General features: G+C 45.8%; 45 protein-coding genes and 1 tRNA gene (2 of these 46 cut by a window edge). 22 read left to right on the top strand and 24 right to left on the bottom strand.

Translation table 11 applies throughout. From position 1 onward, the window contains the following. Positions 1 to 1,267: the 5' portion of a methyl-accepting chemotaxis protein gene (locus AC2204_RS00470; RefSeq protein ID WP_318923318.1), read on the bottom strand. Its footprint begins 602 nt before the window's first position; only the first 1,267 of its 1,869 coding nucleotides appear in the window; it begins with the start codon at positions 1,265 to 1,267; its stop codon lies beyond the left edge, outside the window. Between the two features lie 501 nt (positions 1,268 to 1,768). Between AC2204_RS00470 and cobU the strand changes: the two genes are divergently transcribed. From cobU to AC2204_RS00430, 8 genes are all read left to right on the top strand, one after another. Further along, positions 1,769 to 2,326: a bifunctional adenosylcobinamide kinase/adenosylcobinamide-phosphate guanylyltransferase gene (gene cobU / locus AC2204_RS00465; protein ID WP_318923317.1), complete on the top strand. Its 558-nt coding sequence runs from the start codon at positions 1,769 to 1,771 to the stop codon at positions 2,324 to 2,326. Positions 2,327 to 2,454: 128 nt separating this feature from the next. After that, entirely contained in the window at positions 2,455 to 3,072 is a 618-nt protein-coding gene (locus tag AC2204_RS00460) for a histidine phosphatase family protein (protein ID WP_318923315.1), read from the top strand. A 232-nt stretch (positions 3,073 to 3,304) separates the two neighbouring features. Then, a complete protein-coding gene (locus AC2204_RS00455) occupies positions 3,305 to 5,194 on the top strand; it encodes a methyl-accepting chemotaxis protein (protein WP_318923313.1) in 1,890 nt (629 codons plus the stop codon). Positions 5,195 to 5,453: 259 nt separating this feature from the next. Further along, positions 5,454 to 7,778, top strand: coding sequence for an ATP-dependent helicase (locus AC2204_RS00450; protein WP_318923311.1), 2,325 nt, complete (start codon positions 5,454 to 5,456; stop codon positions 7,776 to 7,778). A 246-nt stretch (positions 7,779 to 8,024) separates the two neighbouring features. After that, positions 8,025 to 10,712 (top strand): EAL domain-containing protein, encoded by a 2,688-nt coding sequence (locus AC2204_RS00445; RefSeq protein ID WP_318923309.1) that lies wholly within the window; start codon positions 8,025 to 8,027, stop codon positions 10,710 to 10,712. Between the two features lie 316 nt (positions 10,713 to 11,028). Continuing rightward, entirely contained in the window at positions 11,029 to 11,826 is a 798-nt protein-coding gene (locus tag AC2204_RS00440; RefSeq protein WP_318923306.1) for a transporter substrate-binding domain-containing protein, read from the top strand. Positions 11,827 to 11,892: 66 nt separating this feature from the next. Continuing rightward, positions 11,893 to 12,840 (top strand): amino acid ABC transporter permease, encoded by a 948-nt coding sequence (locus tag AC2204_RS00435; RefSeq protein WP_318923304.1) that lies wholly within the window; start codon positions 11,893 to 11,895, stop codon positions 12,838 to 12,840. 19 nt (positions 12,841 to 12,859) lie between these two features. Next, positions 12,860 to 13,585: an amino acid ABC transporter ATP-binding protein gene (locus AC2204_RS00430; protein WP_318923918.1), complete on the top strand. Its 726-nt coding sequence runs from the start codon at positions 12,860 to 12,862 to the stop codon at positions 13,583 to 13,585. 247 nt (positions 13,586 to 13,832) lie between these two features. Here the strand turns inward: AC2204_RS00430 and AC2204_RS00425 are convergent, their stop codons facing one another. After that, complete coding sequence (locus tag AC2204_RS00425) at positions 13,833 to 16,988, bottom strand: C25 family cysteine peptidase (protein ID WP_318923303.1); 3,156 nt, start codon at positions 16,986 to 16,988, stop codon at positions 13,833 to 13,835. A gap of 663 nt (positions 16,989 to 17,651) precedes the next feature. Here AC2204_RS00425 and AC2204_RS00420 point away from each other — a divergent pair. Continuing rightward, a complete protein-coding gene (locus AC2204_RS00420; protein WP_318923301.1) occupies positions 17,652 to 17,864 on the top strand; it encodes a hypothetical protein in 213 nt (70 codons plus the stop codon). 71 nt (positions 17,865 to 17,935) lie between these two features. Here AC2204_RS00420 and AC2204_RS00415 read toward each other — a convergent pair whose 3' ends face one another. From AC2204_RS00415 to AC2204_RS00380, 8 genes are all read right to left on the bottom strand, one after another. Next, the gene (locus AC2204_RS00415; protein ID WP_318923299.1) at positions 17,936 to 18,700 is read right to left on the bottom strand and encodes a metal-dependent hydrolase; all 765 of its coding nucleotides are present in this window, start codon (positions 18,698 to 18,700) and stop codon (positions 17,936 to 17,938) included. A gap of 272 nt (positions 18,701 to 18,972) precedes the next feature. Next, positions 18,973 to 19,683, bottom strand: coding sequence for a DUF445 family protein (locus AC2204_RS00410; RefSeq protein WP_318923297.1), 711 nt, complete (start codon positions 19,681 to 19,683; stop codon positions 18,973 to 18,975). Between the two features lie 250 nt (positions 19,684 to 19,933). Further along, positions 19,934 to 20,440 (bottom strand): hypothetical protein, encoded by a 507-nt coding sequence (locus AC2204_RS00405; protein ID WP_318923295.1) that lies wholly within the window; start codon positions 20,438 to 20,440, stop codon positions 19,934 to 19,936. A 177-nt stretch (positions 20,441 to 20,617) separates the two neighbouring features. Then, positions 20,618 to 21,802, bottom strand: coding sequence for a pyridoxal phosphate-dependent aminotransferase (locus AC2204_RS00400; RefSeq protein WP_318923294.1), 1,185 nt, complete (start codon positions 21,800 to 21,802; stop codon positions 20,618 to 20,620). A gap of 154 nt (positions 21,803 to 21,956) precedes the next feature. Continuing rightward, positions 21,957 to 22,033, bottom strand: a tRNA-Val gene (locus AC2204_RS00395). A 523-nt stretch (positions 22,034 to 22,556) separates the two neighbouring features. Next, positions 22,557 to 22,817 carry a DUF5062 family protein gene (locus AC2204_RS00390; RefSeq protein WP_318923293.1) on the bottom strand — a complete coding sequence of 87 codons (261 nt, stop codon included), beginning with the start codon at positions 22,815 to 22,817 and terminating at the stop codon, positions 22,557 to 22,559. Positions 22,818 to 23,119: 302 nt separating this feature from the next. Then, positions 23,120 to 23,980: a glutathione-dependent disulfide-bond oxidoreductase gene (gene yghU, locus AC2204_RS00385; RefSeq protein WP_318923292.1), complete on the bottom strand. Its 861-nt coding sequence runs from the start codon at positions 23,978 to 23,980 to the stop codon at positions 23,120 to 23,122. Between the two features lie 167 nt (positions 23,981 to 24,147). Further along, positions 24,148 to 25,518 (bottom strand): MATE family efflux transporter, encoded by a 1,371-nt coding sequence (locus tag AC2204_RS00380; protein WP_318923291.1) that lies wholly within the window; start codon positions 25,516 to 25,518, stop codon positions 24,148 to 24,150. 217 nt (positions 25,519 to 25,735) lie between these two features. Between AC2204_RS00380 and AC2204_RS00375 the strand changes: the two genes are divergently transcribed. Further along, the gene (locus AC2204_RS00375) at positions 25,736 to 26,338 is read left to right on the top strand and encodes a riboflavin synthase subunit alpha (RefSeq protein ID WP_318923289.1); all 603 of its coding nucleotides are present in this window, start codon (positions 25,736 to 25,738) and stop codon (positions 26,336 to 26,338) included. Positions 26,339 to 26,580: 242 nt separating this feature from the next. Here AC2204_RS00375 and AC2204_RS00370 read toward each other — a convergent pair whose 3' ends face one another. From AC2204_RS00370 to hutC, 8 genes are all read right to left on the bottom strand, one after another. Further along, positions 26,581 to 26,784, bottom strand: a complete 204-nt coding sequence (locus tag AC2204_RS00370; RefSeq protein WP_318923288.1) for a CPXCG motif-containing cysteine-rich protein — start codon at positions 26,782 to 26,784, stop codon at positions 26,581 to 26,583. 350 nt (positions 26,785 to 27,134) lie between these two features. After that, entirely contained in the window at positions 27,135 to 27,788 is a 654-nt protein-coding gene (gene hxpB, locus AC2204_RS00365; RefSeq protein WP_318923286.1) for a hexitol phosphatase HxpB, read from the bottom strand. 166 nt (positions 27,789 to 27,954) lie between these two features. Continuing rightward, the gene (locus AC2204_RS00360) at positions 27,955 to 28,824 is read right to left on the bottom strand and encodes a fructosamine kinase family protein (protein WP_318923283.1); all 870 of its coding nucleotides are present in this window, start codon (positions 28,822 to 28,824) and stop codon (positions 27,955 to 27,957) included. A 260-nt stretch (positions 28,825 to 29,084) separates the two neighbouring features. After that, a complete protein-coding gene (gene hutH / locus AC2204_RS00355; protein ID WP_318923281.1) occupies positions 29,085 to 30,617 on the bottom strand; it encodes a histidine ammonia-lyase in 1,533 nt (510 codons plus the stop codon). 23 nt (positions 30,618 to 30,640) lie between these two features. Next, a complete protein-coding gene (gene hutU, locus AC2204_RS00350) occupies positions 30,641 to 32,368 on the bottom strand; it encodes a urocanate hydratase (protein WP_318923279.1) in 1,728 nt (575 codons plus the stop codon). Positions 32,369 to 32,413: 45 nt separating this feature from the next. Continuing rightward, positions 32,414 to 33,430 (bottom strand): formimidoylglutamase, encoded by a 1,017-nt coding sequence (gene hutG / locus AC2204_RS00345; RefSeq protein WP_318923276.1) that lies wholly within the window; start codon positions 33,428 to 33,430, stop codon positions 32,414 to 32,416. After that, entirely contained in the window at positions 33,420 to 34,673 is a 1,254-nt protein-coding gene (gene hutI, locus AC2204_RS00340; protein ID WP_318923274.1) for an imidazolonepropionase, read from the bottom strand. Before hutI ends, hutG begins: the two co-directional genes overlap by 11 nt. 222 nt (positions 34,674 to 34,895) lie before the next feature. Further along, positions 34,896 to 35,600 (bottom strand): histidine utilization transcriptional repressor HutC, encoded by a 705-nt coding sequence (gene hutC, locus AC2204_RS00335; RefSeq protein WP_318923271.1) that lies wholly within the window; start codon positions 35,598 to 35,600, stop codon positions 34,896 to 34,898. A 252-nt stretch (positions 35,601 to 35,852) separates the two neighbouring features. On the opposite strand from hutC, the gene yqfB reads away from it, so the two are divergent. The 6 genes from yqfB to rplT all read left to right on the top strand — a co-directional run bounded on the left by yqfB (position 35,853) and on the right by rplT (position 40,558). Next, complete coding sequence (yqfB, locus tag AC2204_RS00330; protein ID WP_318923917.1) at positions 35,853 to 36,149, top strand: N(4)-acetylcytidine aminohydrolase; 297 nt, start codon at positions 35,853 to 35,855, stop codon at positions 36,147 to 36,149. Between the two features lie 265 nt (positions 36,150 to 36,414). Continuing rightward, entirely contained in the window at positions 36,415 to 36,627 is a 213-nt protein-coding gene (gene cspE, locus AC2204_RS00325) for a transcription antiterminator/RNA stability regulator CspE (RefSeq protein WP_107282525.1), read from the top strand. 760 nt (positions 36,628 to 37,387) lie between these two features. Next, positions 37,388 to 39,316 (top strand): threonine--tRNA ligase, encoded by a 1,929-nt coding sequence (gene thrS, locus AC2204_RS00320; protein ID WP_318923267.1) that lies wholly within the window; start codon positions 37,388 to 37,390, stop codon positions 39,314 to 39,316. A 3-nt stretch (positions 39,317 to 39,319) separates the two neighbouring features. Next, on the top strand, positions 39,320 to 39,871 hold the full coding sequence (gene infC, locus AC2204_RS00315; protein ID WP_107282386.1) for a translation initiation factor IF-3: 552 nt from the start codon (positions 39,320 to 39,322) through the stop codon (positions 39,869 to 39,871). Between the two features lie 95 nt (positions 39,872 to 39,966). Next, the gene (gene rpmI / locus AC2204_RS00310) at positions 39,967 to 40,161 is read left to right on the top strand and encodes a 50S ribosomal protein L35 (RefSeq protein WP_006232269.1); all 195 of its coding nucleotides are present in this window, start codon (positions 39,967 to 39,969) and stop codon (positions 40,159 to 40,161) included. 43 nt (positions 40,162 to 40,204) lie between these two features. Further along, positions 40,205 to 40,558 carry a 50S ribosomal protein L20 gene (gene rplT, locus AC2204_RS00305; RefSeq protein WP_005367388.1) on the top strand — a complete coding sequence of 118 codons (354 nt, stop codon included), beginning with the start codon at positions 40,205 to 40,207 and terminating at the stop codon, positions 40,556 to 40,558. Between the two features lie 205 nt (positions 40,559 to 40,763). Here the strand turns inward: rplT and AC2204_RS00300 are convergent, their stop codons facing one another. Further along, positions 40,764 to 42,257, bottom strand: coding sequence for an acyltransferase (locus tag AC2204_RS00300; protein ID WP_318923227.1), 1,494 nt, complete (start codon positions 42,255 to 42,257; stop codon positions 40,764 to 40,766). Positions 42,258 to 42,721: 464 nt separating this feature from the next. On the opposite strand from AC2204_RS00300, the gene pheS reads away from it, so the two are divergent. The 6 genes from pheS (at position 42,722) to btuD (ending at position 50,196) form a co-directional block, all read left to right on the top strand. Next, positions 42,722 to 43,705 carry a phenylalanine--tRNA ligase subunit alpha gene (pheS, locus tag AC2204_RS00295; protein WP_107282717.1) on the top strand — a complete coding sequence of 328 codons (984 nt, stop codon included), beginning with the start codon at positions 42,722 to 42,724 and terminating at the stop codon, positions 43,703 to 43,705. Positions 43,706 to 43,723: 18 nt separating this feature from the next. Then, positions 43,724 to 46,126 (top strand): phenylalanine--tRNA ligase subunit beta, encoded by a 2,403-nt coding sequence (gene pheT, locus AC2204_RS00290; protein ID WP_318923226.1) that lies wholly within the window; start codon positions 43,724 to 43,726, stop codon positions 46,124 to 46,126. A gap of 510 nt (positions 46,127 to 46,636) precedes the next feature. Next, positions 46,637 to 46,933: an integration host factor subunit alpha gene (gene ihfA / locus AC2204_RS00285; protein WP_107282389.1), complete on the top strand. Its 297-nt coding sequence runs from the start codon at positions 46,637 to 46,639 to the stop codon at positions 46,931 to 46,933. A gap of 346 nt (positions 46,934 to 47,279) precedes the next feature. Next, positions 47,280 to 48,326, top strand: a complete 1,047-nt coding sequence (locus AC2204_RS00280; protein WP_318923223.1) for a succinylglutamate desuccinylase — start codon at positions 47,280 to 47,282, stop codon at positions 48,324 to 48,326. Positions 48,327 to 48,426: 100 nt separating this feature from the next. Beyond that, entirely contained in the window at positions 48,427 to 49,419 is a 993-nt protein-coding gene (gene btuC, locus AC2204_RS00275) for a vitamin B12 ABC transporter permease BtuC (protein WP_318923221.1), read from the top strand. A gap of 15 nt (positions 49,420 to 49,434) precedes the next feature. Then, positions 49,435 to 50,196: a vitamin B12 ABC transporter ATP-binding protein BtuD gene (gene btuD / locus AC2204_RS00270; protein ID WP_318923220.1), complete on the top strand. Its 762-nt coding sequence runs from the start codon at positions 49,435 to 49,437 to the stop codon at positions 50,194 to 50,196. 116 nt (positions 50,197 to 50,312) lie between these two features. On the opposite strand, the gene AC2204_RS00265 is transcribed toward btuD, so the two are convergent. The 5 genes from AC2204_RS00265 to AC2204_RS00245 form a co-directional block, all read right to left on the bottom strand. Then, complete coding sequence (locus AC2204_RS00265; protein WP_318923218.1) at positions 50,313 to 52,001, bottom strand: methyl-accepting chemotaxis protein; 1,689 nt, start codon at positions 51,999 to 52,001, stop codon at positions 50,313 to 50,315. A 318-nt stretch (positions 52,002 to 52,319) separates the two neighbouring features. Further along, positions 52,320 to 53,978, bottom strand: a complete 1,659-nt coding sequence (locus tag AC2204_RS00260; RefSeq protein ID WP_318923216.1) for a putative transporter — start codon at positions 53,976 to 53,978, stop codon at positions 52,320 to 52,322. Between the two features lie 492 nt (positions 53,979 to 54,470). Next, complete coding sequence (locus tag AC2204_RS00255) at positions 54,471 to 54,821, bottom strand: hypothetical protein (protein WP_318923214.1); 351 nt, start codon at positions 54,819 to 54,821, stop codon at positions 54,471 to 54,473. A 118-nt stretch (positions 54,822 to 54,939) separates the two neighbouring features. Continuing rightward, complete coding sequence (locus AC2204_RS00250; RefSeq protein ID WP_318923213.1) at positions 54,940 to 55,629, bottom strand: TSCPD domain-containing protein; 690 nt, start codon at positions 55,627 to 55,629, stop codon at positions 54,940 to 54,942. Positions 55,630 to 55,649: 20 nt separating this feature from the next. Next, positions 55,650 to 57,671: the 3' portion of an adenosylcobalamin-dependent ribonucleoside-diphosphate reductase gene (locus tag AC2204_RS00245; RefSeq protein WP_318923212.1), read on the bottom strand. The gene runs 129 nt beyond the window's last position; only the last 2,022 of its 2,151 coding nucleotides appear in the window; its start codon lies off the right edge, out of view — the gene reads right to left on this strand; the stop codon is at positions 55,650 to 55,652.

Here is a 57,671-nt window from a genome sequence, read left to right as displayed (position 1 = left end):
GCGAAACAATATTGCTGCCATCAATGACGGCGTTATCTGCTTCTTGTGCGGCAGCCGCTGCGCCCTGGGCATTGCCTGCCACATCAGAAGATGTCGAGGCCATCTCATTCATCGCTGTCGCCAATTGTTCTAACTCTTCCAATTGGGTTGCCATCGCTTTGGCGGAATGCTTGGCACCTGCCGCCGTTTGCTCGGTACCCTCCATGATATCCTGGCTGAGACCTTTGGTTTGGATGATCAGATTCTGGAGTTTTTCAGTAAAGGCATTAAACCCTCGCGCTAATTCAGCAAACTCTTCATCAGTATTGGTATCAAGACGTTGGGTCAGGTCGCCCTGACCGGAGGCAACATTCTGGATAGCGGCATTAAGCACTTGAAGCGGGCGCATTAACACTTTAATCAGTAGTAACAGTGCAATGATGCCCAGTACCAGCGCAACTAATGAATAAATTATGGAATTAGTTTTTAACTCATCAACGGCGGCATAAGCGATGCTCTTATCAAGTACAACACCGATAAACCAGCGCTGCCCCTCAATTTTGGCAAACGATACATCAACCTGGTTGCCGTCTAGCTCTGTGGTTTGGATAGAATTTGATATGGAGATCCCGCTTAAGAATGCAGACATTGGCTGGCCATTCATTTTGGTATCTGGGTGCGCAATAACAGTGCCATTTTCTGAAACTAAAAAGAGGTAACCGGCATCAAACAGCGACACCTTGTTCACTGTTTTAGCCATACCCGCCAGGCTGACATCAAAAAAAATGGCACCTTTGAATTGACTTGCTTCCATGACTGGCGTCGCGATGGAGACTAAAATTTCGTTAGTCACAGAGTCTGCATAGGGAGCCGTAATAATAAGATCCCGGGCATTTTTGGTATCTTTATACCAAGGCCGGCTTCTTGGATCCCATGATGTTCCCGGGTTCCAATTAGGATCATTACTGATGTAAGAGCCATCATTTTCAAAACCAACCCCGGTCAATAAAAAAGTGTTTTTGATCGTGGGTTGGCTGATTATCGATTCGATATTATTCAGTGACAGATCCTCTTCGATCATGCTGGCGGCATAGCGGACAAGTGCTTTTCGGCTGTTTAACTCCGCGTTAACGGTATTACCAATTCCGGACACAATTTCATCCACACTTTTCGTCACAAGTGTTTCAATTTCTCCTTTGATATTAAAATATTGGTTTGCAGACAGCAGCGAAAGTGCAACTAGTAGTATAGCTGAAGAAGTCGCGACAACTTTGTGGTTGAACTTCATAGGATCCTTCCCTCAACGAGAGCTAAAAATTATTTTTTATGTGTTACTGATCATTTTATCGGCAAAGAGAATAGATTCTAAAGAGAAGTGTTGAAAATATGTGTGATGAGGATGGATATTTTGTATAACTGCTTGTTGTGAAATAGTTTGTTAGGCTGAGAAATATTCATGTTAGTCGGTTGCGCATCATGGTGGGTATGCATGGTGTTGAAAAGAACACTCAACTTGATTTTCAGATCCCTTCATAAAAATAATTAACCATGTAATATGCAAGGCAGCTGGTTTTAAAGTTATCTTTAAGTGTATGGATATTAATATAAAAATATTTTTATATTAGTTTTGATTTTAATTACACTTCAATATCAGCCGTTTTTCATCTCAATACTTGGCGCACAAACTTAATGATATAGTGGCGTGTATGGTTATGAATTGGAACAACTTCCTTAACGATACTTACTGAAAATCACCCAACAATAATAACTTGGTCGGAAGGTATATGAGATGAACACGCGAATGGGGCACGTTGAATTTATTCTAGGCGGAGCACGTTCTGGCAAAAGCAGCTACGCGGAACGCAGAGCCAAAGAGTCGGGGCTGACAGTTAAATATATTGCGACCGCCACCGTGGATGATGATGAAATGGCGCAGCGTGTCATCCATCATCAGCAACAACGACCGGCACATTGGCCGGTTATTGAAGAGCCGCTGGCACTGGCTGAAGCAATACGTTGCCACAGTATTCCCGGCAGCTGTCTGCTGGTTGATTGCTTGACGTTATGGCTCACCAACTGTTTGTTTGGTGAGCACGATCTCGTCTGGTCTGATGCAAAAGCACAACTGTTAGAAGCACTAGATCAGGCTCAGGGGCAAGTCATCTTAGTGTCAAACGAGGTCGGGCAGGGCATTGTCCCGATGGGGGAAATGTCGCGTCGCTTTGTTGACGAAGCCGGATGGTTGCATCAGGCAATTGCAAAGCAGGCTGATCGGGTGGTTTTCGTAATGGCGGGCTTGCCGCAAATACTGAAAGGCGTCGCCAGTGAGTTGGATTTACGTCATTAGTTGTAATACGGCGGCATAGTTACCCGAACGGTTGCGGGCACTACTCACGATCTCTGGTGAAACCGCCGTAATGTCATTAACACAAAACTGATATCATTCGCTGATCTTAACCGTTTAAAGGCGTAGTTATGACGACCACAACAATCGAGTTATTACGGCATGGCCAGCCAACAGACAGTGACTGCATGCGAGGAAGAACCGATGTTCCTCTGAGCCCGGTAGGGTGGGAGCAGATGCAACAGGCTTTGGATCGCCAGCCAGAGAGTACGTCGGGTATTGATTGTATTATTACCTCACCGCTTGTTCGTTGCGCAGCCTTTGCCAAGCGATTCGGGCAACAGGCAGGAAGGCCGGTAAACGTTATCGAACAGTGGCAAGAAATTGATTTTGGTGACTGGGACGGCATTCCCTACGCGCAGCTGTGGCAGCAAGAGAAAGAACGCTTAAGTCAGTATTGGGCTGATCCCTGGTCGCATACACCGCCCAACGGTGAGGCGCTGGTTGCGTTCGATAGCCGGATTCGAAATGCTTTCCAGCAGCTGCTTCGTGATCACGCGGGGAAACATCTGCTAGTGGTCACCCATGCAGGAGTCATAAGACAACTTATTCAGCAACTGCTCAAGCTACCGAAGGATGATACCCATTTAAGCCGTATCGAGCTTCCTTACGCATCGAGGATCAAGATAACCGTTTATGTTGATGAAGATCAGCATCAGTGGCCGCGTTTACATCTGGCCGTTTTTTGATCGCCTAACTGTTATATCAATGTTCATTTGCGATTTGAGAGGCTCTGGCCTCTCTGGTACTGGCTCCTTTCTCTACCTATATTTTCCAAATCCGGCACTATATTACTGAACAAGGTTCAACTTGTTGCACTTCAATTATTGTATTTATAGCATTTTATGGATACTTTCTAGCTATAACATATAAAAATCATACACTTAAATATAAAAGTGGTTGCACATCAAGGTGGTATCGATGAGTCTCACATTAAAAGCAAAACTGGTGTTAGCCAGTGTGGTCGCTATTACCGTGACCGCAGCGTCTTTTGGCATTGTTTCATATTCTGAAATGAAGCAGGAAGCGTGGCGTGCTATTGAAAGTGAAAGTACGAATACAGCGCAGGCCCATGCGATGGGAATTGGTGACTGGATACTAGGGAAAAGACATGCGATAGAGGGCCTTAAAGAAGCAATTGAAAATGATCAGTCACTCGATATTGTTTCGCACCTTAAACAAACCTATAAGTCAGGTGGATTTGGTTTAAGTTATTATGGTAACGCAAAGGGAGAAATGTTCCGTCAGGATCCGTCGCTCAATACTGCGGGATATGATCCGAGAACCCGAGGTTGGTATAAACAAGCATTCGCAGCAGACAACTTTATTACCACCAAGCCCTATGTGAGCCATACGATGAACGCGCTGGTGGTGACTATGGCGGATCCTGTACGTAATAATGGTAAGGTGATCGGGGTTGCCGCATCTAACTTAGCATTAGATAAGCTTACCCAGGACGTCATTTCAATGCCTGTTTTGGGTGAAGGTTATGCCATGTTACTCGATAACAGCGGGATCATTGTTGCGCACCCAAACAAAGACTTAGTCTTAAAAGATACCGCGGAAATAGGCCAGGGTTTTGCACTGGAGAATTTACGCCGGGAAATGAGTTCCGACAGCTTCTTTAAAACAACAATTGACGGTCAGGAAATGGCCGTGAAGATCGAACGTGTTCCTAACACAACATGGCTTCTTGCGTTTGTTATGGATATCGACGTGCTTGAAGCGCCTTTGAGAAATATGGTCTTACAGCAGATGCTGTTTGGTCTGATGATTCTTCTTGCGATGGGGAGCGGTACAGCGTGGTTTGTGAACCGCCAGCTGGCTGAATTAGCCAAAGTCAGTGATGCGCTTTCTGATATCGCCCATGGTGAAGGTGATCTGACCGTGAGTATCAGCACCCGCAGTGATGACGAGGTCGGAAAACTGGCTTCTAATTTCAATGTTTTTGTTGCGCGTTTACATCAGATGGTCACACGATTAAGTGAAATAACGGTACAGTTGAACGATCAGGCAAAAGTAACCTCTCAAGCGGCAGCTGCGCGACATCAGAATATCCGCCTGCAGCAGGACGAAATCACGATGGTTGCAACGGCTGTTACTGAAATGGCTAGTGCAACTCAGGAAATTGCCGGAAACGCTGAAAACACCGCAAAAACCAGCACTCAGGCGGTGACGCTGAGCAGCGACGGTTACGATCAGGTAAACAAGAGTCAGAGCTCTATTGGAGAGCTGGAAAAAGAAGTTACCAATGCGGTGGGAATTATCGAAGAATTGAACGGCCACGCGCAGCAAATCAGTACGATTTTGGCGACTATTCGCTCGATTGCTGAACAAACGAATTTACTGGCGCTTAATGCCGCTATTGAAGCTGCTCGAGCCGGCGAGCAGGGACGGGGATTTGCGGTGGTAGCGGATGAGGTACGCGTGCTGTCACAACGTACGCACTCGTCAACAGAAGAAATTCAGCAAATGATTGAGACGCTACAATCGACAACCCAACGTGCGGTATTAGTAATGTCAGATAGCCATCAACTTGCTGCAACCAGTGTGGATGATGTGGACGAAGCGGGATCGAGCTTAGAGCGAATTTCGCATGCGATCAGTGAAATCAGTGATATGGCCACCCAAATCGCTTCAGCAGCAGAAGAGCAGTCTTCGGTGACATCTGAAATTAGTCGCAATACTGAAGGCGTAAAAAATGTTGCCGATAATTTAGCCGAAGAGTCTTTGGAAGCCGCTAAGCAGGCAGAAGAGCTCAACCTGCTGGCTTCAGAGCTTGGGCAAGAGGTCGGCCGATTTAAGCTCTAAACCTGAAAAACATAAACCAGAAGAAAAAGCCCGGCCTCAGTTTGCCGGGCTTAATATATCCAAATTACTGCGTAAGAAATTTCATTGAAGCCAGCTTCACTGCCTTGGCTTTAATCGATTTTGATTCAATAATTATTTAATTTTCCATTGTCATTCGAATTAGAGGTGTCAGTTGAGGTTGTTGCCTTTTTAGGGAATATAACGCTCAACTATGGCAGAATCCTCTTTATTCGATAGGATTTGAGATTTGGTTATACCCATGACACGTTTTACCCCTGAACAACAAGCATTTATTCATCATCAAACCGGAAATGCTTTATGTGTGGCGGGAGCCGGAACGGGGAAAACGACCACGCTGGTAGGTCTTATCAAGCATAAACTGGCCAGCATACCTGCGAGTGCAATGCTGGTTATGATGTTTAACCGGGACATTCGCACCGATTTTCAACATAAGCTGCAAACTTCCGGGGTAAGCGACGCCGTACCGGTCCATACCTTCCACAGTTTTTGTCTAAAGCTGCTTAATCAGACCGGATACTTAAGAGAAACGGGCTACCAGCTCGATTTTCAGGAGGGTGATCGGGATAAAGCATTGGCCAAATCCGTGCTTCGAACGCTGGCGGGGCACGAGAAAGGGTATCAACGCCAGCAGCTGATCAAAGATCCTAAGTCAATCGAACTGCTGATGAGTTTTATTGGCCTAGTTAAAGCGCATATGATGGCGCCGAAAGACGTATTCGAATTATCCGATATCAACCGTGAGTACCGATTTATTATTGATGCGTATTGGCAGTTTGAGACGTTACGCAAAGAACACAAATTACTTTTCTTTGATGACTGGCTTGTCGAATCAGTCAATGTGCTCAAAAATTCAGAGGCACTACGAAACGACTACCATCAACAATTCCAATTGATTGTGGTTGATGAATTTCAAGATATTAATACAGCGCAGTATCAATTATTAAAGCAGCTGCTAGGGCCGCAAGCTCAGCTGATTGCCGTTGGTGACGTCGACCAGTGTATTTACAAGTGGCGTGGAAGTGCACCGCAATTCATGCTCAATTTCGAAACGGATTTTTCGCCGGCGAGTACTTACTCACTGTCGAGAACATTCCGCTTTGGTCATAGCCTTGCGCTGTCGGCAAGCCATCTTATTGCCAATAACAAACAGCGATTTCATGATTTTTTGACCGTTTCGCACGATAACGTTGCCGATACGCAAGTTGAAGTGGCGGGAAGTGCGCGTCAGGTCGGGGAAATCATTGAATCTGTTCAGGCATATATTACCAGCGGTGGTGATGCCTCCGAGGTTGCGATTCTGGTCAGACGCTGGTCTCAGACCCTACTGTTTGAACTGGCTTTCTTAAGTAAGCAGATTGCTTATCAGATGCCGGTTCCCTCGGTGCTGGCCAATAGCCGTGAAGTGAAATTACTGATCGATCTGATGTCTGTTGCAACCGGTCGCTATGATGAGTGGAGCCATCAGCAGAAATCAACGCTGCTGTTTAACCTGCTATGCTTTCCGCACTGTTATGTGCCGAATAAGCAACTGCGTCCGATCTGTGACGAGCTGGCCGTTATACCAGCAGCGAAGTGGGATACGTTTGCTAAGAACCTTGAGACTGCGGATCGTGACGGTAAGTTTGATAATTTGCTCGACAGGCTTGATCTCATTGTGCGATTAGCGCGAAAAGGGGCGTTCAAAGCCTTAGATGTTTATCGTCAGTATCGAAGAGAAAGCCAGCTTGACAATTGGATCTGGAAAACAGAATCGACAGCCTCAGAAATTGAGGAAGCAATTGAGCGATTAGACAGTATTGAGACGGTGCTGGATTCGATGGATCAAAACTGTGAAAAAGCCTTGCAGTATTTTGAATATTATTCGCAACAATCAGCCTCAATGAACAAAAATCCACAAGGTATTCAGCTTACAACCATTTTCCGTGCCAAAGGCTGTGAATACAATCAGGTTTATCTGCCCTATTGGGATAAAGATGCTTTCCCTTACGTGAATAAGTCGGCGGTCAGTATATCTGCTGATACGGAAGAAGAACGAAGGTTGGCTTACGTCGGGCTTACCCGGGCTAAGAACATCGCAAAAATCTATTACAGTATGACCAATATCGGTGCAAAAAGCAGTACTGGCAATAAGGCACAGCAAATGAAAAATGCGAGTTCTTTTGTACCGGAAGCCAAAGTTGATATCGCCAGTGAACTGGGCCCTCAGTTATACCAGACGGGCAAATTGCCACACCATAAATCCCCCATTGTTTGCGAATACTATAAGCGTCTGGGACGGTCAGATGACGTTCTAGTGCCTGAGCCGCAAAAAGAAGCCTTACCACAAAGTGGATCTGTACAGCTTAGTGAAGGTAACAATTACAGCTATCTGTGGGCGTTAGAACAACCGGTGCCAAATAATGCTGAAAAAGTAATTCGGGCATTGGTAAAAACCAAAACGGCAAAGTATCTCGATTCAGAAATTGCGCGCGTTCTGCGTGAATTAAAATCAGCACAGGCAACCAAGAAAAGCGTGCTGGTGAATCGCCTTATTGTTGTTGCGAGAGCCAGGGCAAGGCGGTGATTATTCCCTGTTCTGGCATCGCGATAATTCGTATAGAGAAGCAATGGAAGCGTTACATCAGCAGCGCCTGCGAAAGAACAGTCAAAAGCGGTTTTGATTTACTTCGCGCTTTAAATGCGGCATTGGGTACCGGGTGCTATGAGCGAATTTTACCTCGGTATAATATGGAAAAGTACAACTGGCTGTTGTATCAAACTTTTCCCTGTGTTGTTACTATGTAAATGACGAATATAACAATATAAATGCATGACAGATGCAAATAAAAAAGAGACAACGACAAGAATGAACAATGCTGGTTTTCTCGCTCTGACGCACAATGCCGCCTTATTACTGGCAATGTTTTTTATCTACGATATGGCAACCAGTCGCAGTCGTGCCGCATTCGCTCCATTCTGGACGGTGCTCACGGGTATTGCGCTGGGAGTGATCGGCATTATCATCATGCTCACACCCTGGGAGTATGCACCTGGAATTGTATTTGATACCCGCTCGGTGCTGCTTGGGATCGCCGGACTTTTTTTTGGCGCAGTTCCTACTTTAGTTGCTATGGTGATGACCGCAATATTACGCCTTTATCAGGGGGGCGACGCTGCAATTACTGGGGTCATGGTGATCGTCGCTTCAGGCTTATTGGGCATTGCCTGGCACTATTACCGTCAGCGTCCGTTATCAGAGTTATTGGCCCGTGAAATTTACCTGTTCGGCATCGTTATTCATGGGGTAATGCTGGCGTTGATGTTTACTTTGCCGTGGGATATCGCGCTCAAGGTACTCTCTAGCATCACCTTTCCGGTATTACTTATTTACCCATTGATCACCGTTGTTCTGGGGATGTTGTTTACCCGACGTCTCCAGCGTGATCAGACAGCCGTTGCTTTACAGGAAAGCGAATTCCTGTTCCGCTCTCAATTCGATTTGGGCAACATTGGGGTTGCTATCACCCATCCGGAAAAAAGCTGGTTGCGGGTAAACCCCCGGCTCTGTGAAATGCTTGGCTATAGCGAGGAAGAGCTGCTTCGGCTGACCTGGCCTGAGTTGACTCATCCTGAAGATCTGCAGCCTGATCTGGATCAGTTTGATCGTATGCTGAAGGGTGAAAATGAGGGCTATTCGTTAAACAAACGTTTCATCCGTAAGGGGGGCGATACCGTTTATGCCCACATGACGATTACCTGCTACCGAATCGATGGGAAAGTCCAGTTTGTGATTGCCGGTATGTTAGATACCACTGAGAGCAAACAGGCCGAAGAGTCGATGAAACTGGCCTCAATGGTTTATCAAAACAGCAGTGAGGCGATGGTTGTTACTGACAGCGAGGGAGAAATTATTACCACTAACCCTGCGTTTACGGAAATGACGGGTTATTCGCTCGATGAAATCAAAAATAAAAGCCCTACATTTCTGACGTCTAACCAGGATAAAAAGGTCTTCCAGGCCATGTACCATGCTTTAAATACGACTGGCCGCTGGCAGGGAGAGGTGAAGGGTCGTCATAAAAACGGTGAAGACTATGTTGCGATGCTGACAGTTAACTCCATTTATAATTCTGATGGGGCAATCCATCGCCGGGTTGCTCTGTTGTCCGATATTACCGATAAGAAAAAGTCTGAAGAAATTATCTGGACCCAGGCTAACTTTGATTTTTTAACCGGGCTGCCTAATCGCCGTATGTTTATTGAGCGGCTGGATCTGGAAAAGAAGAAGACGGACCTTTCCACCATGCCCATGGCTTTGCTGTTTCTTGACCTTGACCATTTTAAGAAAGTAAACGATACCCTTGGCCATAATTTGGGGGATCAGCTACTTAATGCTGCAGCACTGCGCCTGCGCGGCTGTGTACGGGAAACCGATATGGTATCTCGGCTTGGAGGGGATGAATTTACCGTGATCCTCGGTGAGCTGGAAAATACACAGGGCGCTGAACGAGTTGCCCAAAAAATTCTGCACGCATTCTCTGCGCCTTTCTTGCTCGGCGTTGAAACCATTTATATCACCCCCAGCATTGGGATTACCTTCTATCCGGATGACGGTAATGAAACGGAGGCTCTGCTGATGAATGCCGACCAAGCCATGTATTCGGCCAAGGAGCAAGGGCGTAACCGTTACCACCTTTTTACTGTATCCATGTATGAAGAGGCGCAATACCGGCGGCAATTAGCAAACGATTTACGTGAAGCGATTAAAAACAACCAGTTACAACTTCACTATCAGCCAATCGTTGAGCTGGCAACAGGTAACATCAGTAAAGCCGAGGCATTGATCCGCTGGCAACACCCAGTTCTCGGCTTGGTTAGCCCTGCTGAATTTATCCCTATTGCCGAAGAAACCGGCATCATTGTCGAGATTGGAGATTGGGTATTCCGTCAGGCGGCTCACCAGACCGCTCGCTGGCGTGCATCGCACCATAAAAACTTTCAGATCAGTATTAATAAATCCCCGTTGCAGTTTTGTGACGGAGGAAGTGATATCTCGAGCTGGCTGCAACACCTGCAAGAACTTGACCTGCCTGGGCAGGCTGTTATTGTCGAGATCACTGAAGGTTTGTTGCTTGACGCCAGCAAAACAGTCACGGACAAGCTGCTTGCGTTTCGTGATGCCGGAATTCAGGTTTCACTGGATGACTTTGGCACCGGCTATTCGTCCCTGTCTTATATCAAAAAATTTCATATCGATAATATCAAGATCGATCAATCGTTCGTGCGTAATCTCAAAGCGAATTCAGACGATATGGCATTGTGTGAGGCCATCATCGTAATGGCACACAAACTAGGCATGCAAGTCGTAGCTGAAGGGATTGAAACTGAGGAGCAGCGAGCTTTACTGGCTGCCGCCGGCTGTGATTACGGACAGGGTTACTTGTTTTCCAGGCCGCTTCCGGAACCAGAGTTCAGCCGCATATTGCCGCGCCATATACCGGTGCTAGATATCATTTGATTGTTAATATTGTTAGGACAAAACCATTATTAGCATAAGTTTTCTAATATTCTGAATATTATCTTATTTTCAAAGTATTCATGGGGGCGATATTACTGGTGGGGTGGTAATCACTCTAATCGATACACATAGCCATCAATTATATTGCCAAAGGGCCCCCATGTTAATGGTTTTGCTGTTATTTGTTTCGTAAATGTTTGGGTGTGTAGTGGTTAATTTGTTATAAAAACAACGGTGTCGTATTGATGCTGGTGAGTTATAACTAATTTGCTGTTTAAATTAAAGACTTAAACAGCCTAACTATACAGGGATGTCTATGCGCAAATTATTTGGTGGTTTTGTCGCTGCTTTAGCACTTCTTACTACGTCGGCTACAACGTCTGCTGGTCCGATCCTCGATGATATTGCAAAATCGGGTGAGTTACGGGTTTGTTTTGATGCTGGCTATATGCCGTTTGAAATGAAAAGTAAAAATGGTTCTTTTATTGGGTTTGATATTGATATCGGTAAGTTGATGGCGCGTCAGATGGATGTGAAATATGTGCCGATTAATACTGCCTGGGATGGAATTATACCCACCTTGCTGACGGGAAAGTGCCATATGATTAATGCTGGCATGACAATAAATGCCAAGCGTAATATGCGAGTTAATTTCGCTGACCCTTATATTGTCATTGGCCAGAGTATTCTGCTTAACCCTGAGCTTGAAGGAAAAATCACCAGCTATAAAGACTTGAATGATAGTCAATATACTATTGCGACTAAGCTGGGCACCACGGGTGAGCAAGCAATTAAACGTATGATCAGTAAAGCCAAGCTAAACGTATTTGAAACCCAGTCTGATGCCGTACTTGAAGTGGCAAACGGTAAGGCCGATGCGTTCATTTACGATATGCCGTTTAATGCTATTTATGCCTCGCAAAACGCAGGTAAAGTTGTGCACCTGGATCAGCCATTTACATTTGAACCGCTAGGTTGGGCGGTTGTACAGGGCGATAGCGATATGCTGAATTTTTTAAATAACTTCCTTCGTCAGATCAAAGGCGATGGTACGTATGATCGTGTCTACGACAAATGGTTTAAAAACGACAGTTGGTTGAAGCAAGTGCAATAACCATCATCGGCCAGGCGGTATGTCTGGCCGGCTTGTTTTACTCCCCAACGCCTAATGGAAGAAGTTATGTTTAGGACGTCGAATCGTTGGCTGTGGCACGGCCTTTTTGTTGTTATTCTCGGGTTATCCATTCTTGGTGTGTATCAATCCTCCAAACAAATAAATTACAACTGGCAATGGGAAAGGGTAACCCCTTATTTACTCGATACCTCTCCTCTGGAAATCAGAGCTGGCGGTGATGGAACTGTCATTGTTAATGACAATGGCTCACTGATCATCGATTTTGATTACGATGACAGCCCTCAACGAGTGAAGAACTACGATGAACGTTTGGTCGAAGACGGTGACATCGTATTTGAGGGAGATATTATTGCGCGATCGGAACATTGGTCAATCGGACCCTTAGTGTTCGGACTTTGGGTGACACTGAAAATATCTGTTATTTCATTATTCTTTGCTGTCATTCTCGGTTTAGTCGCGGGACTGATGCGGATATCGGATAATCCGGTTACCAAGAACTTCTCATTTCTCTATGTAGAAATTATCCGTGGTACGCCCTTATTGGTTCAGATATTCATCGTCTACTTTTTCTTGGGTACGATAATGGATTTGGAACGATTTACCGCCGGTGTCGTTGCGTTATCTATTTTTACCGGGGCGTATATCGCAGAGATTATTCGTTCGGGTATCCAGTCCATTCCGCCGGGCCAGATGGAAGCAGCCCGTTCGCTTGGTATGAGTTACCCCAAGGCAATGGTTTATGTCATATTGCCTCAGGCATTTAAACGCACACTGCCACCAATGGCCGGACAGTTGATCACCTTAATCAAAGATTCCTCTTTAGTTTCTGTTATTTCAATTACGGATCTGACAAAAGCCGGGCGTGAAGTGATCAGTGGCAGCTTTGCCACGTTCGAAATCTGGTTCGTGGTAGCGGGGCTATATTTGCTATTAACCACTTCGTTATCTTGGTTTGTTCAACGCATTGAGAAGAGGTTAGCGTCCAGTGACTAGAGATTACAACGGCAACGAGATGATCGTCGCGACCCAAGTCGACAAGATATATCCGAATAACTGTCATGCATTGAAAAAGGTAAGTGCGACCATCAAGCGCGGTGAAGTGGTCGTGATTATCGGCCCGTCGGGATCGGGTAAGTCGACATTTCTGCGCACGCTTAATCAGCTGGAAGATATCAATTCTGGCACTATTATGATTGATGGCATAGATATGTATGCCCGAGGAACTGATATTAACGCCCTGCGTGAAAATGTGGGAATGGTATTCCAGTCATTTAATCTATTTCCGCACAAGACCGTGAAGGGCAATGTCATGCTGGCACCGTTAACCGTCACTAAACGGACAGCGAAAGAGGTTGAAGAGCACGCAGAAAGCTTGCTGTACCGAGTGGGGTTAGCCGAAAAAATGGATGTTTATCCCTCTCACCTTTCTGGTGGACAGCAGCAGCGGGTAGCCATTGCGCGCGCATTGGCAATGAAGCCCGACATTATGCTGTTTGATGAGCCAACATCAGCGCTTGATCCAGAAATGGTCGGCGAAGTGCTGGATGTCATGAAAGGACTCGCAGCAGATGGCATGACGATGGTGGTGGTTACCCACGAAATGGGATTTGCTCGCGAGGTCGCCGACAGAGTGCTGTTTATGGAAGAGGGTGAATTACTGGTCAGTGATACCCCAGAAAATATTTTCGGTAGTGCCAAGCATTCTCGGTTACAGCAATTTTTATCCAAAATACTGTAGTTATAATCATTTAAATCACTGTCTCGACGGTGGTTTAAATGTGAAGAAAAATGGACAATTAAACAACCCGATAGGTTTATTTTTTTGGATTAATTGTACGAGTTTGCAAACAGATTACATCTGAAAATTATTACGTATGTACATCAGCATAACTTTTCGATAGAACCATATTTTTAACAATGACCTTAACCTGACAGCCACCATCCCGAAGATTGCTAACTGTCAGATCAAGTTTCAATTTTATACCTTATTTAACATGGATAGTATTGGTCGATGAAGATTGCATGCCTTCATTATCCGTCACTGTTAATTTGAATGTTAACGTTGTTTCGAATGCCGGTGCTGCAGCATAGGCGTAGTGGCCATCTGAATGGTCAATCCGTACTGCTGGGCCTTCGATCTGAGTCCACTTATAGCTTACGATGGAACCATCAGAGTCGCTTGATTTCCTGCCGTCTAGCGCGATCCATTGATTAAACGATGCTGTTTGTTCAGAACCTGCATGCGCCACTGGTGCCTGGTTAGACGGAACGTCAGGATCTTTTACAACCACGGTCTGTAGAACCGAACTACTCTTACCTTCATTATCGGTGACTGTTAATTGGAATTTTAACGTTGCATCGAATGCAGGTGTTGCAGCATAGGCGTAACTGTTATCCGAATAGTCAATTCTAACTGCAGGCCCCTCAATCTGAGTCCACTTATAGCTCTCGATGGAACCATCAGGATCCATTGATTGTCTGCCGTTTAGAGTGATCCATTGATTAAATGAGGCCGTTTGATCTGAATCAGCTTGTGCGACAGGTGCGAGATTAGTTGTGCTCGCAGGTGCTTTTACAACCACGGTGTGCGAGGCTGAATGACTTAAACCAGATCCGTCAGTTACCGTTAGTTTGAATACCAGAGTTTCATCACTGGTGATATTTTCTGCTGTTTGCACCCAGGCTCTGCTCGAGTAAGCGCGATTGATGGTAACGCTCTGTCCTGAAGTCTGTGTCCAGTGATAACGAAGTCTTCCTTTAGACGCGACAGATTGGCGTCCGTCTAAGAAAAACCAGTCGCTAGCTTCAACGGTTTGACCTGATTGAACATTGGCTTTAGGGCCATTACCTTCAACGGTAATCTGGCCTTCATAGGCCGCTGCATTGTGCTCAGTGACCGTTAGGGTCATCGCTTCATTGGTTTTCAGTTCAAAATGTGCAAGTCCGTTTTGATCCGTGGTGGCCACATGGGATTCACCCGATACGGTAACCAGTGCAACGCGTGCATCTTTTAACAGTTCACCGTCGCTGCGAACGGTGACATCAAATGATGCAACGCTTCCGTGGGTAAAGCGTGTTGGGTGAGTCACCGTTAGTTCTTGCGGACGTTGGGTTCGTAATTCCAGTTCAGGATCGCCAAACCAGCTGAAGAAACGAGCTGTTGAAAGTGCTAGGCCTTGGGCCCCAAAGTGGTTGAACAGGCGGTGCTTGGCACGGTTCATTGCCATTGCCGGACGCCATGAAACCGGGTAAATATTGCTGGACCAATTGCCGTCATAATCATCCCAGAAGCTATCCATAATGGCGGCGTGCATAAGATCGTTGTAACCGGAATAGCTGACACGTACAGCACCTGTGAAGCCTACTGCGCCACCGTTAGGATTGCGCATCCAAGATTCTGCAAATGAATCTTTGCCGTCAAACCAGCCGGTCGCACAGTTAAGGCTAAAAACGACTGGCGACATGTTACCGTTGACCAGTTCGTTGACTTCCGAAGCGGTATATTGCGGATCTGCCCAGCCAGAGCCATCGGCATAACCATGATCTCGGTGCATAACCAGCCCGACGCCTTGGTTAATCGCTGTTGCGATTTGAACCTTGTTACCATTCCCCTGATTTTTCCACTCTTGGGGAACCGTCAACGGCGGTGTTATCCTTGCGCTGCCGTAGTCCCATCCACCATATTGAAGTTCTTTCGTTAGATCGGCGTCCCACTGCAGTGCTGTGTGGATTTGATAGCCTTTGTTAAACAGGTCGCCGGGACTGCCGAAGAAGTTATAATCAGGCCCGAGGAAGTCGGCCACCCGGTGAAGATCTTCCATAAACATTCGATCGGCTTTTCTATTATTATTGCTGTCCTGATACTGACCCGCCAGTAGGGCGTGGCTGTAACGATCTGAATCAAATGGTGTTTTTTCATAATTTAATGTTCGATTGACCATGTTAGTGATCTGATCTTCGGTATCACCAGGTAAACGGCCGATCACCAGGTCAGGGTATTTATCGGAGCCATCAACCAGGGTGTACTCGAAATCGGTGTGCCACTTATGATCCGTGCCATGATAACCATGACCGACGATTTCCCAGGCGGGAACATCTTCATGATCGCCAACAAAAAGAACATAGGAGGTCATTGTCCCTTTCTTGTACGCATTGGCAATGTATTCTTTGATCTGAGCCTGAGTGCTACCGGTTTCAGTAATAGGTGCGACATAAACGTTATAGCCCTTTTTACGCTTCCATGCTGCCAGAGGTTCTATGGCGTTTCTGAATCGATCTGCGGTAATGATTAAGTAATCCGCAGCCTGAGACGGAGTAATTGTCGAATTAGTTTCTGGCTGGGCTGGAATAAAATCCTTTCCAGAGTCTTTCGTCGTTTCGGATCGAATGTCGATGATGGAATCTGTCGGCGCATCAAAATCTAGCGCGTCTTTACGCTTGGCTTTTTGCTGACTGTTTTCTGGCAGAACATAGTTCACATGAAAACGTACTTTTTGCGCAAAACGAACGGTTTTTTCAATCGGATTAAATTCAATTGGTCGATATGAAATTACCGCATAGCTTTTGCCTCGCACACGGATTGTTTCTATAACGGTAACCAGTGGGCTTTTACTATCAGTTAAGAGACCGTAAGCAGCCTCATCTTTAACGAATGGCATGTGTTGATCAGGTCGTTCACCATCCATTGTGACAACGTCAGGGAAGGGCAATTGAACCGGGTCGACGGTGATATCGCTAAATGTTTCAGACCACTCAACCTCATCAATTGCAATATCCAGTTGTGCACCTTCAGGAATGCGAACCATTTGTCGGTAACCTGTCAGATTGGGTTTACCTGGTTCTGCCGGGCTGCCGCCGTCTGGTAGCATAATACGGTTATAGATATTTCCATCAGCCATTTTTATCTTGCCCATGGTCAACGATGAAAGTTTAGCTTCAAAGACTGCGCTATTACTACTTCGGGTCGCTATCGAGAAATATTTATCGCCCTGTGTTGGCGTAGCGGAAGAAACGGCATCAATCATTTGATCAAAATGGATGACTTGTTTGTCAAAAACCGTTGCGTCTGTGTGCTCGACGGCCCAAACGGGTTGTGCCAGCAGAGCAAGAGCACAGGCAGAGCCCTTAAACATTTTTCTCATTATTATCTCCTGTAAGTTCTGATTCGTGTTTGTTGCAAAAACTTGTGATAAGTAAATTCCGCTTAAATTAGCGAGATTGACTAAAAATAAAGACATGCTTGATAGCGCATGATCTGATTTATGTACCGATAAATTAGCTATTTCACTTTCTGATGTTCAAGGTTGGTTATACTGCACATATGAGTTGTGATTTTTAGACTGCGGTGAAAAAGTTGATAGCGAAAAACAGTACTAATCAAGGTGATTAAGCTATTGTTACGTATTGGTAAATATTGATTTATGTCTGATTGCTTTGTTCGGTGGTTGGCATGTCATCTGTTATGTGTAAATTCATTAGAGACGATAATTAATCACTGTTCAAAATGTTGTGCTGTTGAAGTTACCTCAATAAAAATGTTAAGTATTCGAGTGGAAGATTCGAGTTCAAACTGATTTTTTGTATGGCTTGTTAGGCATGAATATATAGCATGGGTTTTGAGGTGTGACGCATAAGATTTGTAGGTAAAGTGAAGTTTTATTATACAAATATGACATTCACCGAATAACTGATTGTTAAATTAAACATTGATTGTCCTAATATTGACTCGTCGTAAATTGAGAGCGTTATACTCATCGAAAGCAGTTGTTTAATTTATTCCTCAGAAGACCATGAAGGGCAATGCCATGCTGGCATCGTTAATGTTGACCAAACGGACAGCGAAAGAGATTGAAGATCATATAAAGAGCTTGCTGTATCGAGTGGGATTTGCCCGCGAGGTCGCCGACAGAGTGCTGTTTATGGAAGAGGGAGAATTACTGGTCAGTGATACCCCAGAAAATATTTTCGGTAGTGCCAAGCATTCTCGGTTACAGCAATTTTTATCCAAAATACTGTAGTTATAATCAGTTAAACCACCGTCTCGACGGTGGTTATTAATATGAAGCAAAATAAATTGCTATGGACGGTATTAAGCTGTATTTGAAAAGCCCTGAAAAATATCGGCTGTCGAGCTAATAAAATCACGCAGGGAATACGAGACGGTTTTTAAATCCAGCCATGACGGACGGAACTGAAACTGTTGCCAATCTGCCAGTAAACTCAGTGTTGAATCATAGGGCGGGGCCGCGAGGTACAGCGCGAGAATAGCCGCGACTTGAGCAAAACTTATCATCGGGTTTCGCAGTGAAATAATTTTAAGCGCAGTGCCAAATGATGACTTGATCTTTCTGTTTGCCAGATCGACGCTATAGACTTCATCCAAAACAAGGTGCAATACGCCTCCTGCCGTTACAAAAAGACCAGAAAGCCAGCTGGTGGTCTCGCGATACCCCATCAAACGGGCTAAGCAAACAATACATATCCCCAGTAATGCAACAAACGCCAGCGAATGACAGCAACCCCGATGGACAGTGATTTTTTCAAACACAGACTTGGCACTGTAGCGGATAAAAAGATAGAGTGAAACCGCATAAAGGATCAATTCCAGCATGGTGACATGCGGGGAAATATGGCACACCAGCACAAAGCTGCAGATCGCCGCTAACAGTCCGAATAACGTTTTCATCGACGTTGAATTATCTGAGTCGATATCGGGTAGCAGCCCACCAATTGAGCCTAAGAAAGCGAGCCATAAGGCGGTGATCGGCTGAATATTGCCTGCTGATAGCAATGCCGTTGCCGCAAGACCACTGGCGATAGCGGCACAGTTTAAATGGGTGCTGAAATTAGCCACTTACAGTGGCTTACTGTGGTATGTAAAGAAAACACCAGCATGGGGCATTTCGGTCGTTATAGTTTTCATCTGTGCCTCACCAATTAGCTGTCTGTATGTACAGTATTATGGCGTAAATCATGACGACATCAATGAAAACGGATGAAATGGCAATTGAAAGTAAATCAATGGCTGATTTTTAGGCGTTATGGCTACAAGATCGTTAGTTTATTATATAAACGCCGCCTTAAGGGGGGGAGGCGGCGTTTTGTATTTAAGGAAGATAACCGAACTTAAGCGGTGATCAGTGCTGAAATGATGCCGATAGCACCGCCCAGTACACCGCCCCAGATCACCAGCCAGCCAAGGTGTTCGCGGATCATCTTTTGCACCATTTCTTTAACTAACTGAGGCGTTAGTTCATTCAGACGCTGATCGATAATCTCTTCAATCGTGGCTTGGATCTCATTGAACATTGCCGGCTGTTCAAACTGATCTTTTAATGCTTGTTTAAAGTCATCGTTCTGGCTGATCTCAGTAATTGATTCCTGCATTTTTTCAATGAAAGGCTGTTTGAGTGGCTGTAACGCTTCTTCGCCGCCCATCATCACCAACATGCCGCCGAAAGAGGAGTTCATGATCACTTCAATCAGCGAATCAAAGGTCGGGCTAAGATCAATCTTCTCAATAACGGGCTGAAGATCCAGCTGAACCGGGTTGGCCATTTCATTGGTCAGGAAGCGGTCGACGTTCTCCTGGGTAAAGAACTGCTCCATCATCATCGTCTTAATGCCGAGTTTGAACTCTTCAAAGCGGGCAGGGATCACGCCCGAACCATAAAGTCCCGGTACTTTTTCAAACAGCATATGAATAGCAAGCCAGTTGGTTAATGCGCCTGAAAAAGCAAACAAGCCACAGAACATGACAACCTGCTGGTTAGTAAGATAACCCACAAGCAAAATCAACAAGGATACAATATTGGTAAGTAGACTTTTACTGGTCATAGCCGCCTCGGGGAAAGATAGAAAACGGCGGGATTTTAGCAAGGTAACGTGATGAATGTCACGAATGTATTTAGGGTAAAACGCAGATTTGCTCCGATGGCTGGGTATTATTTGACATAAAGGCAGGCTGGATAAATTCGGCGTAACTACCCGTAAAATGACAGTGGTAGGCATTTACGCCTTGAATCTGTATGACGTCTCGATAAACTTGCTGTTCCAGATACAACGGACTGGTTGGCTGCGACAGCGATTAACTATCACGGCTAAATTTTTTAGCTATTTTGCTAAAATAGTCTTCCATATCCTTTAAGGAAGCCATAGTGGTGTTTTCAATCTTTTTCTGTGAAACTTTAAATTCATGGACGATGCTATTTCCTTTTTCCTCCATAAAGTCTTCGACATTCATCTTAGCGAGGTGGCTTTGCAGTGCGGCGTGCTCAAGCTCGCCTTTTGCCTCACGGACTTTTTGATGGGTTATTTTTTCAAAACCGTCAAAAGAGTCGCTGATTTTCTGCCATTTGTCATGTGCCTCCATGGCGGCAAGATGGGCTTGCAGGGCTGCGTCATCTTTCTTGCTGGCCAGATGATTTGAAGCTTCACCCAGTTTTCCGTTAATTTCTGAGAGCCGGTCTTTGGCTTGCTGCCACAACTCTTTGGTATCAGCAGAAAACTCCTCAGATTTTTCTTCAATTTTATTGCTTGCCTCCCGAATTTTTTTTCGGGATAGATCGATTTTTTCTTTAAGTTGGTCTTTCATGATTAGCTCCGCTCATTAGTTTATCTGTTTCTTTCTGTCATGCCCTGGGGCTGCGCGTATTAAGTATAGACATTCAATAGGTAACGCAATAAGCCTATTCAGAAAAATGAACTTTTGTTTAGGAAACGAATGACACCTTGTATGCCATTAAAGATTAATTACTAATCCGGCTACGGATCATTTACCGGAAAAGTAGTTTTCTATCCGGTCGAAGGCAATATTGATTGTGTCTTCATCAACACAGTAGGCCATACGGACATGACTTTCACCCGAGGGACCAAAGGCGCTTCCCGGTGTTACCGTTACTTTGGCGTTGTATAGCAGATCAATGGCAAAGGATTTTGAGTCTGTGTGATCCACCAGAATTTTGGGAAACATATAATAGGCACCTTCCGGTTTTTGCCAGGAAAAAAGGTGGGGGACGTTTGACAGTCGCTCGACCATCAAACTGCGGCGTTGTTTGAGTATGGCTTCAAATTCTTGCTTATGGATTGAAGGTTGGGAGAGGGCGGCGATACCAGCCAGCTGAGAAATGCGCGGCGCACAGATCATGGTTGCATCGTGTACCTTCATTGCCTCCCGCTTAAGCTCTTCCGGCATGATCATATAACCAAGACGCCATCCGCTCATGGCGTAGGCCTTGGAAAAGGAATGCAGGTAGACGACATGGTCTTTATAGCGTTCGACGCTGGCAAGATTGAAATATTTGTTGCCGTTTTCATAGGTAAAACTACTGTACGGATCATCAATGATGACCAGAATGTCGTGTTGTCTGGCTATTTCGCCCACTTGTACCAATTCTTGCTCGGTAAATATTTTACCTGTCGGGTTCGAGGGGGTTACCAGCACAATGGCCTGGGTTTTATCGGTAATCAATGCCGGTAACCGATCAATATCCAGACTCCAGTTGTTGCTCTCATCCAAGGGCCAGTAAACGGCTTTGCCGTTAAACAGAATGATTTGTTGGATATGGGATGCGAAGCATGGATCGGTCAGAATGATTTCATCTCCGGGATCGAGCATGGTGTGAAACATTGTATTCAACCCCTGCATATTGCCCGCAGTGATCATGACGTTACTATCGGCAGAGACGTTGATCCCTGTCTCTGCGAGGTGTTTTTGAACAACCAAATCACGGAATTCCGGCAGACCATCCGGCAGGGTGTATTTCCCGGCGTCTGGATCTTCACTGAGCCGCTTGATAACCCCGTTACGGATGTAGTCTGGCGTTCTGAAAGATGGCAATCCCCACGCGAGTGAGACGGCTCCTTCCACCCGGGCACTCAACATCGCCATTTGCTTAATTTCAGACACGCAGGCTTGATGGACGTAGCTGGAAACAATGTCGGTAATAAAAGTCATGAGGTGGTACCAGTCAGAAGAATAGTCCAGATTGGTATAAGGATAGAACAACAAATCTCAATGTGGTTGACTGCAATGGAAACCAGCCTTGCAGTAAGCTCATTAAATGCCACGCACAAAAAAAAGCCTGTTCTGAGAACAGGCTTTCTTAATTTGGTGCTCGCTACTGGACTCGAACCAGTGACACCTTGCATGTCATGCAAGTACTCTAACCAACTGAGCTAAGCGAGCTTTATTTACGTTCTTACTAGGTGTTCCGTCTTGGGAACGAAAGGAATAGTAGCGACTCGAACTAACTGGCGCAAGTGTTTGAGGTCGCTTTTTTCTTAAATAGTGTTTATTTGCTCGCGCATTAATCAGTTTGGTGTCGGTGCATGCACCATATAGCATTAATGATAAAATACAGACGGTTAATCAATCCCCATTTCTCATTGTTTTAAAGGCGAGCTTAATTGAATCGAGTTGGTGGCCTGGCTGTTACTTGAGTTTCGACGCTGTTTTTTTGTGATAAAGCGCAAAAAATGACGATTTAAGTAAAGCAGGGGGAAGTTGCTGGCTTTCTTAGCTGCATGCTAGGCCCGATTACTTTCTATATATGGTAAAGAAATCATCGCCGGAGATCTGCGAACAACGGTAAGTGCTCCTGCTTTGACCGGGCGTTTATTACGGATCGAATAGGTAGCGTGCTAAGAGATTAAGCACATAAGTATCAAAAAGGTCTGCACTGGCAGACCTTTTTGTTGGGAAAAGACAATTAATTTAATAGCTCATGGTCTGGCGGAAGCAGGCGTGAAATCCACAGCACCAACTTGTGCTTCATATTTACCCCATCTTCTTGATCGATTGCCAGCGGGGTAATTTGTTTACATTCCACCAACAGGCGATAAACACACTCGACTCTTTCAGTTGATGAAACGGTTTTTTCCAGATCGCCATACCCTTGTTTCTTTGCAAAGGCCATGCCCAGCTCCATGGCTTTTTTCAGTAGCTTGGCTTCATTTTTGTTCTTTTTCATATCTCATCCCTTGCATATGAATGCATAATTCAATTAACGGCTTACGTTGGAATGCACTGTTCTTCACGTGATTTTGTGCAACAAGAATACATCAGGCAGTTTTATAATCCCACTTTGATCTTGCAAGGATCAAACGTGGATTGCCATATCAGCGCTCTTTTTTGGTGTGTACGCAGAGAAGAAAACCGAGTCAGCATTATCTGCTGACTCGATGCGGAACATAAATGAATAAGACAGTGCGGTTGAATGGCGAACCAGAGGCAAAACCTGGTTGTGTTGTGCCTACGCTAGAGTCAGTGCAATTACGGGCGTAATTTTAATACGCTATCAATATCTTCAGCGGAATGACGCTCTGGAACTTGTTCCCATTCTTCGCCCCAAGAGCGGTTTACGACGCGTCCGCGTTGTACCGCTTCTCTTCCTTCAAGCATTTTCGCCCAACGTACAACGTTAGTATATGTTTCTACTTGTAAGAACTCTGCGGCATCATACAAATGACCTAGCACTAAATTGCCGTACCACGGCCATATCGCCATATCTGCAATACTGTACTCTTCACCTGCGACATAGGTGTGTTTAGAGAGTTGCTTATCTAATACGTCTAACTGGCGTTTGGCTTCCATCGCAAAACGATTGATAGGGTATTCCAGCTTCTCATCAGTATAAGCGTAAAAATGTCCAAACCCGCCGCCAAGGAAAGGGGCTGAACCTTGCGCCCAAAACAGCCAGTTAAATGTCTGAGTTCTTGCATTCCCTTCTTTTGGTAAAAACTGACCAAATTTCTCTGCTAAATGAACCAGAATTGAAGCTGATTCAAATACATGAATTTTTTCATTACCAGACCTATCGACGAGGGCCGGGATTTTCGAGTTAGGATTTACTTCAACAAATCCTGATGAAAATTGCTCACCTTCTCCGATATTAATCAGATAAGCATCATACTCAGCCTCTTTAATGCCTAAAGCTAATAGCTCTTCTAAAAGAATCGTCACTTTTTGTCCGTTAGGTGTACCAAGGGAGTAAAGTTGTAATAGGTGTTCACCGACAGGTAACTCTTTGTCATGTGTCGAACCTGAAACGGGGCGGTTAATACTTGCCCATTTATTACCGCCATTTGTAGCATTAACCCAAACTTTCGGTGGCGTGTATTCATTGTTGCCCATAATTTCTCCCTACTTATGATTAACGTACAAGTGTGATTCTGAGAAACGTTTTTCAAAGCAAATTGACAAATCGCTGTTTGTCAATCTAAACGGTTTCCTGTGTCACAACGCGCGGCGGGCTACAGGCTTCAGCCGGAACGGCACCTTATGACGGCAATGACACTTTGCTATCGAAGTGACATTTCAATCTGGAAATCATTGCCCTGGCGTTGCACCCAGCGTAAACGGCTTGCCAGCATTAAAGCGGCCGATGACAGACCGACAATGTTGCCAATCCAGAAACCATGCGGCCCCATCGATCCAACAACCCAGTCAGTCATACCAAGAATATAACCCACAGGCAGACCTAATATCCAGTAGGCGATAAAGGTGCGAATAAAGATAGCACGCATATCTTTGTAGCCGCGTAGCGCACCCGCTGCGACAACCTGTATAGCATCGGTACATTGATAGATAGCAGCCAAGAACAAAAGCTGTCCCGCGATAAGGATAACGTCAGGGTTGTCGGTATACATTTGCGCGATTTGTTCGCGGAATATCACGGTTAACAGTGCCGTAAGCATTGAAACTACCAGCCCGACGAGTAAACCACAATGAGAAGCAATCTTCGCTTCTTCAAGATCTTGTCGACCGAGCAGGTGGCCCACACGGATACTGAGTGCCGCCCCCAGGCTCATCGGGATCATAAAGATCAGCGACGAGAAATTACTCGCAATTTGATGGGCGGCAACGGTAATTGAACCCAGAGGGGAAATTAACAGCGCAATGGCAGCAAAGAGGGATACTTCAAAGAAGATAGAGGCCGCCACGGGCAACCCCAGTTTGAAAAGGCGCAAGATTGCTGAAAGCTGTGGTTTGTGCCAATGGCTAAACAGCCCGATCGCGTTTAACCGTCTGTTCAGTTTTACGTATACCAGCATCGAAAAGAACATTAACCAATACACAATTGCTGTTGCAACACCACAGCCAACCCCGCCCAGCGCAGGTGCGCCGAACTTACCATATACAAATATCCAGTTAAGCGGGATGTTGGCAGCAAGGCCAATAAAGCCAATGACCATTGCAGGTATGGTAAGAGACAAGCCTTCAGAGAAACTTTTAAGGTTCTGAAAAAAGAGGAACGCAGGAACCGCAAATAAAACGGCATGCAGGTAACCAATCGTTTTATCTGCCAGGTCTTGCTCGACATCCATCATGTCTATCAGAGCGCCGGCATTGTAGAGCACCCAAATAATCGGTAAGGAGATAATGGCAGCCAACATGAAACCATGTTGTACTTCAAATGGAATTTTTTGCTTATTGCCCGAACCATTAAGGGTTGCCACAATAGGAACCAAAGCAATCAGCAAGCCGACACCAAACAGGATAGAGGGTAACCAGACACTGGTCGCAACAGAAACTGCCGCCATGTCAGTGGCACTTACGCTGCCTGCCATTACGGTGTCGACAAACCCCATCGATGTTTGAGCGACTGAGGCGATGAGTACGGGGATTGTTAGCTTGAGTAATTGACGTGTTTCACGCCGGTAATTATGCACAGAATGCTCCTGAAAGCAGGTATATCGGATACAGAGAAATATGTCCGCAGGTGTGCGCTGAATTATAGCGATTCAATGCGCAGAGACAATCGTTATTCTGATAAGTTGAATATAACTGTATTTTTAGGTGGCCTACCTGTGGGGATTATTATCTCGCTTGGTGTTTGGGTATAATATTTATCAATAGAACGCCATCAACCAATATGTAGGAGAGATAATGTTCACCGGAATTGTTCAAGGTACAGCTGAAGTTATTAAAATCATAAAGAAAGAAAACTTTCAGACACATGTAATTCGAATGCCTCAAGGGTTATCTGACGGATTAACACTTGGTGCATCTGTTGCCCATAATGGCTGCTGCCTGACGGTGACAGCGGTGGATGGCGATGTCGTCTCTTTTGATTTAATGCAAGAGACACTGAAAGTGACTAATTTAGGCCTGTTGTCAGCAGGTGATAGCGTTAATGTTGAACGGGCCGCAAAGTTTGGGGATGAGATAGGAGGCCACTCTATGTCAGGTCATATTATGTGCACCGCGGTGGTTAAAGAGGTGGTGGTCTCTGAAAATAACCGTCAGGTATGGTTTACAATGCCGCAAGCACAGATGAAGTATGTGTTCACAAAAGGCTATATCGGGATTGATGGGATCAGCCTGACGATTGGAGATGTGGTTGATAATACTTTTAATGTCAATTTAATTCCCGAGACATTACAGCGCACAAACTTAAAAGTGCGCTCTGCAGGCGATGTGATCAATATTGAGATTGATCCACAAACTCAGGCTGTGGTTGATACGGTTGAGCGGGTATTAGCGAATTAATCAGTGAAATAGACCCAAACCGAGCAATGAATTCTCGCGAAACCCTGTCAGTTAAGATGGTTTGGGTATAAGGTGTGATAGCGGTATAAAAAGGGAATGTTAACTTGTATTCCCTTTTTATTTTGTACCTATTGCTCTCGTTGCGCTTGAAATCCTAATGAGGCACAGCCTAATGGTTTCCATTCATACATAGATATAAAATCGTGGGTGTTAACAGGAGTAACGCTATTATAATTGCTCATTTAAAAGATCTGCTCATCATCGGCATCAATAAATAAGTTAATGGTTTTGTGTTGCTCGTCCACTTGCATATTAAGGTGGATGGCATTACAGCATGCAGGGCATTCATCATAAAATTCCTGGCTTCCCCCGCTGGTATCAAGCGTGATCTGAATATTATGCCCGCAGTGTGGGCAAACGACATTTTGCTCAGAATAGTTCTTCATGTTGTACTCCTTTGAATGCGCTTGCTGGTGCATAAAGCTTATAAAATCCACGCATTCCGTTCTTCTAACGGCTCAATCGGCTGTAATAAATAGGTATAACTAAATCGTAGCGTTAAGTATTCGTTTTTGCCGAGAATTAACAAAGAAGTTTGAGTTAATTTCAAGTTTCGATGATCTAATGGACTGACTGCCTCAAATTATTCATTTTTGCCTGGATATTTTGTTTTTTATACGAACTGAAATATTTTATAAGATGTCAAAAAGGGAACAAATCAGAGAGCTGCAGTGGTAATAACTTGATGTAAAGACAAGTGGGATTATCTTTACACCAAAGAGGAGGAAATTATAATTTACAGGCTGCGCAGTAACCGTTCTTTTACTTCGTGCAGCGAGGAAAGTTTATAATCAGCAATGGCCCAACGTGGGTCATCAGCGTATGCTTTTTCCGGAATGGCAATACCTTTCATTTGTGCAGCTTTGGCGGCAAGTAAGCCATTAACGGAGTCCTCAAAGGCGACACAGGCTTGTGGTGCGATACCAAGTGCATCAGCGGCGTTGATATAGACTTCTGGGTGAGGTTTACCGTAGCGAAGGTGTTCAGCTGACAGTACAGCTTCAAACTTATCTTCTAATGCGAGTGCTTCTAACGTTGCGATAATTAAACTCATCGGAGAAGAAGAGGCAAGGGCAATTTTTAATCCCATTTCTTCGCAGGCATTGATGGCTTCGAAAACACCGGGTAGCGCAGGTTTGTGCTCTTTAACCAGTTCTTTCACACGATCCACGATAGAAGCCGTGACGGCTACGCAATCTGGACCTTGCCATGGTTGCTTGTTAAACCAGAATTCAACCACCTGGTCGATTCGTAATCCCATGGTTTGTAACGTTTCTTTTTGTTCAATAATGACACCTAAAGAAGAAAAAACTTCGACTTGTGCTTGTTGCCAAAAAGGTTCTGAATCGACCAGCAGGCCATCCATATCAAATACTGCAGCTTTTAACATGATTATCCTAACGTCAGTAGTATTACCTATCGGTATTATTCATACTCAACAATATATTGCCCTATAAAATAAAAATTCTTAGCTTACGATGCAAGCTAAGAATTCAGTATCAGGTATCAATAAAGCCAATGGCTGGCACTGTATACCAAAGCGGTGGGGTTGTTACTCATGGCTGTGCTAAACCTAACTTCTCTATTGTGTGTTCGGCCTGAGCTAAATAATCACCACCAAACAGATTACAGTGGTTTAAAACATGGTATAGATTATATAGATCGCGACGATCTTGATACCCGTCATCTAAAGGCCAGACAGATTGGTAGCCTTGATAAAAACTGGCCGGGAAACCACCAAATAGTTCAGTCATCGCGATGTCACACTCTCTGTCTCCCCAATAGGTAGCAGGATCAAAGATGAGCGGACCGGTTACGGTGAGTGCCGTATTACCGTGCCAGAGATCACCATGAAGTAATGAGGGCTTCGGTTGATGGTTCATCAGAAGCTTAATTACGTTACCGGTGATGGTGTCGATGTTGCCGAACTTGATGCCTTTCTCTTCACACAATTGAAGCTGCCAGGCGATGCGTTGCTCAGCAAAAAAACGACACCAACGACGGCGCCATTTGTTCGGCTGCGGTGTTATGCCGATATAATTATCAAAATCAAAGCCATATTCAGGTTGTTCTCCCCATTGATGTAACTTGGCTAATTGCTGGCCAAGTATAAAAGCCGTATCGCTATCAATGGCTTTTGTGGGTAAGTAGTTAAGAATAATAAACGATTTATCACGGCAGGTGCCAACGTGAAAAAATTGCGGGACTTGCACACAATCTGCTTCATTGAGGATCCGTAAGCTTTCCGCTTCGGTTTCAAACATGGCGAGTTGCTCTTTGTCATTAAGCTTGATAAAGAAGCGTTCCTCACCATCACCAATACAATAGCATTGATTAATATCACCACCGGCGAGGGCTTCCCGCTCAGTGATTTTGAACGTTATCCCTAATACCTCTGAAAGCTGGTGAGAAATGGCTTGCCACATAGCATCCTCCACGGCAGAACAATATTGATAGCGATATAATGTTATTGGTGTCTCATCAACATCTTAGACTATTTCAGCAAGAGGTAACCGTGCATTTATCAAGGTTTTAGCTTTATAATGAAGTTGCTTTGAGTGAAAAAGCTTGTAAATCAACTTCTAAGCACTATGTGATAGGTCGATGAAATTACCGGGAGTGTTGAAAAAACAACAATCCCGGTATGGTTTGAGGTAAAACGAATTAATGATCGGCTGCTTATTGTTTATAGACTTGGCAACAGCGCTGCTGGCATTAGTTGATTGTAGAGTGCTTCTTTCAACAGCTGATTTGCCTTTTCGATATCGGGTGCAAAATAGCGATCTTTGTCGTAGAAGGTAACTCGTTCACGCAACTGCGCTTTGGCCTGTTCGATGCGCTCAGAACTTCTTACCGGGCTTCTGAAGTCCAACCCCTGTGCTGCTGCGAGCAATTCAACGGCAAGAATGCCCCGTGTATTTTCAGCCATATCGGTTAAGCGACGACCAGCGAAGGTGGCCATAGAGACATGGTCTTCCTGGTTTGCAGACGTTGGAAGGCTATCTACTGATGCCGGGTGAGCGAAGGTTTTGTTCTCGCTGGCAAGCGCGGCAGCCGTTACCTGAGCAATCATAAAGCCGGAGTTGACGCCGCCATTATCGACCAGAAATGGCGGTAGCTGACTCAGAGTACTGTCGATCAATAGCGCCATACGACGTTCTGACAGGCTGCCTATTTCTGCAATTGCCAGTGCCAGGTTATCGGCGGCCATCGCAACCGGTTCAGCATGGAAGTTGCCACCAGAAATAATATCGCCATCGTCAGCAAATACCAGCGGGTTATCAGACACCGAATTGGCTTCAATTTCGAGAATATCTGCCGAATTACGAATTTGCTGCAAGCAGGCGCCCATGACCTGCGGCTGGCAACGGAGCGAATAAGGGTCTTGTACTTTTTCGCATTGCAGGTGTGACTGGCCTATTTCACTATGATGATCCAACATATGACGATACGCCATTGCTGCATCAATCTGGCCACGGTGACCACGCACACGGTGAATTCGGGGGTTAAATGGACGGCGGCTGCCGAGTGCGGCATCAACGGTCATCGCGCCACAAACTGTGGCAGCCGCATACAGATCTTCTGCTGCAAATAAACCTTCCAGCGAAAAGGCTGTTGACGCCTGAGTGCCGTTCAGCAGAGCCAGACCTTCCTTCGGGGCCAGTGTGATGGGTTCCAGGCCTGCAATCTCAAGCGCCCGGGCGCCAGTAATTACGTCACCGTTGTAGCGGGCCTGCCCTTCGCCCAGCAGAACGGTACTCATGTGGGCGAGGGGAGCAAGATCGCCCGAGGCGCCAACCGAGCCTTTTTTAGGAATGCACGGATACACTTCAGCATTCACTAATTGAATTAAGGCATTTACAACTAATGGGCGAATACCGGAATAGCCACGTGCCAGGCTATTTACCTTAAGCACGATCATCAAACGCACGGTGGCATCATCCATGAACTGGCCAATACCGGCAGCATGGGAAAGCACGATACTGCGTTGCAGGGTTTCCAGATCGTCTGCCGCAATCCGGGTATTGGCCAGTAAGCCAAAACCGGTATTGATGCCATAAACCACTCTGTCTTCTTTGATAATTTGCGCGACGGCTTCTGCACTGGCCAGCATGCCCGGCAATGCCTCATCATTTAACGACAGTTGGACTGAGTGACGGCTGACTTCACGAAGTTGTTTTAACGATAGCTTTCCCGGATTAATTTCTAACTGGTACATGATCCTTCCTTTTTCACGAGCTGTTATTTGTTATTATTGTGATTGCAATCTGTACGGTTAACCATTGGCAGGTCAAGGCCTTGTTCTTTAGCACAGTTAACGGCAATGTCGTAACCTGCATCGGCATGGCGCATTACGCCAGTTGCCGGATCATTGTGAAGCACTCGCCCCACGCGTTCTGCGGCATCGTCAGTGCCATCGGCGACAATGACCATGCCCGAATGTTGTGAGAAGCCCATGCCGACACCGCCACCGTGGTGAAGTGATACCCAGGTTGCCCCTGATGCTGTATTTAACAGCGCATTGAGTAGCGGCCAGTCAGAAACCGCATCAGAGCCGTCCATCATGCTTTCAGTTTCACGGTTAGGGCTGGCAACAGAGCCGGAATCCAGGTGGTCACGGCCGATAACAACTGGTGCTTTCAGCTCGCCATTTTTAACCATTTCATTGAATGCCAAACCGAGACGAGCACGATCTTTCAGACCAACCCAGCAAATCCGTGCTGGTAAGCCCTGGAATTGAATACGCTCGTGAGCCATATCTAACCAGTTATGCAGATGCGGATTATCCGGGATCAGCTCTTTCACTTTCTGATCGGTTTTGTAAATATCTTCCGGATCGCCCGATAATGCTGCCCAGCGGAACGGACCGATACCTTCACAAAAAAGCGGACGTATATAAGCAGGTACGAAGCCCGGGAAGTCAAATGCGTTTTTGACGCCTTCTTCAAACGCCATCTGGCGGATGTTGTTACCGTAATCTACCGTTGCCGAGCCCGCAGTTTGCAGATCTAACATCGCCTGTACCTGAATGGCCATAGACTGTTTCGCCGCCTTTACGACAGCAGCTTCGTCTTTGGTTCGCATTTCAGCGGCATACGCCATGCTCCAGCCTTTTGGCAGATAGCCATTCAACGGGTCGTGTGCCGACGTTTGATCGGTGGTTGCATCTGGTGTAATGCCACGCTCAACCAGCTCTGGATAGATGTCGGCGGTGTTGCCTAACAGTCCGACAGAGACCGGTTTACCGGTTTTTTTGGACTCTTCAATAATGGCCAGGGCTTCATCTAAACGGGTCGCTTTGCAGTCGACATAACCGGTACGCAGACGGTAATCAATTCGGGATTCATCGCATTCAACGGCAATCATTGAGAAACCAGCCATTGTTGCAGCAAGAGGCTGAGCGCCACCCATGCCACCAAGGCCACCAGTCAGGATCCAGCGGCCATGGGCTTCACCATTAAAGTGCTGACGAGCCATTGCCACGAAAGTTTCATAAGTACCCTGCACGATGCCCTGCGAACCGATGTAGATCCAGCTACCGGCAGTCATCTGCCCGTACATCATCAGGCCTTGTTTATCCAGTTCGTTGAAGTGTTCCCAATTCGCCCAATGTGGAACCAGGTTAGAGTTGGCTATTAATACTCGCGGTGCATTGGTGTGTGTTTTAAAAACACCGACAGGTTTGCCGGACTGTACCAGCAAGGTTTCATCACTTTCCAGCCGCTTAAGTACCTCAACAATTTTGTCATAGCACTCCCAGTTACGGGCAGCGCGGCCGATACCGCCATAGACAACCAGTGCATGGGGATGCTCAGCTACATCGGGATGCAGGTTATTCATCAGCATTCGCAACGGTGCTTCTGTTAGCCAGGATTTGGCATTCAATTCTGTACCGGTAGGTGCAATGATGGTTCTTGTTTCATCTAATCGTGCCTTTGCTACTTGGGGGCGGGGTGATACTCGCGTCATGTTGCTCTCCTTGCTATGTGCGATCGTAACTATAAGGGGAAATGATTAACGGATTGCACGGGCGATAGTCCAGGCCAGCCTTGCGGCTAACCGTGCTGTTTGGTTATCAATATCAAAACGGGGGTTATATTCGGCTAAATCGGCAACTAATAGCTTCGAGTCACCTTGTGCATTTTTAGCGCTTAAAATGGGGTTCATTAATGTCTCGACAATTTCAAGCGGTACGCCGCGTGCCGCCGGTGCACTGACACCGGGGGCGACGGATGCAGGAAAGACATCCAGATCGATGGTGAGATACAGGTGATCACACCCGTCAATAAAAGCGTTCAGCTCGGACAGGGTATGTTCGAGGTTATGATGAGTCAGCTCGGTATCGTCTTTGTATCGCACCCCTAGTCGGTCGGCTTTTTCATAGAGTGCCTTGGTATTACTGGTTCGGCTCAGCCCTAAGCAGGTATATTTAAATGGCCAGTTCTGGCGCTGGCAAAAACGCGCGGCCTGATGGAAGGGGGTGCCCGAACTGCCTTGTTCTGCATTCGGGCCTGCTGGGGGATTTCTTAAATCAAAATGGGCATCAAAGTTGATGATACCAACACGAGGTGCGGCCTGTCCAACCGGCTGATCAGCCATATCTTCACAGACGCGCTGCTTCTGCAGCAGATAATTACCAATGCCCTGGAACGTTCCCCATGCCACTTCATGGCCACCGCCAAAGACGATAACCTTGTGGCGCTGGCGCAATGCACGACTGACATCTTCCCCCAAGCGATATTGTGCTAGCTCTACGTTGCCATCATTACAGCAGATATCGCCGCCGTCATAGACGGGTTCCTTGTGATGCCAGGCCAGATTGGCTAAAGCGCGGCGGATGGCAACAGGGGCATCAAAGGCGCCGGTGCGGCCTTTATTACGGGCGACACCTTCATCGCAGGCAAAACCAAGCAGCATAATGCCTTCATTATTAGCCAGATCAGCGGGTAGCACTTTTTGATGCCAGCGCATGCCTAGTTCACCGTCTTCCGGATCACACCGGCCTTGCCATGCACTCATATCAATAGGCATTATGCTTTTCCTTATCTATAGAGCCTTTCGCTTCATTGGCATAGAACAGCTCACCATCAACAACACGCGCGATTAAATCAGGAACCCCCAGGCGGTACGATAATTCTGCCGGGCTTTCTAGCTGCCAGAGAGCCAGATCAGCATCCATTCCTTCCTGGATCCGGCCACGATTTTCGCTGAGGCCTAAAGCCATTGCAGCGTTGCACGTTACCCCGCGCAAGCATTCCTCCGGGGTAAGCCTGAATAAGGTACAGGCCATATTCATCATGGTACGGAGTGATGCTATCGGTGAGGTGCCAGGGTTAAAATCCGTTGCAATAGCCATGGGAACATCCAACTGGCGAAGGTGCTCGATCGGGGGCAGCTGCGTTTCTCGCAGAAAGTAAAATGCGCCGGGGAGCAGTGTTGCAACCGTATTACCCGCCGCAAGAGCGGCAACACCGTCGTGATCCAGATATTCAACATGATCGACAGATGTTGCTCCCATACGGGCGGCGAGGGCGCTACCTCCGAGGTTCGACAGTTGCTCTGTATGGCCTTTAATCCCGAGACCAAATTCTTTCGCTGTGGCAAAAACGCGCTGGCATTGCTGTGGAGAGAACCCGAGCCCTTCACAGAACACATCAACATAATCGGCCAAGCCTTCACGGGCAGCCGCTGGGATGATTTCCCGGCAGATTAAATCGATGTAGTCATCAGCGCGATTGGTGTACTCCGGCGGTACTGCATGCGCGGCAAGCAGGGTCGTCGAGACTTTAATATCTTTGAGTTCACCAATACGGCGTGCGACACGAAGCATTTTTAGCTCATCGTCAATGGTTAGTCCGTAGCCCGATTTGATTTCGATAGTCGTGACGCCGTCACTTTTTAGTCCTTGCAGACGTTGAAGGGCCAGCTGGTAAAGTTCGTCTTCTGATGCCTCGCGGGTTGCGCGAACGGTTGCGAGGATCCCGCCGCCAGCTTTGGCTATCTGTTCATAAGTCACCCCGTTAAGGCGCTGTTCGAATTCGGAGGCACGATTGCCAGCGAAAACCAGATGGGTATGACAATCAATGAGTCCTGGTGTCACCAGTGCATTGTGGCAATCAATCACATCAGGATGGCCATGCAGATCGTCGTGGCAGGCTTTACCTGCAAACATGATCTTGCCATTGGTAATGCCAATCATGCCGTTTTCGATAACTCGATAGCCATTGCCTGTGTGCATCGTCACTAGTCGAAGGTTGGTGAGTACTCGTTCCATGAATTATCTCTGATTCAAAAGTCTGGTTATGTGTCTGTCTGTTCGCAACAATGAATATGTATATACAAATAAATAGACGATTATAACGAGGAACTCAAGATGGTATGTAAAGGAATTGTGATCGAAATTGTAATATTATACTGACAATGAGTGAAATATGTGGCGTGGGAGGTTTTTGGTCGGGCCGTAAAATCGGGTCTGGACTCAAGACCCTCACTGAAATTACACCTTCGTCCGTGAGCTCAATTTATACTTATCGCCTGGATGATAGAGCAAAGCGATACTGATAAGATTCTTCTTACTCCATGTCCTTCGATTCAACAGCAGGCAAGGGGAGCGATCATTCATATTTAGCAGTGTGGAGATGTGCTTAGGTGGAATAATGGCTTCTACAGTATGTTCTATATCACTCAGTGGGCAGGTCTGGACCAGATACTCATTGGGGGTCTGTCGGGTAAAATCTTGCGCAATATACTCTGGTGCGAAATCCGGGTTGACCCAACGCTCTTCCAGCTGAACCGGGACATCATTTTCGTAGTGGACAATTTGAGTAAAGTAAATGACAGTACCGTGTCTGACCCCGATACGTAACGCTATATCATCTTTAGCATCAACCTTCGCTTGGGTAATGATTTTATTTGAATACTGATGACCACGGTTGCGGATTTCAATCGCAATATTGCGGATCTCCATTAAAGGCGACTCGGCCTTCTTATGGCAAACAAACGTGCCCAGCCTCGGTGTACGCTCAAGCAAACCTTCACCGACCAGATCTCGAATGGCTTTATTGGCAGTCATACGACTGACATAGAATTGTTCAGACAGCTCAACTTCGGTCGGAATTTTAAAGCCTGGTGGCCATGTCCGAGATTGAATCTTCTCGTTTAGGTATTGTTTAATTTGTAAATAGCGGGGTGACTGTGCCATTGCGGTTTGTCCATAATTGCCTATACAAATAAAAGCAACTTTTACCGTGTATTTCAAGCTATTGTTTTGTTTCTTTGGCTGAACTGAGAAACAGCGCGATCTGGATGGTGGTGAATGATTTGGCCAATGTCTTTAAGATCTGTTTTAATATACCCACACGAATAAACTGAAGCACAAATCATGACAAACAGTGACACATCTACTACAAAAGCCCAGACAAGCAACGATTCGATGGAAAATCCGCCTACCGTGATGACGTTCTTTGAGCGCTTTGAAGCCGATATTCTTTCAGGCAAGAAGACGATCACGATCCGCGATGAATCTGAATGTGATTATGTACCGGGTTCGCGTGTTGATGTATCGACGTTCGAAGATGGCCGAGGCTTCTGCCAGTTAGATATCATCTCGGTTGAACCCATTTTATTTGATGATTTGAGCTTCTTTCATGCCGAACAAGAAAACATGACGTTGGCAGAGCTGAAAGCGGTGATTCAGGAGATCTACCCGGGTATCGAACAGCTTTATGTCGTGTCATATAAGTTGGTATAAACGATATTGTTGTAAGTCTAAGAACGAGAGGCTGGGAAAGATTTTAAAATTATACTGTACAAAAAATGCACAGGTGTTATTATCTCGCTCAGTTCTTCAGAGAGTTATTAAATGCAACATCAAGTACAAGTTAAACCTTCAGCTACATATACGTTATCGTTTTGTGCTTATGTGTTTCCCTTATATTTATCGTAACATTATATAATTCAATATATTAGAATGTCGCGAATCCGCGATTTTCATGAATTTTAAATAAGGGGCATATATGTCTAATTCAACTACTGGCATCGTAAAATGGTTTAACGAAGAGAAAGGTTTTGGTTTCATCACTCAAGATAACGGCGGCGCTGACGTATTCGTTCATTTCCGTGCTATCGCTTCAGAGGGTTTTAAAACTCTAGCTGAAGGTCAAAAAGTTTCTTTTGACGTAGAGCAAGGCCAGAAAGGCCTTCAAGCAGCAAACGTAGTTGCTTTATAATTAGAAGACTTATCTTCAGAAAAGTGCTGGCTATGGCCGGCATTTTTTATGTCTGACGTTTATACCCAAATAACCTCAAGATGTTCGTTTCAGCATCTTGAGGTTATTTGGGTATAAGCGATGGCTATTCTGGTGCGGTGTAACTTGAATAGGAGCAATAATAGCAGCCATTTGATTTTGGGTAGACCTTTTTAGCCGCAGTTAAGGCTGTACTGCAGGCGGTGTGATAACCAAGTGGGTGGCAGTTTTCTTTCTTTGGAAGATAGCTACATGATGCACTGTGAACCTCATGATCGCCATTCTCTTGTGCGTCTTTGTTTACATAAAATAAACTCATAATTCCCTCTGATAATTAATATGCAACTGATCAATCCTAGTGCCACAGTACACCGATAAAATCAAAGGGTATAGTTATGAATTCAAATACTTAGATAGTCATCACTTTGATTTACACAGACATATAATGATTAATAAAGAATAAAAGAGAATAAAGCTCGTATCTTGAAGTGGTTTAGATCCAGGTAACTGTATGCAATGCGCTAATTATGTACAACGTAAACGGCTTATACGGATAGACATTGTTATTTCATATCATTTCATTAGAATGTGTTCCTTCTTGAATACATTCTTGTTTTTTGTACCAAGAACAGTTCCAAAAAGTTCAAATCACTAAAGCACCAACCGTAAGGTGCTGATTTTATTTGTATTTAATTAACTCAAGTGCTACTTGGTATGTGGCACCACTGTGAAGGACATTTTCATGCCTGTAATTACTCTTCCTGACGGTAGTCAACGTCAATTCGATAATGCTGTTTCAACTATGGATGTTGCTGCTGACATTGGCCCTGGTCTAGCGAAAGCTTGTATCGCTGGTCGTGTTAACGGTGAGCGCGTTGACGCCTGCGATCTGATCGAAAATGATGCGAACCTAGAAATTATCACAGCTAAAGACGCAGACGGTCTGGAAATCATCCGTCACTCTTGTGCGCACCTGCTAGGTCACGCAATCAAGCAACTTTATCCTGAAGCTAAAATGGCGATCGGCCCTACGATTGACAATGGCTTCTATTACGATATTGACCTTGAGCAATCTTTAACGCAAGAAGACGTCGATGCGATTGAAAAGCGCATGCAAGAGCTTGTGAAGACAAAGTATACCGTTATTAAGAAGAAAGTAAGCTGGCAAGAAGCGCGTGATGCATTTGAAGCGCGTGGCGAGACTTACAAGATTGAAATCCTTGACGAGAACGTTTCTCGTGACGATCGTCCAGGTTTATATCACCACGAAGAATACATTGATATGTGTCGCGGCCCTCACGTACCTAACATGAGCTTCTGCCAGAACTTCAAACTTCTGAGCGTTGCTGGTGCTTACTGGCGTGGTAACAGCGACAACAAAATGCTGCAACGTATCTACGGTACGGCTTTCCAAGACAAGAAGCTGCTTAAAGCACACCTTACTCGTCTTGAAGAAGCAGCAAAGCGTGATCACCGTAAAATCGGTAAGCACCTTGACCTGTTCCATATGCAGCAAGAAGCGCCTGGTATGGTGTTCTGGCACCACAACGGTTGGACTATCTTCCGTGAGCTAGAAGTCTTTGTGCGTGAGAAGCTGACTGAGTACGATTACCAAGAAGTAAAAGGTCCATTAATGATGGACCGTGTTCTATGGGAACGCTCTGGTCACTGGGACAAATATGCAGAAGCGATGTTCACAACAAGTTCTGAGAACCGTGAATACGCAATCAAGCCAATGAACTGTCCGGGTCACGTTCAGATCTTTAACCAAGGCTTGAAATCATACCGTGATCTACCGTTACGTATGGCTGAGTTCGGTGCCTGTCACCGTAATGAGCCATCAGGTGCACTACACGGTATTATGCGAGTACGTGGCTTTACTCAAGATGATGCGCATATCTTCTGTACTGAAAGCCAAGTGCAACAAGAAGTTACTTCTTGTATCAAAATGGTGTACGATACCTATCAGACATTCGGTTTTAGCAACATTGTTGTTAAACTATCTACACGTCCTGAAAAACGCGTGGGTTCTGATGAAATGTGGGACAAAGCTGAATCTGATCTTACATTAGCTCTTGAATCTATGGAAATTCCATATGAAATTCAGGAAGGTGAGGGTGCATTTTACGGCCCTAAGATCGAGTTTACACTGCATGACTGCTTAGATCGTGCATGGCAGTGTGGCACCGTTCAGCTAGACTTTGCATTACCAGAGCGTTTAGGTGCGACATATGTGGGTGAAGACAACGAACGTCATACCCCAGTAATGATTCACCGTGCGATTCTTGGTTCACTAGAGCGCTTCATCGGTATTCTTATCGAAGATTACGCAGGCTTCTTCCCGACATGGTTGGCGCCTCAACAAGCTGTTGTGATGAATATTACTGACAGTCAGTCAGAATATGCACAAGAAATAGTAAAAAAATTGCAAAAATGTGGAATTAGAGTCAATGCGGACTTGAGAAATGAGAAGATTGGCTTTAAAATCCGCGAACATACTTTGAAGCGAGTGCCTTACATGCTTGTCTGTGGTGACAAAGAAGTCGAAGCAGGCGAAATAGCAGTACGTACTCGCAAGGGTAAAGATTTGGGTAAATTCAAGATTGATGACCTTGTTGTGTTCTTGCAGCAAGAAATTAGCAGTCGTAAGCTCAATGTTTTGGAGGACTAAGGTATTAAAGGCGGAAGAAGAACTCAAGCACCAGTTAAACAAAATGCACACCGTTTAAACGGTGAGATTCGCGATGTTAGTGAAGTGCGTTTAACCGGTATAGATGGCGAGTCCATCGGTGTCGTTTCTATTGATGAAGCAATTCGTATTGCGAATGATGCTGGTGTGGATCTTGTCGAAATCAGCCCGAATGCCGAGCCACCAGTTTGTCGAGTGATGGACTACGGTAAGTACCTGTTCGAAAAGAGCAAGGCTGCTAAAGATCAAAAGAAAAAGCAAAAACAAATCCAGATCAAGGAAGTTAAATTCCGACCTGGTACAGACGAAGGCGACTATCAGGTAAAACTACGCAACCTGACTCGCTTTTTAGAAGAGGGCAACAAGGGTAAAGTCACACTACGTTTCCGTGGTCGTGAAATGGCCCATCAGAATCTTGGTATCGATCTTCTAAATCGTATTAAGGCAGAACTAGAAGACCTAGCGGTCTGCGAAAGCTTCCCTAATCGAGTTGAAGGTCGTCAAATGACTATGATGCTTGCTCCAAAGAAGAAGTAATAACGGCATTCAAGTAGCTAAAAGCGCTGCTTCGGCAGCGCTTTTGTTCGCCCTATTACTATGATTATTAACTATCAACAATGCGGAGTCTCATCATGCCTAAGATGAAATCCAACAAAGGCGCTTCTAAGCGTTTCAAAAAAACTGCTGGTGGCTTTAAGTTTAAGCACGCTACTAAGCGTCACATCCTGACTAAACGTACTACTAAGAACAAACGTCAGCTTCGTCCAAATGCAATCCTTCCTAAGTGTGAAGTGGCTGCAGTTGCTCGTATGCTTCCGTTCGCTTAATCGTTTTTAGTTTTATATTTTATTTATTAGTTAGGAGTCTCCTATGCCTCGCGTAAAACGTGGTGTACAAGCGCGTGCACGTCACAAGAAAGTTCTTAAACAAGCTAAAGGTTACTATGGTGCACGTTCACGTGTTTACCGCGTAGCTTTCCAGGCTGTTACTAAAGCTGGTCAATACGCTTACCGTGACCGCCGTCAGAAGAAACGTACTTTCCGTCAACTTTGGATTGCACGTATCAACGCTGCAGCTCGCCAGAATGGTATGTCTTACAGCCGTCTAATCAACGGTCTTAAGAAAGCATCTATCGAGATCGATCGTAAGATCCTTGCTGACATCGCTGTATTCGACAAAGCTACTTTCACAGTACTTGTTGAAAAAGCGAAAGCTGCACTGTAATACAGTCCAGTTTTAAGTGAAAAGGAGAGCCTCGGCTCTCCTTTTTTCGTTTCTGCACCACAGTAATTCAGTTTTTAAAGCCGCACAATCTCACCTTTCGCTTATACCTGCACGACCAGTTTATTGTCAGCAATATTGATTTGGGCTACATCGGTGTAGTTAAACACTTTGTGTCAGCGCGCCAGTGACCACATCACAAGAGGCTCTAACGATGAGGGATAACTTGTTCTCTGGTATTTAGGTTCGGCGCATAGAGCCATTTATGCAGTCCGAGAGTGATGCCAACAGAGAAAACAATGAGTACACTAAACGTAACGAGCGGGCTCGATAGTACTGAAACAAACGGATTGGCCTCCTGCTGGTAGAGGCTTCTCAGCATCTCTAGTGCACCGCCAGCAGAAAGGGCTAACCAATAACCAGAGACTGCGGCTCCGACAATAATATGTTTGATAATCGGAATTGATTGTTGACTGCTAACAGGGGCTAGCCATCGAACGAAACCGTAATAGGCCATGCAACATATACAAACTGCAATAAACATTGTCATTGGGCTCTGGCTGTTAAACAGGTTTTCGCCCTGTCCATTTGGGACATATATAAATAACAGCCAGAACGCACTGAGTACCATAGCGGATTCTCGGTAAGCGCTAAGAGTTTGCTTGCCAAAGCAACGCCGGAATAAACTGCGGATGGCAAAATAGAAAGTAAGGTTGACTGCAAGGGCGAAAGGAACCAGAAGTATTTGTAGGGCAAGGTTGTTACCCACCACAGCTCTTACTTCGGGATCCGAAAAGACGCCCATGTGCCAGAATACGGACATAACCAAGCCGTTTAAAATTCCATGGTTCAGGTAGATTTCACCGCTGTGCTCCCCGATTCTTGCGAACCATGATGGTTTGTTTACTGTGGGCAGAGACAGAGCCAGTGCGATCAAGGAAAGTGTGACAGGAAGCGTCATGATGTAATAGTCAGCGATGATCCCGCCGTGACCCTGGATCAACCATAAACCTTCAGCAATCGACAAGCCTGAAAAAAGAACTGTTCCCAACAGATAGACTGGCCAAGGTAGTTTCTTAATTAAACTCACTGCATTAACCTTGGCCAGTTGGTATCCAAGTGTCACATAGAACAGTCCGAAAAAGAGCGGATCGCGGGAATTGATAAAGAAGGTGTTTGTTTCTGGATTAAAAATCTCAAACGGCAGGAGTGCTTGATAGGACTGACCGCTTAGTCCTATCAGGTGCAGCAGGCTGGCGATCGCAAACAAGACTGTGCTGGTATTGAATTTTTGGGCGATATATTGAAGTAGCACGGCAATTGTTAATGCAGGCATAAACCACATGATTTCAGAACCGAAAGTACCGTGGTAGAACGCAGATGAAAATGAATACGGACGCCAGAATTGATAGCCAATACCAGCAAGTACAAAATAAATCAGGGTCCAGCTGAGATACATCCTGATCAGCTTGGCCAGATAGCGTTTTGTATAAGCACCACTGTCAGTCATGCTTTGGAAATAATAAAGATAGCCAGCAACGACAAAGAAAAACGGTACCGCAAAACGAGCCAGAATATTCAGGATAAGGTAAATGCTATTTTTCTCAACGTCGCCGTAAGAGTAAAAAATTGAGTAATGAATGACAAATATTGCCACAATCCCCAGTAATTTCAGGCTATCAAATGCGTAAATTCTTTTCATTTTATCTCCTATAAATAGGTTTATCTAAGTTGTACCGAAGGGTCGATTTGACATTAATTGTGTCCGCATATCCTGACTTGGATCATACTGATATCGTGAGCATCTGGGCTGGAATAACGATAAGTCATGGCTAGGCGTATCTCTGCAGTCTTTGCGTTACAATCAATAAGGGTTTGATTTCATATTGTTGAGGATTTCAACATATCGCTGGACATATTCAAGCGTCATATTGACGTTTCATGACATTTCGTCACTCCGCGCGAGTGACTACTCGATTGTGATTGTGTTATACCCATGAGAGAAGTTTTTGGCCGGTTCATAACAACAAAGCGGCATTATTTTTGTTCAATCCCCTCTTTTTATTACGATTCAATTTGGATTTAGACGCGTGTTTCTTTAGTATGTATCGTTACGCGAATTTATATCTCCCGAAAGGACGCCACCTGTGGGTGGATGAGGAAACGATGCAACATCTAGACGAGATTATTGCCAATGCAACGGCAGCTATAGAGCAGGCTGAATCATTAGTCGCTCTGGACGAAGTCCGAGTTCAGTACCTAGGTAAAAAGGGTCACTTAACCCTTCAACTACAACAACTAGGTAAACTACCACCAGAAGAGCGTCGCACTGCGGGTCAAGAGATCAACAAAGCGAAGCAAGCTGTTCAGGCACTACTTGTTGAGCGCAAAGACGCTCTACAGCGTGCTGAACTAGAAGCGAAGCTTGCCGCAGAAACCATCGACGTATCTCTTCCGGGGCGTCGTATTGAGAACGGTGGTCTACACCCTGTTACTCGTACGATCGAACGTATTGAAAGTTTCTTTGGTGAGCTTGGTTTTACGACTGAAGCTGGCCCAGAAATCGAAGATGCTTTCCACAACTTCGATGCATTGAACATTGCTGAAGATCACCCTGCACGTACGGATCACGATACCTTCTTCTTTAACCCAGACTTGATGCTTCGTACGCACACCTCTGGTGTTCAGATCCGTACTCTGGAAGAAAGCCAGCCGCCACTACGCTTTATTGCTCCAGGCCGTGTTTACCGTAATGATTACGACCAAACACACACGCCAATGTTCCACCAGGTAGAAGGCATGCTAGTTGACGAAAATGTTAACTTTGCCCAGCTTAAAGGCATTCTGCACGACTTCCTGTGTAACTTCTTTGAAGAAGAAGTGGAAGTACGCTTCCGCCCATCTTACTTCCCATTTACAGAGCCTTCTGCAGAAGTCGACGTTAAAGGCAAAAATGGTAAATGGTTAGAAGTTCTTGGCTGCGGTATGGTTCACCCGAACGTACTTCGCAGTGTAGGCATCGATCCTGAGAAATACTCTGGTTTCGCATTTGGTATGGGCGTTGAACGTCTGACTATGCTTCGTTACGGCGTAAACGATCTACGTGCGTTCTTCGAGAATGACCTTCGTTTCCTAAAACAGTTCAAGTAATCCAGAGGTTTAATCACAATGAAATTCAGCGAATCATGGCTTCGTGAGTGGGTTAACCCTGCGGTTACCACTGATGAACTAACTCATCAAATTACAATGGCTGGCCTGGAGGTAGACGATGTACTACCTGTGGCGGGTGCATTTACTGGCGTTAAAGTTGGTCAAGTTGTTGAGTGTGGCCAGCACCCAGATGCAGACAAATTGCGCGTAACCAAAGTTGATGTTGGTGCCGAAGAGCTACTAGACATCGTTTGTGGTGCGTCAAACTGTCGTCAAGGCATCAAAGTGGCTGTAGCAACTGTAGGTGCTGTACTGCCAGGCGATTTCAAAATCAAGAAAGCAAAACTACGTGGTCAGCCTTCTCACGGTATGCTTTGCTCTTTCACTGAACTTGGTATTGATGTTGAGTCTGACGGCATTATGGAACTTACCGAAGACGCCGTGCTGGGCACTGACTTCCGTGACTTCCTGGGTCTGGATGACGTCACTGTCGACGTTGACTTAACGGCGAACCGTGCTGACTGTTTCAGCATTCGCGGCCTTGCGCGTGAAGTCGGTGTACTAAACCGTGCTGACGTGACTGGGCCGACGGTTGAAGTCGTTGCGGCTTCAATTGAAGACATGGTGTCGATCGATGTTAAAGAGTCTGATGCATGTCCACGTTACCTTGGCCGTGTTGTTAAAAGTGTAAACGTTAAAGCTGATACACCGCTATGGATGCAAGAAAAACTGCGTCGTTGTGGTATCCGCTCTATCGATCCTATCGTTGATATCACTAACTATGTGATGCTCGAAATGGGCCAGCCAATGCATGCGTTCGACCTTAACAAGATTGACGGTGGAATTGTGGTCCGTATGGCAGAGCAGGATGAGATGATCACACTGCTTGACGGTACGGAATCTAAACTGAACAGCGATACCTTGGTTGTTGCTGACCACGGTAAGGCTCTGGCCATTGCCGGTATCTTCGGTGGTGAGTTCTCTGGTGTTCACGCCGATACAAAAGACGTATTGCTTGAGTGTGCGTTCTTTGCACCTGATGCAATTCGTGGCCGTGCACGTAGCTATGGCCTGCATACGGATTCATCATTACGTTTCGAACGCGGTGTTGATTCAACATTACAAGTAGAAGCGATGGAGCGTGCAACGCAGCTTCTAGTCGCAATCTGTGGTGGTGAAGTAGCGCCTGTTGTTAGCGTTGAGTCCGAAGCTGACCTACCTAAGCCAAACACAGTAGCACTACGCCGCACTAAGCTTGATAACCTGTTAGGTCACCACATCGCTGATGCTGATGTTGTTGAAATTCTAGAGCGTCTAGGCCTAATTGTTGAAGCAACAGCTGAAGGCTGGAATGCTACGGCACCAACATGGCGTTTCGATATTGCCATCGAGCAAGACTTGATTGAAGAGGTTGGCCGTATATACGGTTACAACAACATTCCAAATCAGTCGCCAGTTGCTGCGCTCAGCATGAACGACCATAAAGAAGCGAACCTGCCGCTCAAGCGCGTACGTGACCTTCTTGTTGACCGTGGCTACCACGAAGCAATTACTTACAGCTTCGTTGAGCCAGAGCAGCAAAAACTGCTTGTGCCTGGTGTTGAGCCACTAACTCTACCATTCCCAATTTCTGCTGATATGTCAGCAATGCGTCTTGGTCTTATCCAAGGCCTATTGAATACTGTTGTCCACAACCAGAAGCGCCAACAGCCACGTGTTCGTTTGTTCGAATATGGTTTACGTTTCATTCCATGTGAGTCTGCTGAAAACGGCATGCGTCAAGAGCCAATGCTGGCGGGCGTTATTGCGGGTTCTCGCAGCGAAGAACACTGGGACATCGAAACTAACACGGTTGATTTCTTTGATCTGAAAGGCGATCTGGAAGCTGTTCTTGAACTGACGGCTAACGATGTCGTATTTGGTTTCAAAGCCGCTAAGCATCCAGCTCTGCACCCAGGGCAGACCGCCGCAATTGTGGTTGATGCTGGCTTGGAAACAGAGAGAGAAGTTGGCTTTATCGGTACAGTGCATCCTGAACTTGAGCGTAAGTTTGGTCTTAACGGCCGTACTGTCGTATTCGAAATTGAGTGGGATGCGATCAATACGCGCGTATTGCCTGAAGCGGCTGTAGTATCTAAATTCCCGGCAAACCGTCGTGATATTGCGGTCGTTGTGAGTGAAGAAGTATCTGCAGGTGATGTGGTTGCTGCTTGCCGTGAGAACGGCGGTGAATTATTAACAGGGGTTAACCTGTTTGATGTTTACCGTGGTAAAGGTGTGGAAGAAGGCAATAAGAGCCTTGCGATTGCACTGACACTGCAATCTGTTGATCGCACACTTGAAGAAGCTGATATTTCTGGTGCCGTTGACAATATTGTTGCCGCCCTTGCTGAACGTTTTGGTGCAAGCCTGCGCGACTAGCTTCATACTAGAGTAAAAACTTGGTTTATATCTGAGTAACAAAGCAGACATTGTCTTTTTAAGTCTTTGTTTTGAGAAAGCAGCCATAAAGGGCTGCTTTTTTTGATCTAAATCTAAAAAATTCTAACATTCTGATTGTTAGAGATATTTTCTGAATTACACGATTACTTTGGAAGCTTGTTCTGTATCTGGCTGTTTTATCAGGGTTTATTTTTTGTTTCATTCAATATGAAGCTCAACCTGATGCATGAAAATGGAGCCTGACGTACCCTATAAATCAATAATTTGACATGAACTTCACTTAAAAAAGTTGGCGGAAATCAGCGAGTTGGCTTAAACTTGTCACTAGTTGAGGTCGAGCGGGTATTCCCAGAACTTAACTGCATATCAAATTGATGATACGCAGGTTTCGGCCCAGCCAAACTAATTCGCAGTGATACGCTAACTTGTACTAATACATATTCGAGTTGTGTGCACTATCCATTCCGCATAGTCTTGAGGGAGTTATCTATGGCGCTCACAAAAGCCGATTTGGCTGAGGACCTGTTTGAGAATGTTGGATTAAGCAAACGGGACGCCAAGGATACGGTGGAAGTCTTCTTTGAAGAAATCAGGAAGGCTCTTGAAAATGGCGAGCAGGTAAAGTTGTCAGGTTTTGGTAACTTCGATTTGCGCGACAAAAACGAGAGGCCGGGACGTAACCCTAAAACGGGTGAAGATATTCCAATTTCTGCACGCCGTGTTGTTACTTTCCGCCCTGGTCAGAAACTTAAAGCTCGCGTAGAAAGTATAGATATCGAAAAATAAGAGCCTTAAGTTAACGCTTAAACCATACAATAAAGACCCTGGCAAAACGTGTAGATTTGCCAGGGTCTTCTTTTTAAACTCTTTCCACAATTCCACAATTCCACAATTCCACAATTCCACAATTCCACAATTCCACAATTCCACAATTCCACAATTCCACAATTCCACAATTCCACACCCTATATCATAAATTGCGATATACAGCAGAAAAGCAGGCGTTACAAAGATGTAGCTAGCTTGTATAGTAAATGAGATTGATATAATAACGCTGGTTGGATTACTCCGATTGGTATTAAGTTATCTCGATTGGTATAGCAATATGATTAGCATGACACGGAGGTTGTAAATGACATTGCTACAGTCGGTGAAAGAGGGGAAGTTTTTAGCGGCGACATTGGATCTTTCCCTGCCATTCGAAGCCGGTGAATGGGTGCTGGATTCAGGTGTGCGCTGCGAACTGTCTCATCGAGGTGTGCTGTACATCACACCTGCAGAGGCGAATGATTCTGTTAAAGATATTGTGATTTCTTCTGGTGTCCACGGGGATGAAACCGGGCCGATAGAGCTTGTTCAACAACTGGCAGAGCAAATTCTCCTGCAGAAAATTGAACCCAAGCATCGGCTATTACTGATCATCGCGCACCCTCAGGCAATCAACGCCCATAAACGTTTTATCACCGAGAACATGAACCGCCTTTTCGCGGATCGAAATGATGACTCTAATGTTGATCGTGTGATGGCTAATCAGCTACAAGATAGCGTTGATCATTTCTTCGGGAAAACATCTGCCACTCCTCCGAATCGTTGGCATTTGGATTTACACTGTGCGATCAGGGACTCTGTCCATTATACGTTCGCTGTCAGTCCTTATAGCGAAAATAAAATCCGGAGCCAGGCTTTGTTTGCTTTTTTACAGCAAGCTGAAATTGAGGCGATCTTACTGTCTAATTCCCCTTCGCCGACATTCAGTTGGTATAGTGCCGAAAAATTTTCGGCGCAGGCACTGACGATGGAGTTAGGTAAGGTTGCTGCTTTAGGTAAAAATGACCTGACACAACTTGAACCTTTTGCTGCGGCCATGAACAATCTGGTCTGTGAACCCGAACTCGATACTGAATGGAAGGCGGGAACACCCTATGTTTACCGTATTACCCGGACACTAGTGAAGCAAACCCCGGCTTTTGCCTTTAGCTTCCCGGCGCAGCAGGCCAATTTTTCATTCTTTGAGCATGGCAAACTACTGGCACACGATGAAGGGGTGGAATATTTTTCTTTAGAGGGGGGGGAAGCTATTGTTTTCCCTAACGCCAATGTTGCTACAGGACAGCGAGCCTGTTTATTGGTTCAGCGGACAGAAGTTGTCATAGGCGATCAGGTTATCGCTAAAACCTAATTTATATTCCAGTTGACGAAAAAACCATTTTTGTGGGGCTTCTTTTCATTTAACCATTGAAAAGGTATTGTTAGCGCACTATTTTTTATTGCGACTTCTAATGCTATTAAACGATCTAATTTTACGTCAGCAAGCAAAATGGAAATTCAGCTTTTGGATTGTTTCGGCTTTATTGTTGGCCACTTGCCTGTTTTCACTTGCTATCGGTGAACTATGGATCCTGCCATGGTCACCAGACGGCGCCCTCGAACAACAATTGTTGCTTCAGTTACGTTTCCCCAGATTGATTGCAGCATTAGCGATTGGCGCTTCTCTTGCTGCTTCTGGCGCAGTATTGCAAGTGTTACTGGGTAATCCTCTGGCAGAGCCCGGGGTGCTCGGTATATCCGGTGGCGCTAGCCTGGCATTGGTGATTCTGCTGTTTGCCCTGCCTTTTGCCCCAACCCCGATGCTAACGATGTTAGCTGCGATGGTCGGTGCCTTATTGTTTACTCTGGTGTTAGTGGGTTTATCGCGTCGGCGGAAGGTCTCAACAGCGCGCCTGTTACTTATAGGTGTCGCTTTGGGGATACTGTCGGGTTCTGTCGTGACATGGGCGTTTTACTTCAGTGATGATCTGAACTTGCGCCAGCTCATGTACTGGCTGATGGGCAGTGTCGGCGGCGTAAGCTGGTCTCAACTGTCTGTATTACTATTAGTGGTACCGGTTTTATGCTGGCTCTGTCTTCAGGGCAAGAAACTGGATTTACTGATGCTGGGCGAAACTCAGGCCAGACAGTTAGGGCTGGATGTTGCTTCGTTGCGCTGGCGGTTCATTCTTATTGTGTCGTTGCTGGTCGGAGCTTCTGTCGCGCTGGGAGGCGTGATCGGATTTGTTGGCCTGGTCGTGCCTCACCTGCTGCGTTTAAGCTTTGGTACCGAAAACCGCTACTTGTTGCCCTTATCGGCACTGTGTGGAGCCTTGTTACTGGCTGTAGCCGATACGTTATCCCGAATCGTGTTACCTTCTGCTGAGTTGCCGGTTGGTGTGCTTACCACCACCATAGGTGCCCCGGTATTTGTCTGGATGTTGCTTCGCTCTCAATTTGATTAAGATTCGGTAAATACCATGATATTAGATGTACAAAATCTGGCAATGCCACCACGGTTACTTCCGGTTTCCTTTTCGATTGAACAAGGTGAGATCGTTCACTTTATCGGCCCGAACGGCAGCGGTAAGAGCACCGCGATTTCGATGCTTTCCGGTTTATACGAAGGGCAGGGGAAGATTGAATTTTTGGGCCAGTCTTTATCCGATTATGACTTGCCGTCACTAGCCCGGCTCCGGTGTTACTTAGCGCAGCAAGATCGCCCGGTGTTCTCTGTTGGGGTGCATCACTATCTGGCGCTCTCTCTGTCGGCATTAAATAAGCCGGATGAGCGGAAAGTACAACAGGCGCTGGACGAAATATGTGATGCGCTGAATATCAGCGATAAATTGAACCGGAATATCCAGCAGCTCTCTGGTGGTGAATGGCAGCGTGTTCGTCTTGCCGCCGCCTGTCTGCAGGTGTGGCCAAGTATTAACCCTGAAGCGCAGTTGTTGTTACTCGATGAACCGGCAGCAGCACTTGATATCGGACAGGAAGCTGCAATGTATAAGTTGGTGCGGCGCATGGCTGAGCAGGGAGTGACAGTCGTCATGGCAAATCATGACCTCAATCGGACCTTACGTGAAGCAGATAAGGTATTGCTGCTCAACAATGGGTCATGCGTTGCCAAAGGGCCACCGCAAGAGGTCATGACGGTTGAACAGCTTGAAACAACTTTTGCGACCAAGGTACAGCGCATTGAATATGATGGCCGTAGTTGCCTGCTGTTTAATGACTAACTGTTGATATCAGTTGTCGACTCTGACGTCACTTAAATAAAATCTGATACGAAAACGGCAACTCTTGAGTTGCCGTTTTTTTTGTTTACAGGAAATGAGCTTGGTATTGCTTAGTACTAGCTAGTCTTAAACTGACCGACTAATTGTTTCAGCTCGCTTCCTGCGTGGTTAAGTTCATTGACGACTTGCTCTGAGGTGCTGCTAGAGTGGATGAGTTCAGAGACAATATCTTGAATGGCAACCATGTTGCGGTTGATTTCATCGGTGACAGAGCTTTGCTCTGTAGCTGCCGTTGCAATATGGCTGGTCATATCGTTAATAGCTTCAACCGCGCCAGTCACAGAAGACAAGCTATCAGTGATGGAGTTTGCCGCATTAACCGCCTCGTGGCAGGTTGACTGGCTGTGGTCCATTGACGATACCGCTTGACCAACCAGGCGATGTAACTCATCTAGCATTTCTTTAATTTCTTTAGTGCTTGATTGCGTGCGGCTTGCAAGCCCGCGAACTTCATCTGCCACAACCGCAAATCCCCGGCCTTGCTCGCCGGCACGTGCGGCCTCAATGGCAGCGTTCAGAGCCAGCAGGTTAGTCTGCTCAGCAATTTCACCAATGACTTTGAGTACATTATCAATTTTTTGCGATTGCTGGTGGAGGGAATGAATATGCTGCCCGGCCTGATCCACTTCCTCGACCAGTGCGGTGATAGAGACCACAGAAGTATCTACACGCTGTTGAGCAACCAGAGAATCCTGACTGGCATTACTGGTGGCGTTTGATACTTCGTTAGCATTCATCGCCACTTCACTGGCAGCAGAACTCATTTCCGTTACCGCAGTCACGACTTGCTCGGTTTCATTATTATGAACCTGCAGCTGGCGAGTCAGACTAATGGTTTGATCATTAATGTTTTTCGCGGCTCCGGTGACCTGTTCAGTAACATCAGCAACCTGACTGATGATGCTTTGTAACTTACCGGCAAAGCGGTTAAAAGCATGACCTAGCTGGGCAATTTCATCGTCACCTTTAACCTCCAAACGACGGGTCAGATCCCCTTCACCGTCGGCAATATCATTCAGTGTATCGACCATATTTTGAACTGAGTCTGTCATCCGGTTGGCGATGAATAGAATCGCAATAATGGAGAACACAACAATAACAATTGAACTTAGCAATACAAATTTTAGCCGTTCTTGCATTGCTTCTGTTGATAGCTGCTGGTACTGCGCAACTTCAGTATCAATATCATCAATATAAATACCTGTGCCAATATACCAGTCGGTGTTCTTAACAGAAGCGGAGTAGCTTAGTTTTGGCTGCGGAGTCGGATTGCCGTTTTTCGGATGAACATAGTTGACGAACCCCCCACCTTGTTGCGCAGTCTGGTATAGCTCATCAAGAATTTTGACTCCGTTCGGATCTCTCATCCCCCGATGGTTTTTATCCTGCATATCCGGACTTCCGGCATGAACAATGTTGTTTCCATTCTTGTCATAGATAAAAATGTAGCCAGTATTGTTTATTGCAAATCTCAGCGGAATCAGCAGCTTCCGAATCTGTTTAATTGCTTGCATTTCATCACTATTGGCAGCGAGGATGTTCTCAACAGCATGTTTGTTGATGTTAACAGCATCTTTCAGTTGGCTCTGACGCTCGCTGATCGATCGTTCTTTAAATTGAACGACCTCATCTTCTAACGCTTTGTTTTCTAATGTTATTATGATGCCGATAGCGACGGTCATAATAATAAAAAGTGGAACTAAACTGAGTAATAACAGTTTACTCTTTAATTTAAGTTTATGCATAACAAAACATACCTACCTATAGTATTTATAATAATGGCGCGGGCTAGCTACATTTATTGTATCGGCGAGGAAAGTCATAGCTTTAGGTTTATTTGTTAATGCCTTGTGGTCATTAAGTTTCATTTAAATCAATGTGTTGGCGGTTATATAAAGTTTCCGTTCTAATAAATAATAAATTATTTAAAAATATAGTCGCTGTTATTAATATAAATATTAAGAATTATGGTTCATATTGGGGGCTATTGCACATATTAATAAAAAACCACTGTCCTGAAGGCAGTGGTTTTTTATTTCAGTTATTTTGTTGCTGCTAATGAATTACATAGTCCAGAGCAGCAGGGCAAGGATCTGAGGCGAAAGTATCCGCAGGCACATCACAAGGGGATATACTGTCGCGTATGACAGGGCTGAAGCGCCGCTGGTTGCATGCAAGCCATTAGCAAAGGCCAGTGCCGGTGGATCGGTCATAGAGCCGGCCAGCATGCCGCATATTGTCAGGTAGTTCAGTTGCCCGACGATTCGGGCAATAATCCCAACCGTCAGCAGCGGCACTAAAGTAATAACAATGCCGTAACCCATCCAGCTTAAGCCATCGCCATTGACCAGTGTATCGACAAAGCCGCCACCGGATTTCAGACCAACAACAGCCAGGAACAGTACGATACCAATTTCGCGCAGGGCAAGGTTGGCACTCGGCGGCATAAACCAGTACATTTTACCGATACTGCCAATACGTGCCAGGATCAGAGCAACCAGTAACGGACCGCCAGCCAGACCGAGCTTTATCGCGGCGGGAAAGCCGGGCAGATAGAACGGAATAGAGCCCAGTAAGACCCCTAGACCAATACCCACAAACACCGGGAGCATCTGGACCTGCTGCAGTTTTTGATGGGCGTTGCCGACAATGCCACTGACAGCTTCAATCGCCTCATGACGACCGACCAGATTCAGGATATCGCCAAACTGCAGGGTCGACTGGCTGGTTGGCACCAACTCAACACCGGCACGGTTAAGGCGTGAAACCACCACATCATATTTTTCTTTCAGATCGAGATCGCGGATCTTTTTACCCAGCACAATTTCATTGGTGACCACCAGGCGCTCAACCCGTAATTCGGTTCCTCGTGTGGAAAGTGAAGTATCGACTTCTTCACCAATCACCAGGCGGGCTTTTTCGAGGGCGGCTTTGTCGCCGACAAGGTGAAGCAGATCATTGGTTTCGATTCGGGTATCAGGGCGGGGAACATGCAGAGTATCACCCCGCTTTAAGCGAGAACAAACGATGTCACCTTCAGTCAAAGCGGGTACAGCCTGTAACTGTAATCCGTTCAGGTTAGGGTTACGAATGGCCACGTTCAGAGTATGCAGGCTTTCCTTTTTATGGCCGTTGTGGATTTCAAACTCATCAGCTTCTTTATCCACGTTGACCTTAAAGACCAAACGCAGGATCCACATTGTCAGCAGAATACCGCAGATCCCGAACGGATAAGCCACCGCATAACCCATCCCCGTCAGTTCGAGCATACCGTCCTGAGCACCTAATTCCGTTAAGATCTGCTGGCCAGCACCCAATGACGGCGTGTTGGTCACGGCACCAGAGAAGACCCCTAAGATAACAGGAAGCGGGACATCAAAGATCTTATGCAGGCCGATGGCAACCACACAGCCTAATAAAACGATTAAGGCAGCAAAGCCGTTGAGTTTAAGGCCGGAGCTTCGCAGTGAAGCAAAGAACCCCGGGCCGACCTGAATACCGATGGTATATACAAACAGGATCAGGCCGAACTCCTGAATGAAGTGCAGGGTATGTGAATCGAGAGCGATGCCCCATGCGTCGGTAAAGTGACCGACGAAAATGCCACCAAACAGCACCCCGCCTATCCCTAGTCCGACCCCACAGATGCGCCAGTTCCCAATCCATAAGCCCAGCACCGCAACCAGCGCTAATATGCTGATAGATAGTGCAATATCACTCATGGTGTGTCTCCGTAGTTTGCTTAAATGAAATCGTTTTGATGCCTGTTGGCATAATAACAGCAGAGATCTGCCGAAAAATCGGTGAAAGATCTGTGTCAGGGGTAGGCTTTGGGACTCAGTAAGGACTGATTTCGCACTCAGGCGAAAGGAGTGAATAGGGAGTTAATGTCTACAGCTGGTAATGGATCATTTTGGTCACTGTATCCAAATGAAAATCATTATTTTATTCAAGTGGATATCAGTAGGCAGCAATGCTCTGCTATTGTCTTTGGTTTATATTAATAGCGCATTATTATTAATGTTTTAAGTGGGTTTCCCTATAAATGTGCGGTTGCCCGCGATAAAGAAGGATTGGGATAAGTGCTTGTTAAATAATGGAATGATTTATAATACAATATGTTCTGGAGTTGTTAACGCCGAGGGCTGTTAATGATAGAAATGCCAGTGCTTCGACTGGCATTGTGATGGTGGGATTTTGGGTATAAAAGCCAATTACTGACGTTTGGGTTGCTGGTAAGTACGCCCAGCCGCCTGGTAGGTGTCTTTATGCTTTATTTCGAACATGGTGTAGAAGAACCACGCAACGAACTTCAGCATCTCATCACCATCGTTCATTACCCATTCAACATATTCCTGTTCTTCACCTTGTTCATTCTCTTGGATGAAAACGTGGTAGATACGTTTTTCACCATCGATTTCTGCAAGCTGGAATTGTCCTGTTAATGATGCCGCGGCTTCGACGACTTCTGGTTCTTCTGTGGCTTTAAGTGCTTCAAGTACTTGCGGAAGACTTTCTTTCTGACACAGCGCTTTAACTAATATTTCAAATTCGTCTTGTTGCATGATTCATTAACTCAATTGTTTTAATGCCAGTATTGTATCTGATTATGTTGAATGACTTGGTATAAAAATAAAAAAACTGCCAGAAGGCAGCTTTTAGAGTACCGAACGCTAAGAAGCATTAGCCGCACTTAGATTCGCCACAGTTCAGACAAGTCTGACAATTGTCTTTAATAATGACGGCTTTGTTATGGCACTTGTAGCAAAGCGTGGCACTGGGGGGAAAACTGCCCGTTTTTTCTTCGTCAGCAGCAGGTTTTGTACCTACCAGCTCCGCTTTTTTAGCGTCCAGAAATGCCTTCTGATGTTCGTCGACCTCTGGTGCACCCAGCATCCCGATTTTAATCAGGTGCTGTTCGATGATGTTACCGATTTCTGCGATAAGCGAAGGAACATATTTCCCTTTATTCCAGTAGCCGCCACGGGGATCAAACACCGAGCGTAGTTCTTCAACCAGAAAGGTACAGTCGCCGCCTTTACGGAATACCGCTGACATAATACGGGTGAGCGCAACAATCCACTGATAGTGTTCTAAGCTCTTCGAGTTAATGAAAACTTCAAACGGTCGGCGTACCTCGTGTTCTGTGCCTTCGTTTAGTACCACATCGTTAATGGTGATAAACAAAGAATGCTCAGAAATATGCTCGGGCGTTTTTAGCTTGTAAGTCGTGCCAAGCAGGATATCGGGCCGGGGCATGTCTTCATGCATGTACTCAACCTTCTGCTCCGGTTGTGCAGCCTGCTGTGGGAGTTCTTGTTCCTGGCTCTTAACTTGGAATCCAATAATTTTGCTGTTAATTTTTTTGACCATGATTCTATGACCTGTCTAACTTAGTACTTACCGTAATAGCCTTCTTTAAGGGCATCGTAAAGGTTTGCTGCAGTGTGGATTTCACCGTCATATTCGATTTCTTCGTTACCTTTAACTTCCAATGTTGATCCGTCTTCTAAGTTGAAAACGTAGGTGGTATTTTCCAGATCGCTCTCTTTAACCAGTACCCCCTGGAATACCTCCGGGTTAAAGCGGAAAGTTGTACAGCCTTTCAGACCTTTATCGTAGGCATCCATATAGATGTCTTTAAAGTCTTCAAACGGGAAGTCGGTTGGTATGTTAGCTGTTTTTGAAATGGAAGAGTCAATCCAACGCTGGGCTGCCGCCTGTACATCTACGTGCTGGCTCGGCGTAACATCATCAGCTGTGATGAAGTACTCAGGTAGTTGTGTTTCTGCTTCAGTGCTATATGGCATGGCTTTGTGGTTGATCAGCTCACGGTAAGCCAGCAGTTCAAAGCTATACACATCAACATTTTCTTTGGTTTTCTTGCCAGGCACGATCACATTGCGGCTGTAGTGGTGGGCGAAGCTCGGCTCGATACCGTTACTCGCATTGTTTGCCAGTGATAATGAAATTGTGCCGGTTGGCGCAATAGAGCTGTGATGAGTAAAACGTGCACCTGTTTTTGCTAACTGATCAATCAGTGCCGGCTCGATCTCGGCAATCTGCTGCATGTAACGGCTATATTTAGCATGCAGCACTTTCCCTTTCACTTTATCGCCAAGCTTGATGCCATCTTCTGCCATTTCAGGGCGCAGACGCAGCATTTTTTCCGTGATTTCGAATTCCTCATCCATCACGGGGGCGGCACCTTTCTCTTTTGCCAGGCTTAGCGCTTCTTTCCAGCCTGTGATGGCTAATTCCTGAGCGACTTGCTCTGTGAAAGCAACCGATGTTGCACTGCCGTATTTATGGGTCAGCATAGTGATAGCAGATCCCAACCCTAAGAAGCCCATTCCGTGGCGACGCTTGTGGATGATTTCGTGGCGTTGTTTTTCAAGTGGCAGCTGGTTGATTTCAACAACGTTATCCAGCATTCGAGTGAAAATAGCGACAACACGACGGAAACTATCCCAGTCAAATGCGGCTTTATCTGTAAAGGGATCACGGACAAATTTAGTCAGATTTACGGACCCAAGCAGACAGGCACCGTAGGGTGGCAGCGGTTGTTCACCACACGGGTTCGTGGCGCGAATTTCTTCGCAAAACCAGTTGTTGTTCATCTGGTTAACTTTATCGATCAGAATAAAGCCAGGTTCAGCGTAATCATAGGTTGACGTCATAATGACGTTCCATAAGTTGCGAGCTGGCAGAGTATGGTGAACCTTGCATGCAACCCGGCCTTCGTGGCCTTCAATCAGATTATCTTTTACAGGCCAGTCTGCCCAGACGATAGCCGGATCGTTATTGAGATCGAGGTTATCCTGTTTCGCTTCTTTAGCGGTGACAGGGAAGATTAACTGCCATTCCTCGTCATTTTTAACTGCCTGGATAAATTCTTCTGAAATTAGCAGCGAGAGGTTGAACTGGCGCAGGCGACCGTCTTCACGTTTGGCGCGAATGAATTCGATAATGTCCGGGTGACGAATATCCATCGTACCCATTTGAGCGCCTCGGCGTCCTCCGGCAGAAGAGACGGTAAAGCACATCTTGTCATAGATATCCATGAAAGAGAGCGGGCCAGAGGTGTACGCCCCCGCACCTGATACAAAAGCACCACGAGGGCGAAGCGTCGTGAAATCGTAACCGATACCGCAACCTGCCTTCAGGGTCAGGCCCGCTTCGTGAACTTTGGCTAAAATGTCATCCATCGAATCTTCGATGGTGCCGGAAACCGTACAGTTGATCGTTGACGTCGCAGGTTTGTGTTCGAATGCGCCTGCGTTAGACGTTATACGGCCCGCAGGGATTGCGCCATTACGCAATGCCCACAAGAATTCGTTGTACCAGTGCTCTCTGACTTTATCTTTTTCTAAATCGGCTAACGCGCGAGCAACGCGTTTGAAGGTATCATCAAG

Source organism: Photobacterium sp. (assembly GCF_057456235.1).
This window is presented reverse-complemented; position numbering and strand designations above follow the sequence as displayed.

Coding starts and splice junctions, on each gene's coding strand:
- AC2204_RS00445 (WP_318923309.1), top strand. CDS start 8,025: ATGACAGATGCAAATAAAAAAGAGACAACGACAAGAATGAACAATGCT.
- AC2204_RS00375 (WP_318923289.1), top strand. CDS start 25,736: ATGTTCACCGGAATTGTTCAAGGTACAGCTGAAGTTATTAAAATCATA.
- rpmI (WP_006232269.1), top strand. CDS start 39,967: ATGCCTAAGATGAAATCCAACAAAGGCGCTTCTAAGCGTTTCAAAAAA.
- btuC (WP_318923221.1), top strand. CDS start 48,427: ATGCTATTAAACGATCTAATTTTACGTCAGCAAGCAAAATGGAAATTC.
- AC2204_RS00390 (WP_318923293.1), bottom strand. CDS start 22,817: ATGAAAAAGAACAAAAATGAAGCCAAGCTACTGAAAAAAGCCATGGAG.
- pheT (WP_318923226.1), top strand. CDS start 43,724: ATGAAATTCAGCGAATCATGGCTTCGTGAGTGGGTTAACCCTGCGGTT.
- rplT (WP_005367388.1), top strand. CDS start 40,205: ATGCCTCGCGTAAAACGTGGTGTACAAGCGCGTGCACGTCACAAGAAA.
- cspE (WP_107282525.1), top strand. CDS start 36,415: ATGTCTAATTCAACTACTGGCATCGTAAAATGGTTTAACGAAGAGAAA.
- AC2204_RS00430 (WP_318923918.1), top strand. CDS start 12,860: ATGATCGTCGCGACCCAAGTCGACAAGATATATCCGAATAACTGTCAT.
- AC2204_RS00435 (WP_318923304.1), top strand. CDS start 11,893: ATGTTTAGGACGTCGAATCGTTGGCTGTGGCACGGCCTTTTTGTTGTT.
- hutG (WP_318923276.1), bottom strand. CDS start 33,430: ATGCCTATTGATATGAGTGCATGGCAAGGCCGGTGTGATCCGGAAGAC.
- AC2204_RS00440 (WP_318923306.1), top strand. CDS start 11,029: ATGCGCAAATTATTTGGTGGTTTTGTCGCTGCTTTAGCACTTCTTACT.
- ihfA (WP_107282389.1), top strand. CDS start 46,637: ATGGCGCTCACAAAAGCCGATTTGGCTGAGGACCTGTTTGAGAATGTT.
- AC2204_RS00450 (WP_318923311.1), top strand. CDS start 5,454: ATGACACGTTTTACCCCTGAACAACAAGCATTTATTCATCATCAAACC.
- thrS (WP_318923267.1), top strand. CDS start 37,388: ATGCCTGTAATTACTCTTCCTGACGGTAGTCAACGTCAATTCGATAAT.
- cobU (WP_318923317.1), top strand. CDS start 1,769: ATGAACACGCGAATGGGGCACGTTGAATTTATTCTAGGCGGAGCACGT.
- AC2204_RS00460 (WP_318923315.1), top strand. CDS start 2,455: ATGACGACCACAACAATCGAGTTATTACGGCATGGCCAGCCAACAGAC.
- AC2204_RS00260 (WP_318923216.1), bottom strand. CDS start 53,978: ATGAGTGATATTGCACTATCTATCAGCATATTAGCGCTGGTTGCGGTG.
- yqfB (WP_318923917.1), top strand. CDS start 35,853: ATGACGTTCTTTGAGCGCTTTGAAGCCGATATTCTTTCAGGCAAGAAG.
- AC2204_RS00255 (WP_318923214.1), bottom strand. CDS start 54,821: ATGCAACAAGACGAATTTGAAATATTAGTTAAAGCGCTGTGTCAGAAA.
- yghU (WP_318923292.1), bottom strand. CDS start 23,980: ATGGGCAACAATGAATACACGCCACCGAAAGTTTGGGTTAATGCTACA.
- AC2204_RS00265 (WP_318923218.1), bottom strand. CDS start 52,001: ATGCATAAACTTAAATTAAAGAGTAAACTGTTATTACTCAGTTTAGTT.
- AC2204_RS00370 (WP_318923288.1), bottom strand. CDS start 26,784: ATGAAGAACTATTCTGAGCAAAATGTCGTTTGCCCACACTGCGGGCAT.
- AC2204_RS00425 (WP_318923303.1), bottom strand. CDS start 16,988: ATGAGAAAAATGTTTAAGGGCTCTGCCTGTGCTCTTGCTCTGCTGGCA.
- AC2204_RS00250 (WP_318923213.1), bottom strand. CDS start 55,629: ATGGTCAAAAAAATTAACAGCAAAATTATTGGATTCCAAGTTAAGAGC.
- AC2204_RS00420 (WP_318923301.1), top strand. CDS start 17,652: ATGCTGGCATCGTTAATGTTGACCAAACGGACAGCGAAAGAGATTGAA.
- AC2204_RS00455 (WP_318923313.1), top strand. CDS start 3,305: ATGAGTCTCACATTAAAAGCAAAACTGGTGTTAGCCAGTGTGGTCGCT.
- AC2204_RS00280 (WP_318923223.1), top strand. CDS start 47,280: ATGACATTGCTACAGTCGGTGAAAGAGGGGAAGTTTTTAGCGGCGACA.
- AC2204_RS00410 (WP_318923297.1), bottom strand. CDS start 19,683: ATGACCAGTAAAAGTCTACTTACCAATATTGTATCCTTGTTGATTTTG.
- btuD (WP_318923220.1), top strand. CDS start 49,435: ATGATATTAGATGTACAAAATCTGGCAATGCCACCACGGTTACTTCCG.
- hutC (WP_318923271.1), bottom strand. CDS start 35,600: ATGGCACAGTCACCCCGCTATTTACAAATTAAACAATACCTAAACGAG.
- pheS (WP_107282717.1), top strand. CDS start 42,722: ATGCAACATCTAGACGAGATTATTGCCAATGCAACGGCAGCTATAGAG.
- hxpB (WP_318923286.1), bottom strand. CDS start 27,788: ATGTTAAAAGCTGCAGTATTTGATATGGATGGCCTGCTGGTCGATTCA.
- AC2204_RS00400 (WP_318923294.1), bottom strand. CDS start 21,802: ATGACTTTTATTACCGACATTGTTTCCAGCTACGTCCATCAAGCCTGC.
- AC2204_RS00405 (WP_318923295.1), bottom strand. CDS start 20,440: ATGAAAGACCAACTTAAAGAAAAAATCGATCTATCCCGAAAAAAAATT.
- AC2204_RS00300 (WP_318923227.1), bottom strand. CDS start 42,257: ATGAAAAGAATTTACGCATTTGATAGCCTGAAATTACTGGGGATTGTG.
- hutU (WP_318923279.1), bottom strand. CDS start 32,368: ATGACGCGAGTATCACCCCGCCCCCAAGTAGCAAAGGCACGATTAGAT.
- hutH (WP_318923281.1), bottom strand. CDS start 30,617: ATGTACCAGTTAGAAATTAATCCGGGAAAGCTATCGTTAAAACAACTT.
- hutI (WP_318923274.1), bottom strand. CDS start 34,673: ATGGAACGAGTACTCACCAACCTTCGACTAGTGACGATGCACACAGGC.
- AC2204_RS00360 (WP_318923283.1), bottom strand. CDS start 28,824: ATGTGGCAAGCCATTTCTCACCAGCTTTCAGAGGTATTAGGGATAACG.